The sequence below is a fragment of the Labrys neptuniae genome (assembly GCF_040797145.1).
In the GTDB taxonomy this organism is placed as follows: Bacteria; Pseudomonadota; Alphaproteobacteria; order Rhizobiales; family Labraceae; genus Labrys; species Labrys neptuniae.
Genome location: NZ_JBFNQD010000010.1, coordinates 56,060 through 112,782, shown reverse-complemented (window position 1 = coordinate 112,782; position 56,723 = coordinate 56,060). Strand labels below are relative to the sequence as shown.

At 64.0% G+C, this 56,723-nt stretch carries 53 protein-coding genes and 1 tRNA gene (1 of these 54 cut by a window edge); 28 read left to right on the top strand and 26 right to left on the bottom strand.

All coding sequences use genetic code 11. The features are described from left to right. The 3 genes from ABXS05_RS24585 to carA all read right to left on the bottom strand — a co-directional run. Positions 1-855, bottom strand: partial view of a LysR substrate-binding domain-containing protein gene (locus ABXS05_RS24585; RefSeq protein WP_367625699.1) — the 5' portion only. It extends 15 nt beyond the left edge of the window; only the first 855 of its 870 coding nucleotides appear in the window; the start codon lies at positions 853-855; its stop codon lies off the left edge, out of view. A gap of 419 nt (positions 856-1,274) precedes the next feature. Then, positions 1,275-2,339: an extensin family protein gene (locus tag ABXS05_RS24580; RefSeq protein ID WP_367625698.1), complete on the bottom strand. Its 1,065-nt coding sequence runs from the start codon at positions 2,337-2,339 to the stop codon at positions 1,275-1,277. A 20-nt stretch (positions 2,340-2,359) separates the two neighbouring features. Next, the gene (gene carA, locus ABXS05_RS24575) at positions 2,360-3,559 is read right to left on the bottom strand and encodes a glutamine-hydrolyzing carbamoyl-phosphate synthase small subunit (protein ID WP_311934377.1); all 1,200 of its coding nucleotides are present in this window, start codon (positions 3,557-3,559) and stop codon (positions 2,360-2,362) included. Positions 3,560-3,804: 245 nt separating this feature from the next. On the opposite strand from carA, the gene ABXS05_RS24570 reads away from it, so the two are divergent. Continuing rightward, positions 3,805-4,266, top strand: a complete 462-nt coding sequence (locus ABXS05_RS24570; RefSeq protein ID WP_311934376.1) for a GatB/YqeY domain-containing protein — start codon at positions 3,805-3,807, stop codon at positions 4,264-4,266. A 75-nt stretch (positions 4,267-4,341) separates the two neighbouring features. After that, complete coding sequence (locus ABXS05_RS24565) at positions 4,342-5,481, top strand: alpha/beta hydrolase (protein WP_367625697.1); 1,140 nt, start codon at positions 4,342-4,344, stop codon at positions 5,479-5,481. 3 nt (positions 5,482-5,484) lie between these two features. Here the strand turns inward: ABXS05_RS24565 and ABXS05_RS24560 are convergent, their stop codons facing one another. Then, entirely contained in the window at positions 5,485-6,411 is a 927-nt protein-coding gene (locus ABXS05_RS24560) for an NAD-dependent epimerase/dehydratase family protein (RefSeq protein WP_311934372.1), read from the bottom strand. 56 nt (positions 6,412-6,467) lie between these two features. On the opposite strand from ABXS05_RS24560, the gene ABXS05_RS24555 reads away from it, so the two are divergent. The 5 genes from ABXS05_RS24555 to rpoD all read left to right on the top strand — a co-directional run bounded on the left by ABXS05_RS24555 (position 6,468) and on the right by rpoD (position 14,774). Next, entirely contained in the window at positions 6,468-7,406 is a 939-nt protein-coding gene (locus ABXS05_RS24555) for a LysR family transcriptional regulator (protein ID WP_367625696.1), read from the top strand. A gap of 502 nt (positions 7,407-7,908) precedes the next feature. Beyond that, positions 7,909-9,228 carry a porin gene (locus ABXS05_RS24550; protein WP_311934368.1) on the top strand — a complete coding sequence of 440 codons (1,320 nt, stop codon included), beginning with the start codon at positions 7,909-7,911 and terminating at the stop codon, positions 9,226-9,228. 316 nt (positions 9,229-9,544) lie between these two features. Then, on the top strand, positions 9,545-10,147 hold the full coding sequence (locus tag ABXS05_RS24545) for a hypothetical protein (RefSeq protein WP_367625695.1): 603 nt from the start codon (positions 9,545-9,547) through the stop codon (positions 10,145-10,147). Between the two features lie 200 nt (positions 10,148-10,347). Further along, positions 10,348-12,255 carry a DNA primase gene (gene dnaG, locus ABXS05_RS24540; RefSeq protein ID WP_367625694.1) on the top strand — a complete coding sequence of 636 codons (1,908 nt, stop codon included), beginning with the start codon at positions 10,348-10,350 and terminating at the stop codon, positions 12,253-12,255. 515 nt (positions 12,256-12,770) lie between these two features. Continuing rightward, positions 12,771-14,774 (top strand): RNA polymerase sigma factor RpoD, encoded by a 2,004-nt coding sequence (rpoD, locus tag ABXS05_RS24535; RefSeq protein WP_367625693.1) that lies wholly within the window; start codon positions 12,771-12,773, stop codon positions 14,772-14,774. 164 nt (positions 14,775-14,938) lie between these two features. Here rpoD and ABXS05_RS24530 read toward each other — a convergent pair whose 3' ends face one another. From ABXS05_RS24530 to ABXS05_RS24520, 3 genes are all read right to left on the bottom strand, one after another. After that, entirely contained in the window at positions 14,939-18,112 is a 3,174-nt protein-coding gene (locus ABXS05_RS24530) for an efflux RND transporter permease subunit (RefSeq protein WP_367625692.1), read from the bottom strand. A gap of 10 nt (positions 18,113-18,122) precedes the next feature. After that, positions 18,123-19,274: an efflux RND transporter periplasmic adaptor subunit gene (locus tag ABXS05_RS24525; protein WP_311933056.1), complete on the bottom strand. Its 1,152-nt coding sequence runs from the start codon at positions 19,272-19,274 to the stop codon at positions 18,123-18,125. 363 nt (positions 19,275-19,637) lie between these two features. Next, entirely contained in the window at positions 19,638-19,880 is a 243-nt protein-coding gene (locus ABXS05_RS24520; RefSeq protein WP_311933057.1) for a hypothetical protein, read from the bottom strand. 51 nt (positions 19,881-19,931) lie between these two features. Between ABXS05_RS24520 and ABXS05_RS24515 the strand changes: the two genes are divergently transcribed. From ABXS05_RS24515 to ABXS05_RS24500, 4 genes are all read left to right on the top strand, one after another. Next, positions 19,932-20,375, top strand: coding sequence for an HlyU family transcriptional regulator (locus tag ABXS05_RS24515; RefSeq protein WP_311933059.1), 444 nt, complete (start codon positions 19,932-19,934; stop codon positions 20,373-20,375). A gap of 85 nt (positions 20,376-20,460) precedes the next feature. After that, a tRNA-Arg gene (locus ABXS05_RS24510) sits at positions 20,461-20,537 on the top strand. Positions 20,538-20,707: 170 nt separating this feature from the next. After that, the gene (locus ABXS05_RS24505; RefSeq protein WP_367625691.1) at positions 20,708-22,330 is read left to right on the top strand and encodes an ABC-F family ATP-binding cassette domain-containing protein; all 1,623 of its coding nucleotides are present in this window, start codon (positions 20,708-20,710) and stop codon (positions 22,328-22,330) included. 122 nt (positions 22,331-22,452) lie between these two features. Further along, complete coding sequence (locus ABXS05_RS24500) at positions 22,453-23,211, top strand: YbaY family lipoprotein (protein WP_367625690.1); 759 nt, start codon at positions 22,453-22,455, stop codon at positions 23,209-23,211. Between the two features lie 12 nt (positions 23,212-23,223). Here the strand turns inward: ABXS05_RS24500 and ABXS05_RS24495 are convergent, their stop codons facing one another. Next, on the bottom strand, positions 23,224-24,114 hold the full coding sequence (locus ABXS05_RS24495; RefSeq protein ID WP_246683724.1) for a LysR family transcriptional regulator: 891 nt from the start codon (positions 24,112-24,114) through the stop codon (positions 23,224-23,226). Positions 24,115-24,224: 110 nt separating this feature from the next. Between ABXS05_RS24495 and ABXS05_RS24490 the strand changes: the two genes are divergently transcribed. From ABXS05_RS24490 to ABXS05_RS24475, 4 genes are all read left to right on the top strand, one after another. Beyond that, on the top strand, positions 24,225-24,899 hold the full coding sequence (locus ABXS05_RS24490; protein WP_367625689.1) for a cysteine hydrolase family protein: 675 nt from the start codon (positions 24,225-24,227) through the stop codon (positions 24,897-24,899). Next, a complete protein-coding gene (locus tag ABXS05_RS24485) occupies positions 24,899-25,231 on the top strand; it encodes a GYD domain-containing protein (protein WP_311933066.1) in 333 nt (110 codons plus the stop codon). The genes ABXS05_RS24490 and ABXS05_RS24485 overlap by 1 nt, the downstream gene beginning before the upstream one ends. A 112-nt stretch (positions 25,232-25,343) precedes the next feature. After that, the gene (locus tag ABXS05_RS24480) at positions 25,344-26,153 is read left to right on the top strand and encodes a transporter substrate-binding domain-containing protein (RefSeq protein ID WP_311933067.1); all 810 of its coding nucleotides are present in this window, start codon (positions 25,344-25,346) and stop codon (positions 26,151-26,153) included. 20 nt (positions 26,154-26,173) lie between these two features. Then, positions 26,174-26,845 (top strand): amino acid ABC transporter permease, encoded by a 672-nt coding sequence (locus ABXS05_RS24475; RefSeq protein ID WP_367625688.1) that lies wholly within the window; start codon positions 26,174-26,176, stop codon positions 26,843-26,845. Positions 26,846-26,849: 4 nt separating this feature from the next. Here ABXS05_RS24475 and ABXS05_RS24470 read toward each other — a convergent pair whose 3' ends face one another. Continuing rightward, positions 26,850-27,317, bottom strand: coding sequence for a GNAT family N-acetyltransferase (locus tag ABXS05_RS24470; protein WP_367625687.1), 468 nt, complete (start codon positions 27,315-27,317; stop codon positions 26,850-26,852). Between the two features lie 200 nt (positions 27,318-27,517). On the opposite strand from ABXS05_RS24470, the gene ABXS05_RS24465 reads away from it, so the two are divergent. Next, positions 27,518-27,934, top strand: a complete 417-nt coding sequence (locus tag ABXS05_RS24465) for a VOC family protein (protein ID WP_367625686.1) — start codon at positions 27,518-27,520, stop codon at positions 27,932-27,934. A 6-nt stretch (positions 27,935-27,940) separates the two neighbouring features. Here ABXS05_RS24465 and soxR read toward each other — a convergent pair whose 3' ends face one another. Beyond that, positions 27,941-28,384, bottom strand: coding sequence for a redox-sensitive transcriptional activator SoxR (gene soxR, locus ABXS05_RS24460; protein ID WP_367625685.1), 444 nt, complete (start codon positions 28,382-28,384; stop codon positions 27,941-27,943). Between the two features lie 122 nt (positions 28,385-28,506). Here soxR and ABXS05_RS24455 point away from each other — a divergent pair, with 122 nt between their 5' ends. The 8 genes from ABXS05_RS24455 to ABXS05_RS24420 all read left to right on the top strand — a co-directional run bounded on the left by ABXS05_RS24455 (position 28,507) and on the right by ABXS05_RS24420 (position 34,842). Next, a complete protein-coding gene (locus ABXS05_RS24455) occupies positions 28,507-29,940 on the top strand; it encodes an MFS transporter (RefSeq protein ID WP_367625684.1) in 1,434 nt (477 codons plus the stop codon). Between the two features lie 130 nt (positions 29,941-30,070). Beyond that, positions 30,071-30,478: a hypothetical protein gene (locus ABXS05_RS24450; RefSeq protein WP_149254613.1), complete on the top strand. Its 408-nt coding sequence runs from the start codon at positions 30,071-30,073 to the stop codon at positions 30,476-30,478. Positions 30,479-30,651: 173 nt separating this feature from the next. Further along, the gene (locus tag ABXS05_RS24445) at positions 30,652-30,870 is read left to right on the top strand and encodes a hypothetical protein (protein ID WP_367625683.1); all 219 of its coding nucleotides are present in this window, start codon (positions 30,652-30,654) and stop codon (positions 30,868-30,870) included. Between the two features lie 47 nt (positions 30,871-30,917). After that, positions 30,918-32,324, top strand: coding sequence for a TolC family protein (locus tag ABXS05_RS24440; RefSeq protein WP_367625682.1), 1,407 nt, complete (start codon positions 30,918-30,920; stop codon positions 32,322-32,324). A gap of 17 nt (positions 32,325-32,341) precedes the next feature. Continuing rightward, entirely contained in the window at positions 32,342-33,730 is a 1,389-nt protein-coding gene (locus ABXS05_RS24435) for a multicopper oxidase family protein (protein WP_367625681.1), read from the top strand. 21 nt (positions 33,731-33,751) lie between these two features. Further along, the gene (locus ABXS05_RS24430; protein WP_367625680.1) at positions 33,752-34,234 is read left to right on the top strand and encodes a cupredoxin domain-containing protein; all 483 of its coding nucleotides are present in this window, start codon (positions 33,752-33,754) and stop codon (positions 34,232-34,234) included. Further along, the gene (locus tag ABXS05_RS24425; RefSeq protein ID WP_367625679.1) at positions 34,234-34,518 is read left to right on the top strand and encodes a copper-binding protein; all 285 of its coding nucleotides are present in this window, start codon (positions 34,234-34,236) and stop codon (positions 34,516-34,518) included. Before ABXS05_RS24430 ends, ABXS05_RS24425 begins: the two co-directional genes overlap by 1 nt. 63 nt (positions 34,519-34,581) lie before the next feature. Beyond that, positions 34,582-34,842 (top strand): hypothetical protein, encoded by a 261-nt coding sequence (locus ABXS05_RS24420; RefSeq protein ID WP_367625678.1) that lies wholly within the window; start codon positions 34,582-34,584, stop codon positions 34,840-34,842. A 16-nt stretch (positions 34,843-34,858) separates the two neighbouring features. Here the strand turns inward: ABXS05_RS24420 and ABXS05_RS24415 are convergent, their stop codons facing one another. From ABXS05_RS24415 to ABXS05_RS24395, 5 genes are all read right to left on the bottom strand, one after another. Further along, positions 34,859-35,896 (bottom strand): NAD(P)-dependent alcohol dehydrogenase, encoded by a 1,038-nt coding sequence (locus tag ABXS05_RS24415; protein WP_367625677.1) that lies wholly within the window; start codon positions 35,894-35,896, stop codon positions 34,859-34,861. Between the two features lie 171 nt (positions 35,897-36,067). Continuing rightward, the gene (locus ABXS05_RS24410) at positions 36,068-37,597 is read right to left on the bottom strand and encodes a sugar ABC transporter ATP-binding protein (RefSeq protein WP_367625676.1); all 1,530 of its coding nucleotides are present in this window, start codon (positions 37,595-37,597) and stop codon (positions 36,068-36,070) included. A 2-nt stretch (positions 37,598-37,599) separates the two neighbouring features. Continuing rightward, positions 37,600-38,559 carry an ABC transporter permease gene (locus ABXS05_RS24405; protein ID WP_367625675.1) on the bottom strand — a complete coding sequence of 320 codons (960 nt, stop codon included), beginning with the start codon at positions 38,557-38,559 and terminating at the stop codon, positions 37,600-37,602. Further along, on the bottom strand, positions 38,559-39,593 hold the full coding sequence (locus ABXS05_RS24400) for an ABC transporter permease (RefSeq protein ID WP_367625674.1): 1,035 nt from the start codon (positions 39,591-39,593) through the stop codon (positions 38,559-38,561). Before ABXS05_RS24400 ends, ABXS05_RS24405 begins: the two co-directional genes overlap by 1 nt. A 336-nt stretch (positions 39,594-39,929) precedes the next feature. Continuing rightward, complete coding sequence (locus ABXS05_RS24395) at positions 39,930-40,955, bottom strand: sugar ABC transporter substrate-binding protein (protein WP_311933092.1); 1,026 nt, start codon at positions 40,953-40,955, stop codon at positions 39,930-39,932. Between the two features lie 211 nt (positions 40,956-41,166). On the opposite strand from ABXS05_RS24395, the gene ABXS05_RS24390 reads away from it, so the two are divergent. Genes ABXS05_RS24390 through ABXS05_RS24380 form a run of 3 tightly spaced genes read left to right on the top strand, consistent with a single transcriptional unit; the run spans position 41,167 to position 44,373 of the window. Further along, positions 41,167-41,892, top strand: a complete 726-nt coding sequence (locus ABXS05_RS24390; protein ID WP_311933093.1) for a GntR family transcriptional regulator — start codon at positions 41,167-41,169, stop codon at positions 41,890-41,892. Positions 41,893-41,896: 4 nt separating this feature from the next. After that, complete coding sequence (locus ABXS05_RS24385) at positions 41,897-43,366, top strand: mannitol dehydrogenase family protein (protein ID WP_367625673.1); 1,470 nt, start codon at positions 41,897-41,899, stop codon at positions 43,364-43,366. Next, positions 43,363-44,373 carry a zinc-binding alcohol dehydrogenase family protein gene (locus ABXS05_RS24380; protein ID WP_367625672.1) on the top strand — a complete coding sequence of 337 codons (1,011 nt, stop codon included), beginning with the start codon at positions 43,363-43,365 and terminating at the stop codon, positions 44,371-44,373. Before ABXS05_RS24385 ends, ABXS05_RS24380 begins: the two co-directional genes overlap by 4 nt. Positions 44,374-44,585: 212 nt before the next feature. Here ABXS05_RS24380 and ABXS05_RS24375 read toward each other — a convergent pair whose 3' ends face one another. From ABXS05_RS24375 to ABXS05_RS24325, 11 genes are all read right to left on the bottom strand, one after another. Beyond that, on the bottom strand, positions 44,586-45,953 hold the full coding sequence (locus tag ABXS05_RS24375; RefSeq protein ID WP_367625671.1) for an FAD/NAD(P)-binding protein: 1,368 nt from the start codon (positions 45,951-45,953) through the stop codon (positions 44,586-44,588). A gap of 108 nt (positions 45,954-46,061) precedes the next feature. Then, positions 46,062-46,511, bottom strand: a complete 450-nt coding sequence (locus tag ABXS05_RS24370) for an RrF2 family transcriptional regulator (protein ID WP_105865248.1) — start codon at positions 46,509-46,511, stop codon at positions 46,062-46,064. A 70-nt stretch (positions 46,512-46,581) separates the two neighbouring features. After that, positions 46,582-47,967 (bottom strand): LLM class flavin-dependent oxidoreductase, encoded by a 1,386-nt coding sequence (locus tag ABXS05_RS24365; protein ID WP_367625670.1) that lies wholly within the window; start codon positions 47,965-47,967, stop codon positions 46,582-46,584. A 166-nt stretch (positions 47,968-48,133) separates the two neighbouring features. After that, a complete protein-coding gene (gene ssuD, locus ABXS05_RS24360) occupies positions 48,134-49,327 on the bottom strand; it encodes an FMNH2-dependent alkanesulfonate monooxygenase (RefSeq protein WP_367625669.1) in 1,194 nt (397 codons plus the stop codon). A gap of 149 nt (positions 49,328-49,476) precedes the next feature. Beyond that, positions 49,477-50,736, bottom strand: a complete 1,260-nt coding sequence (locus tag ABXS05_RS24355; protein ID WP_311933104.1) for an SfnB family sulfur acquisition oxidoreductase — start codon at positions 50,734-50,736, stop codon at positions 49,477-49,479. A gap of 101 nt (positions 50,737-50,837) precedes the next feature. Then, positions 50,838-52,076: an SfnB family sulfur acquisition oxidoreductase gene (locus ABXS05_RS24350; RefSeq protein ID WP_367625668.1), complete on the bottom strand. Its 1,239-nt coding sequence runs from the start codon at positions 52,074-52,076 to the stop codon at positions 50,838-50,840. Positions 52,077-52,097: 21 nt separating this feature from the next. Next, positions 52,098-52,607, bottom strand: a complete 510-nt coding sequence (locus tag ABXS05_RS24345; protein ID WP_311933106.1) for a flavin reductase family protein — start codon at positions 52,605-52,607, stop codon at positions 52,098-52,100. Positions 52,608-53,023: 416 nt separating this feature from the next. Next, the gene (locus ABXS05_RS24340) at positions 53,024-53,836 is read right to left on the bottom strand and encodes a MetQ/NlpA family ABC transporter substrate-binding protein (protein WP_367625667.1); all 813 of its coding nucleotides are present in this window, start codon (positions 53,834-53,836) and stop codon (positions 53,024-53,026) included. Positions 53,837-53,983: 147 nt separating this feature from the next. Beyond that, positions 53,984-54,649, bottom strand: coding sequence for a methionine ABC transporter permease (locus tag ABXS05_RS24335; RefSeq protein WP_367625666.1), 666 nt, complete (start codon positions 54,647-54,649; stop codon positions 53,984-53,986). Beyond that, positions 54,639-55,742 carry a methionine ABC transporter ATP-binding protein gene (locus ABXS05_RS24330; protein WP_376717608.1) on the bottom strand — a complete coding sequence of 368 codons (1,104 nt, stop codon included), beginning with the start codon at positions 55,740-55,742 and terminating at the stop codon, positions 54,639-54,641. Before ABXS05_RS24330 ends, ABXS05_RS24335 begins: the two co-directional genes overlap by 11 nt. Further along, a complete protein-coding gene (locus tag ABXS05_RS24325) occupies positions 55,739-55,966 on the bottom strand; it encodes a hypothetical protein (RefSeq protein ID WP_068287353.1) in 228 nt (75 codons plus the stop codon). Before ABXS05_RS24325 ends, ABXS05_RS24330 begins: the two co-directional genes overlap by 4 nt. Here ABXS05_RS24325 and ABXS05_RS24320 point away from each other — a divergent pair. After that, the gene (locus ABXS05_RS24320; RefSeq protein WP_311933110.1) at positions 55,965-56,090 is read left to right on the top strand and encodes a hypothetical protein; all 126 of its coding nucleotides are present in this window, start codon (positions 55,965-55,967) and stop codon (positions 56,088-56,090) included. The two genes, ABXS05_RS24325 and ABXS05_RS24320, sit on opposite strands and share 2 nt — an antisense overlap. Positions 56,091-56,723: the final 633 nt, after the last annotated feature.

Sequence of the window (56,723 nt, the reverse complement as noted above, 5' to 3'; positions counted from 1 at the left end):
CAGCACGAAGCGCCGGAAGGCCGCCACTTTGGCCAACGCCAGGGCGCCCGGCGGATAGGCAAGATAGTAGCCATACCCCAATGTGACCTGCCGATCGAACAGCGCTACCAGGCGTCCCTGGCGGATCAGGCCTTCGACCACGCTGCCGACGACGAGGCCCACCCCCTGCCCTGCGAGCGCCAGTTCGATCAGCACGTTCTCGTCGTCGAAGGTCGGTCCGGACTGCGCCAAAGCCGGATCGAGATGCGCAACAGCCAGCCATTCCCGCCAATCGCTGCGGTCCTGGTCATGCAGCAATCGCGCCCGGGCAAGGTCCGCCGGCTCGACGAGACGCAAGCGCTCGACATAATCCGGCGCAGCCACCGGTAGCGTGACGGAGGGACCGATCAAGTCCGCCGTCAGGCCAGGCCATTTGCCGAGGCCGCCCCGGATGGCAAGGTCGATCCCCTCGGCCACGATATCCAGCGGCGTCTCGGTATGACGCACCGACACCTCGATGTCCGGGTGAAGCTCGGCAAAACGCGGCAGGCGCGGTGCCAGCCAGCGGGCGCCGAAGGAGGGTGTGGTGGTGATCGAGAGCAGGCTCTGCGCGCGCCTGATGCCGGCAACCGCCCGCTCGAGTTCACCGAAGGCCGCGACGGCGGCCGGCAGCAATTGCTGTCCGGCGGCGGTGAGTTGCAGACTGCGGGTGGTGCGCTGGAACAGCTTCGCGCCGAGTTGGTCTTCCAGCACCCGGATCTGATGAGACACGGCGGCCTGGGTGACGTTAAGCGTCTGAGCGGCGCGCGTGAAGCTGAGCGCCCTGCCCGCCACGGCAAACACACGCAGCGCCGGAAGGGAGGGCAGCGTCTCCATGCATTTCACTCACAAGTAAAACTCATGAGTGAGGCACTATATTCAAGCCGAACTCGTTTGTCGAATGCCAGAATTTTCCGGACAATAAGCGCTATTCCACCGGATTCTCACAACCGGCGAGGAGGCGTTCATCATGATTGATTCTTATCTGACTGCAGGCCTGACCAGGGGCCTTAGCCTTGCTCTGTCGCCACAAACAGCGCTGCATGGTGAGGGCCGGCCGGCCCCTCGAGAAGCAAGCGAGCCGCCCAGGCCAACGAAAGCCCCGCTCATGGCGCGCCTCGCCAGGTTCATGACCTTGGCCCGCGCCGAACCGCTGCCGTCATGCCCGGACACCGCGAAAGCCGGCAGCCTTCACGGCTGAAGGCCGGCCGTCGATAATGGCCGGCCGGGAGCATCGAGGAGAAAAGAAGAGGGTCTTACCGGCAGCTCTTCCAGCGGCCGAGATCCATGTGGAAATGGTCCTCATGGTAGCCATCCGAGCCGGGGCCTAGCACGACCTGGAACACGCCGCAGGTCACGCCATGCACCTGCTTCAGGAAGGCGGCCTTGGCGCCCCCGCCCTTGAAGTCATGGCGGACGGTGATCTCCTTGCCGCTGGCCGTGATATAGCCGGAAATGTCGATGGCATTGCCCTTGGCGTGCTCGGACAGCTTGGCGCCGCGAATATTGTTCATGCCACGGCAGACATAGGAGGCGGCAACCTTGATGGCGACGACGTTCTCGCCGAGATATTGCTTGGCGGCAGCCTGCATGCCGGCCTCCCAGCGCACCAGCCCGTTGACCATGGCGTAGTCGACGGTCGCGGCCGGCACCAGCGTGGTGCGGCTGCTCGGCCCCAGCGCCATCAGGCGATAGGGCTGTGCGACGCTGCAGGCCCCCTTGACGATTGCCGCTTCCGGTACGGCGCGCGCCAGATTGTTGATGGCGATGCCCGCCCCCGGCATGCCGCCAAGCATGGCGACCTTGGTCTCCGGCGGCGGCGCATTGACGCCGGGATTGGTGGTCATGCGGTCATCGATGCCGCCGGGCCGGCGCACGGGCAGCGGCACGAAGGCATGCGACAAGGTTCCCGGCGGCAAGGCCGCGTCGGGCTTGGCGTTCGGCGTGGCATCGGCCTGGGTCGACGCTCCATCGGGCTCCGGCCCCGCCATGTCGATATCGGTATCCGGACGCTCCGGCGGCAAGGGCGTGTCGGCGGCATAGGCCGACACCACGGGAGAGTCATTCGGGCGCGGACGCTCCGGCGGAGTGGGCACGCCGCCATGCACGATCAGGTCCGGCAGACCTTCCAGCCCGGTCGAAGCCCGGATAGCCCGCATCTGGCTGGGCTTGGGCTTGAGGGGCGGCAACGGCTTGGCGTTCGCCGCGGCGATGCTCTTCTGAAAGTAGTCCGGCAGAGGAACCAGAGCCCCGTCTGCCGATTGCGCCGACGCAGTGGCGCAAGAAACCACCAGGAAGAGACAGGCGACGCTTGCTCGCATGCACACTGCTCCGATTGCGATCAGGCGTTGTGTTGCGCAACTGCGGCAACACCATGGCGAGACGCCATGTTTTCGACAAACCGCTTAAAGAGGTAGTGGCTATCCTGTGGACCAGGTGACGCCTCGGGATGGTGCTGCACCGAGAACACCGGCTTGCCTGTGACGGCGATGCCGCAATTGGAACCGTCGAACAGCGAGGCATGGGTTTCGATCACGCCGGCCGGCAGGCTGTCGCGATCCAGCGCAAAGCCGTGGTTCATCGAGACGATCTCGACCTTGCCGGTGGTGAAATCCTTGACCGGGTGGTTGGCCCCGTGATGACCCTGCTTCATCTTGGCCGTGCGGGCACCGAGCGCGAGGCCGAGCATTTGGTGGCCGAGGCAGATGCCGAAGATCGGAATGTCCTTTTCGAGCAGCGTCTTGATCGCCGGCACGGCATATTCGCCGGTGGCGGCCGGATCGCCCGGGCCGTTGGAGAGAAAAATGCCATCCGGCTGCAGAGCGATGATCTCCTCGGCCGGGGTGGTGGCCGGAACCACGGTGACGGCGCAGCCAGCCGCTGCCAGCAGGCGCAGGATGTTGCGCTTCACGCCATAATCGATGGCGACGACTTTGTATTGCGGAGCGTCCTGCTTGCCGAAGCCCTGCGACCATTCCCAGGTGGTCTGGTCCCAGTCGAAACGCTGGGCCGTGGTCACCGGCGGCACCAGGTCGAGACCGTCCATCGAGGGCAGGCCGGCGGCCTCGCGCTTCAGGGCTTCGACGTCGAAATTACCGTCGGGATCGAAGGCAAGTACGGCATTGGGCATGCCGCCCTCGCGGATACGGGCCGTCAGCGCCCTGGTATCGATGCCGGCAATGCCGGCGATGTTGCGGGCCTTGAGCCAGGCATCGAGATGGCGACTGGCGCGGTAATTGGCAGGCTCGGTGATCGGCGCATGCAGCACCACGCCCCTCACCCCGGAGGAAGAGGCCATGTTGACCGTCTCGATGTCCTCGTCATTGACGCCGACATTGCCGATATGGGGGAAGGTGAAGGTGATGATCTGCCCGGCATAAGACGGGTCGGTGAGGATTTCCTCATAGCCAGTCATCGCGGTGTTGAAGCACAATTCACCCGCCGCCTTCGTCACGGCGCCGAGCCCGGTGCCCTCGATCACGGTGCCGTCTGCGAGGACCAGGAGCGCGGTTGCCTTGGGTTCCGCCCAGCCATTTTCCATCTGTCTAGTCCTTGCGCTCGCTTGTGTGACGGTCATTTTCATCTTAAGTGCCGGATGAATGGCGGCGGCATACTCGGCTCCGCCCGGCAGTCGCGGCGGAAAGTAGGGGGCGGACGGCTTGCCGTCAACCCTTGGACACACTCGAAATCATCAGCATTTTCAATGATTTGAGGTGATACCACCAAATATTTCGCTGCCACGTGCCGCTCGGTGAACAATTTTGATTCCAAGAAAGGTAGGGCATCATGTCTCTGCGTGACGATTTCACCACCGCCGTCAAGGACGCCATGAAGAGCGGCGACAAGGCTCGCCTGTCGGTCGTGCGTATGATCCAGGCCGGGCTGAAGGATCGTGACATCGCCGCTCGTGGCGGCGAGCATGACGGCAAGATCCCGGAAGCCGAGATCCTGTCGATGCTGCAGAAGATGATCAAGCAGGCCCACGAAACGCTGGAGACCGCTGTAAAGGCCGGCCGCGACGAAATGGCGGCAGCCAGCAAGGCCGAGATCGAGACGCTCTCCTCCTTCCTGCCCAAGCAGATGGACGTGGCCGAGACCAAGGCCGCCATCGCCGCCGTCGTGGGCGAAATCGGCGCTGCCGGCGTCAAGGACATGGGCAAGGTCATGGCCGTGCTGAAGGAGCGCTTCGCCGGCCAGATGGATTTCGGCAAGACCAGCCCGCTGGTCAAGGAAGCGCTCGGCGGTTAAGGACGTCGAAACTCTGGACTTTTCCGAGACCGATGCGCCCGCTAGATTGCCGGCCGCTGCAACGATGAGGCCGGCATGGCGCCTTCACCACGCTTCCTGGTTCGGTTTTCGGTGACCCTGCTTGCCCTGGCCGGCTTGGCGTCCTGCGCCGACCGGCCCGGTGCGTTGATGCTGCATCCGGTCTCGGCATCGGCCGGTGTCGGCACGCCGGTCAACATCCTGGTCGCCACCACCCGCCAGCGCTCCGAGACCGACAAGCGCGACTTCACCGCCAAGCGCAATTTCGGGCTGAGCTATGAGGCCTACACGATCTCGGTGCCACCCAACCATGCCGTCGGCAATATCGAATGGCCGAAGAAACCTCCCGGCAATCCGGCCGTCAACTTCGTGGTGACCAACTCGGCTCCCCTCGACCAGGCTCGCTTCGATGCAGCGGTGGTGAAGGACACCAAGGGCACCGGCGAAGTCATCGTCTTCGTGCACGGCTATAACACCAACTACCAGGAAGCCGTCTATCGGGTTGCCCAACTCGAGAAGGACAGCGGCTTCCCCGGTGCCGTGGTCGCCTTCGCCTGGCCCTCGCTCGGGACCTTGACCGGCTATGTCGCCGATCGCGAGAGCACCACCTATTCGCGCGATTATCTGGAGAGCACCCTGAACGGCCTCGCCCGCACGCCAGGGGTGCGGCGTATCCACATCATCGCACATTCGATGGGCAACTGGCTGGCCGTGGAAACCCTCCGCCAAGCCAGGATCCGCGGCAACTCGGCCTTCCTGCCCAAGCTCGGCGAAGTCTTCCTGATGTCGCCGGATATCGACATCGACGTCTTCCGCACCCAGCTCGACACCATCGGCAAGCTGAATCAACCCATCACCGTCGCGATTTCGCGCGATGACCGGGCCCTCGGCTTTTCGCAGCGGCTGGCGGGCGACGTACCGCGCGTCGGCAATGTCCTGATCGACAACAAGAAGGCCCAGGAGGCCATTGCCCATTACGGCCTGCGGGTCATCGACATGTCGGACGCCAAGAGCCTGGATTCGATGAATCACAGCAAGTTCGTCGGGCTGCTGCCTTCCCTGAATCAGATGGCCAAGAATGATGCGGCGGCTGCGCGCGGCAATCCGATCTCCCGAACCGGGCTGTTCGTCGTCAACACGGCCGGCACCCTGCTCCAAACCCCCTTGCGTCTGGGCGAAGCCATCGTCGGGCAGTGAGATTCAAGATTTTCGGAAGCTGGCGGCGGTGGCCGAGATGCCCTGTTCGAGCGGCATCGGCCGGAAGCCGAAATAGCGCTCGAAACTGCTGCCATCGACCAGGAACGGACGGTCGTGCTGATAGGACGTCTCGGTCCACTCCCCGAGAAAGGGCACGAACCGGCCCATCACTTTCTGCAGCCAGCCCGGAAGCGCTTGCAAGCGCGGCTTCACGCCGAGCGCGGCGGCGGCCATGCCGATCACCGCGCGCGGGGTGCGCGCCGGAGCGCAGGGCATGATCCAGGCCCGGCCATAGGCGTCATCCGCCGCATCGGCGAGCAGGATCGCCGCCGTAGCGACATCCGGCGCATAGGCGAAGGCGTGCGGCTCGTCTGCGGCGATGCCCAGCTGTGCGGCGCGGCCGGCGGCCAGACGACCGATGGCCTCCTGGCCGAGTACCGACAACACCACACCGGGACCGTAGAAATCGGTCACCCGCAAGGCCGCGGTCTTCACCGCGCTCATTGCCTGCCACTGTCGTGTAATGGCGGCGCGCACCCTGCCCTTGCGGCCCGGGGCATCGAGGGGGGTGTTCTCGTGGAGCGGCCCGCGCTGGGGACCGTGCATATAGAGGTCGTCGACAAAGACCAGACGCGCGCCGTTCGCCTCGCAGGCTGCCAGCATATTGGTCATCAGCCGGGGCCAGTCCCTCTCCCAGATGGCCGCGTCATAGGCGAGGCCGATCGTGCAGATCAGCACATCGTGCCCCTGCAGCGCGGCAGTCAGGCTGGCTCGGTCGAGAGCATCGCAGGCTCGAAACCGCGCGCCGGACGGCAGGTTGGCGGGCTTGCGTCGCTGGGCGACGAGCGCCTCGCGACCCGCATCCGACAGCTGGCGTGCAACGGCACGGCCGATGGGCCCGTAGCCCAGGATCATGATCTTGGCAGGCATGGTGCGTTCTCCTTGATGAGGAGACGCTAGCAACGGCTATATCATAATTCCAATGCATGCTTTATATCCAATATATGCGTGACGTGCATTTGAAGGCGATCGATCTCAACCTGCTGACAGCCCTCGGCGCCCTGCTCTCCCAGCACAGCGTCAGCCGCGCGGCGCGCGAGATCGGGCTCAGCCAGCCGGCGATGAGCCGGGCGCTCGATCGCCTGCGCCATTTGTTCGGCGACGAACTGATGCTACGCTCGGGCGCGGGCATGGTACTGACGGCACGTGCCGAAGCCTTGGCGCCGCAAGTGCAGGAACTCCTGGCCGATATCCGCGCCCTCGTCACCGAACCGCTTTTCGACCCTTCCACCGAGCGCCGCACGCTTCGGATCGCGGCGGTCGATTCGCTGACAACCCTGCTCTTTCCCGGCGTGATGGCGCGGTTGCTCCGAGAAGCCCCCTATATCGACCTGCGGGCCGTGCCGATCGGCACGGATATCGCCCATCGCCTGCAAAGCGGTGACATCGACATGACCTTCGCCCTGGCCAATTACCCGCTCGCGGCCGGGACCCACAGCGAGATGCTGATGGACGATCGCCTCGCGCTGATCATGCGACGCGATCATCCAGCCGCGCGGAACGGGCCGCCCAGCCTAGCCGCCTATGCCGCCCTCACCCATGTCACCGTCTCTGTCTTCGGCGACGGCAGCACCGAGGCGGATGCGGCGTTGGCCGCGGCGGGCCTGGAACGGCGCATCGGTCTGACCACGCCGCATTTCACCTCGGCCCTGCTGGCCGTTGCCCGCACCGACATGGTGACCGTGCTTTCCCGCGCCTTCGCCCGGCAATTCGCGGAAGCCTTCGGTCTCGTTCTGCTCGAGCCCCCGCTCGAGCCAGCCGATCTGAAGGTCACCATGGTCTGGCACGCATCCCGCAAGCACGATCGCCTGCTCGCCTGGCTGCGGGGAATATTCAAAGAGGTTGCCGCCGACATGGCGGCATAAACCTTGCTGAAGGCTCCGGCTTCCAACCAGGGGCTGCGAAATACAACCCATGGACGTTTTTCAGCATCATGGCGTAACGGATGCGTGCACGCCGAGAACGCATCCTGTCTAGAAGAGGGCCGACCCGATCCAGACCTGGCGAGAACGGCTCTCCAAGCCTCTGACTTTTTCTTGATTACCTAGAATTATTTTGAATTCTATAAATAAATTTTATGAATATACACAGATATTACAAATATTTATTTCAAAGAATAAGTATTTCATAAAATTGTCATAAAACTATATGTGGCTTTTTAGAGACACTTCCTAGTTATAAATACGTCACACCAATCAAAAGTTGTATTTTCAATTGTGAATCTTTTGAAGATTCCGCAAAGACGCCTCGGTTCCCGTTCGGCGGGTGCCTGGCCGTCGTCTCGCCTTTCGAGCGAATTGACCGGGCCCCGACGCCGGAACGAGCCAGCCCGATGCACTCAATCCAATTTGCTCAGTGAGCCTTCAGATGACGATGAAATCTCTCCTCCTCGGCGCCGCGGCCAGCCTTGCCGCCCTTGCCACCGCCCAGGCCGCCGACCTCCCCATGACCAAGGGGGAAGCCGTCGAATATGTGAAGGTCTGCTCCGCCTTCGGCCCCGGCTTCTTCTACATCCCCGGCAGCGACACCTGCCTCAAGATCGGCGGCGAGATTCGCGCCGACTATCGCTTCTACAATCAGAGCGGTGATAGCCGGACGGCCGAGAACGGCTACAAGCAGACTCGCAACAACCACACCAGCGCCTTCAATACCGAGGCTCGTATCTCCTTCGACGCTCGCACTCAGACCGAATATGGCCTGCTGCGCTCCTTCTTCCAGCTCCGCGCGAACAGCCGCCCGATCCCGAGCAATTGGAACGTCAACAGCGACACCTCCGGCAACACCTTCTCGATCAAATACGCCTATCTGCAGTTCGGTGGTTTGACGGCTGGTTACGCGCATTCTTACTTCGGCTTCTACGACTTCGAATATGGCAACACCTTGTGGGGTCCCTATTACGCCCAGTCGAATATCGTAAATCTTCTGGCCTATACCGCCGACTTCGGCGGTGGTTTCTCGGCGACGCTCTCGATCGAAGATGGTCGCGACCATCGTCAGAACGCATTCCGCAGCACCATGCAAGGCGGGCAGCAAGTGCCCGACGTCGTCGGCCAGGTCCGTTTCAAGCAGGACTGGGGTTCGATTGCCGTCCAGGCTGCCGCTCATCAATATCGTTCGGCGACGGCCGTCGATTCCAACGGCGTGCCTGTCCCCCCGACGAATGCCAACTATATCCCGCGCGAAAACAATTGGGGCTATGCGGTCGGCGCCAGCTTGCTGCTTAACATCCCTGCCCTCGACAAAGGCCATCTGGTGATCGAAGGCCAGTATGCCGACGGTGCTCTCGACTATCTCGGCATTTCCTCGACCAAGACCAAGGGTCAGGACTATTTCATCAATTCGAATGGCAGCTTCGATGGCGGCAAAGGTTGGTCGGTGACCGCCGAACTCGGCGGCAACTTCACACCACAATGGGGGTTCAACCTGGTCGGTGGTTATATCGACACCACCTATGACAAGTTCAGCGCTCTCGGCGGCGACCTCGGCGTGAAGGAATATTCGCTGACGGGTAATCTCACCTACACCATCGTCAAGGGCCTGACGATCACGGGTGAGGTCACATACACTCACCAGGACATCGACAATACGGTGTGGACGACGGGAACCGCCCCCAACACCGTTTCGCGAGTGGCCGACGCCAAGTCCAATTTCTGGACCGGCGGCGTGCGCATCAAGCGCACCTTCTGATCCAGCCTGTCGCGTTCAACTGTTGCAAGAAGGGCCCGGCGCGAGCCGGGCCCTTTCGCTTTGCTGGCTCCGGACAGCGGCCGCTACACCAGGACATCGTCCTACTTGCGGATACCCCAAGGGACTGCTTCAGTGCTGCAATTGTAAATTCCTTGGCCGAATTCGATCTCAACGTCAGCTCAAGAGAGTCAACTTGATGTCCGAAACCTCCTCTGAGACGTCGAACTCCAAAACCGCGATAGACCTGGCCTGCAGTAGCGTTCGTCTCCGCGGCAAGCTGACCGGCCATAACGAAACCTGGTCTGATCTCAAGATCATGACCTTGGCGAAAGAACAGAAGATGCGCCCCGGAGGCCGGGCGCAGCAATATCTCGACCATTACCTGCAAGGCTCGGGAACGCCTATGCCGTTTTCAGTGCGGACTTTGCTGAATGAAGATCCGGGCGTGCGCGGCTGCATCTTTCGCGAAGTCAATGCCGGCATTATGACCGCCGAGGTCCGGAAGCAAGGCAGCGTGGGCCTGACGGGTTCCGTTGCCGTCAAGCAGTTCTATTTCCAGAACATCGACTGGCAATACGCCACCGGTGCCCTCAACGTTCAGTGGCAATGTATGGGCGAGGAAGTCCGCAACGGAACCCGTGTCCTGCTCGTCGACGTCTGGTGCCAAAACCTCTATCGCTGGCATCCCGGCGCCGGGCGCGCCACCGACTGCGTGCATCGAGCCGCCGTCAATCTGCAGGCGCCTCAGCCCGAAACGCGCCTGGTGCTGCAGCCGGTCCACGTTCCCGGCGCACCCTCCTATGCCCAGAGCTGGTTCAGGACGGAGACGACCAACTACCAGAAGGCCAAGGACTTCCTGATGGTGGCGCCACGCGAACGCATCCTCGTGCCCAGGACATCCGGAAAGGCGATGAGCTGAGCGACGGTGCTGGAAATGGCTGCTTTTGTGTTCGGGGTGGGCTTCGCTCAGATCGGCACACGCAGCGAGCAACTTTCGGTCCTCCCTTCCGGCTCGGCGCAAGGGCGTGGCCTGAGGACAATGGGGAAAGATTCGACTCACGCCTTCCGTGCTAGATTAGGGGTCTTGCGTCGGTCGCCAACGTCCTCACATAAGAACCCATGAAATACCCGCCTTCCCTGCTCGATGAGATCCGTGCCCGGCTGCCCGTGTCGGAGGTGGTCGGCAGGCGCGTCAAGCTCAAGAAGCAGGGCCGGGAATGGCGCGGCCTTTCGCCCTTCAACGCCGAGAAGACGCCGTCCTTCTATGTCAACGACCAGAAGGGCTTCTATCACTGCTTCTCCTCGGGCAAGCATGGCGACATTTTCCGCTTCCTGAGCGAGGTCGAGGGCATTTCCTTCCCCGAAGCGGTGGAGCGTTGCGCCAACGATGCGGGCGTCACCCTGCCCAAGATGACGGTGGAGGATGTCCGCCGCGAGGAGCAGCGCGCCTCGCTGCATGAGGTGATGGAGCTTGCCGCCACCTTCTTCCAGTCCCGCCTGCAGGCGCGGGAAGGCGCCGCTGCCCGTGGCTATCTCGCCGATCGCGGCCTGACGCCGGCGATCCAGGCCGAATTCGGGATCGGTTACTCGCCGAACGAGAAATTCGCCCTGCGCGATCATCTCGCCGGCAAGGGTGTCGACCGCGATGCCATGATCGAAGCGGGCCTGCTCATCCATGGCGAGGACATCCAGGTCCCCTATGATCGCTTCCGCGACCGCATCATGTTCCCCATCCATGACGTGCGCGGCAAGGTGATCGCCTTCGGCGGCCGCGCCATGGACAAGGAGGCATCCGCCAAATATCTCAACTCGCCCGAGACATCGCTCTTCCATAAGGGCGCCTGCCTCTACAACCATCACCGTGCCCGCAAGGCCGCCCATGAGAAGGGCGGCGTCATCGCGGTCGAAGGTTATGTCGACGTCATCATGATGAGCGTGGCGGGCTTCGGGCATACGGTCGCCCCGCTCGGCACGGCCCTCACCGAAGACCAGCTCAACCTGCTCTGGCGCATGAGCGAGGAACCGGTGCTGTGCTTCGATGGCGACAAGGCCGGCCGGCGCGCCGCCTACCGCGCCGTCGACGTGGCGCTGCCGCAGATCGGACCGGGCAAGACCTTGAAATTCGCGCTGCTGCCGGGCGGGCAGGATCCGGACGAACTGGTACGCAGTTCGGGTGCCACGGCCGTTTCGGAAGTCCTGCAAGGTGCCCTTCCCCTGTCCGACATTCTCTGGGAACGGGAAACACAGAGTGGTGACTTTTCGACGCCGGAGCGGCGGGCCGCACTCGAACGCAAGCTGATGGATGCGTTGGCGCCGATCCGCGACGAAACGGTGCGCAGGCATTATCGCGCGGACATGGACAACCGCCTGCGCAGCTTCTTTGCCCCGGCCCGGGCCGCCCAATCCGGTTTTGCAGGCGGCCCGCAACGGGCGTGGCGCCAGGGCGGCGGCCGGCGCGAAACATCGCAGGCCACGCATCTGGTGACACCCGCGGTGAGGGAAAGTGCACGCATGCGGGGTGGGCATGGCAGCATTCCCGCGCGCGAGGCCCTCATCCTGGCCGTCGTGGTCGCTCATCCCTATTTGCTCGACGACCATTGCGAATTGCTGGCAGGGCTCGAATTCGAGAATGTCGAGGCGAGCCGCCTGCGCCAGGCTTTGGTCGACTGCGTGGCGCACGGCCTGCGCGAATCAGTTGCGCTCGAAGCAGAGCTGGTGCTGCAGGGATTCGAACGTTTGCTTGCCCATATCGCCGCTTTGAGCGGTCCAACCCACTTTTGGGTGCGACGGGACGCCGCGTTTCCCGACGTTCGGGACGGATTCGTGCATGCAGTGGCCTTGCATCATAAGAATCGTACGCTACATAAGGAACTCAGGCTCGCCCAGGCGGCCATGGATCAGGACTTCACCGAAGAGAATTGGGCTCGGCTCACCGACATCAAGGCACAGATCGCCGCGATGGAAGGAACCGAGGCAACGATCGAGGGGTTTGGAGCTTCGTCCGGGCGGACTTCGCGAGCCGTGTAGGAGCTGTCAGGGTTAACGGCGGATTAGCCATTACCCCGGTAGTGATAGCGCCAGTTCCTGGAACTGGATTTCGATTCTGGCAGTTGCTGCAAGGCGTTGCATGGGCGAATCGAAGGTCTTTCCCAGGGCGCTGGAGCAAGGCGGCGACAAGTCGGGTGGCTCCGGGTACCGGATGCTGCCCTTTTTGGTGTTGGCGAACGGTCCGGGTAGGCGGGAACTTCCCGCGAAGTGCAGGGTTTTGGGCCAGGGTTCCCACCCGATACCAAGATCGGGTGCCAAGGCCTTGAAGTTGTTCGGAATTGCTCGGACGCGCCGGCAGGCGAATCTGAGAATTTCCATATCGGGTTTGGCACAGGGTGCGCGGATGCGCCAGTGCTTGCGGACCAAAATCTGTGGTCCCGGAGAATTGGCAATCGCCGGGCTCGGACCGGCAGGGACGTATTGCAGGATTTCAGAGCTCTACCCGGCGGGGCGAGCTGCGAAATCCTGCTTTGAGCGAGTGAGGGAAAGCAACGATGGCGAAAAAGGAAGCTGACAAGGAAGAAACGCCGGACACCGAAGCGCCGAGCCAGGACAGCCCCTTGCTCGACCTGTCGGATGCCGCGGTTCGCGCCTTGATCAAGCGCGCCAAGAAGCGTGGCTATGTCACGCATGAAGAGATCAACAACGTCCTGCCTTCCGATCAGGTCGACGGTGACCAGATCGAGGACGTGCTCGCCATGTTCTCCGAAATGGGGATCAATGTCGTCGAGAACGAAGAGAACGAGGAGTCCGAGGAGGCTGCTCAGGGCGAGGAGGAGGAAGCCGAGGGCGGCGACCTCGTCGAGGCCACCACCTCTTCACGAGCGATCGCTTCCACCACCACGGCCAAGGAGCCGACCGACCGCACCGACGATCCCGTGCGCATGTATCTGCGCGAGATGGGAACGGTGGAGCTCTTGTCCCGCGAAGGCGAAATCGCCATCGCCAAGCGCATCGAGGCCGGCCGCGAGGCGATGATCGCGGGGCTTTGCGAAAGCCCCCTCACCTTCCAGGCCATCATCATCTGGCGCGACGAGCTCAATGACGGCAAGATTCTCTTGCGCGACATCATCGACCTCGAAGCGACCTATGCCGGCCCCGACGGCAAGAACCCGCCGGCAGTGGCGGGTGAAGGCGAGGCCGAGGCCGGCGAGACCGAGCAGCAGCAGATGGACGACGACGCCTTGCCGCCGATGGACGGTGACATGGACGAAGACGACATGGAGAACAACGTGTCGCTCTCGGCCATGGAAGCCGAGCTCAAGCCCAAGGTGCTCGAGACCTTCGATCGCATCGCCGACGACTACAAGAAGCTGCGTCGCCTGCAGGACGTGAATGTCGAGAGCCGGTTGCAGAACCGCTCGCTCTCGCCGTCGCAGGACCGCAAATACAAGAAGCTGAAGGAAGAGATCGTCGTCAACGTCAAGAGCCTCTCGCTGAACCAGGCGCGTATCGATGCCCTGGTCGAGCAGCTCTACGACATCAACAAGCGCCTGATCAGCTATGAAGGCCGCCTGATGCGCCTGGCCGAGAGCTATCGCGTCGACCGGACGGACTTCCTGAAGACCTATCAGGGCTCGGAGCTCGATCCCAAGTGGATCCTGCGCGTTTCCAAGCTCGGCTCCAAGGGCTGGAAGGAGTTCGTGGCCCACGAGCTCGAGACCATCAAGACGATGCGCGAGGACATCCACAACCTCGCCACCGAGACCGGGCTCGAGATCACCGAGTTCCGCAAGATCGTGCATATGGTGCAGAAGGGCGAGCGCGAAGCCCGCCAGGCGAAGAAGGAAATGGTGGAGGCCAATCTGCGCCTCGTCATCTCCATCGCCAAGAAATACACCAATCGCGGCCTGCAGTTCCTCGACCTGATCCAGGAAGGCAATATCGGCCTGATGAAGGCGGTCGACAAATTCGAGTATCGCCGCGGCTACAAGTTCTCGACCTACGCCACCTGGTGGATCCGGCAGGCGATCACCCGCTCGATCGCCGACCAGGCCCGCACCATCCGCATCCCCGTGCACATGATCGAGACGATCAACAAGATCGTGCGCACGTCGAGGCAGATGCTGCACGAGATCGGCCGCGAGCCGACCCCGGAGGAACTGGCCGAGAAGCTCGCCATGCCGCTCGAAAAGGTGCGCAAGGTGCTCAAGATCGCCAAGGAGCCGATCTCCCTGGAAACCCCGATCGGCGACGAGGAGGATTCGCATCTCGGCGACTTCATCGAGGACAAGAACGCCATCCTGCCGATCGACGCGGCCATCCAGTCCAATTTGCGCGAGACCACCACGCGCGTGCTGGCTTCGCTGACCGCCCGTGAGGAGCGCGTGCTGCGCATGCGCTTCGGCATCGGCATGAACACCGACCACACGCTGGAGGAAGTCGGCCAGCAATTCTCGGTGACGCGCGAACGTATCCGCCAGATCGAGGCCAAGGCCCTGCGCAAGCTCAAGCATCCGAGCCGCTCGCGCAAGCTGAGGAGCTTCCTCGACAACTGATTCCTCGGAGCGCGGACTTCTCAGCGACATGCAAGCATGTCGCGATATCCGCTCTTGGAAGCAGAGAGCACAACAAGAAAGGGCGCGAACCTCACCGGTCGCGCCCTTTTTTCGTAGGATGTTGCTTCCAAGAGCGGACTGGAAGTCCGCGCTCCGAAGAGGCGCTACTCCGCAGCCGGTGCAACCTCCGCCGGCTTAACCTCCTTCTTCTTCCTGCCGGGCGCGATCAGGCGCATGGTGACGTAGAACACCGGCGTCAGGAACAGGCCGAAGAAGGTGACGCCCAGCATGCCGAAGAACACGGCGGTGCCGAGAGCCTGGCGCATTTCGGCGCCGGGGCCGGTGGCGATCAGCAGCGGCACCACGCCCAGGATGAAGGCGAAGGCCGTCATCAGGATCGGGCGCAGGCGCAGGCGGCAGGCCTCCACCACCGCTTCGATCGGGCTCTTGCCATCCCGCGCCTCGGCCTCGCGCGCGAACTCCACGATCAGGATGGCGTTCTTGGCGGCCAGGCCCACCAGCACGATCAGGCCGATCTGGGTGAGGATGTTGTTGTCCATGCCCCGCGCCATCACGCCGAGCAGCGCCGAGAGCACGGCCATCGGCACGATCAGGATGATGGCGAGCGGCAGCGACCAGCTTTCATACTGGGCGGCCAGCACCAGGAAGACGAACAGCACCGACAGGGCGAAGATGAAGATCGCGGTATCGCCGGTCGCCCGCTCCTGGAAGGCCAGGTCCGTCCATTGGAAGCTGGTACCCTGCGGCAAGGTTGCCTTGGCCAGGGCCTCCATCTCGTCCAGGGCCTGGGCCGTGGAGACGCCCGGGCCGGCATTGCCCTGTAGTGGCACGGACGGGTACATGTTGTAGCGCTGGATCAACTGCGGGCCGGAGACCTCCTTCACCTCCACCAGCGTGCCGAGCGGCACCAGGGCCCCCGACGCCGAGCGTACGCGCAGGCCCCCGATCTGTTCGGGATCGTTGCGGAAGCGCTGGTCGGCCTGCGCCTGCACCTGGTAGACGCGCCCGAACGCATTGAAGTCATTGACATAGGCCGTGCCGAGATTCTGCTGCAGCGTGTCGAAGATGTTGGTGATCGGCACGTTCAGGATCTCGGCCTTCTGCCGGTCGATATTGAGGAAGAGCTGCGGCGAGTTGGCCGAGAAGGTGGTGAACACGCCCGACAGCTTCGGATTCTGGCGCGCCTTGCCCATCATCTCATAGGTCGAAGCAAGGATGCGCTGGATGTCCGAGCCCAACCGCTCCTGCACCTGCAGCTTGAAGCCGCCAGCATTGCCGATACCACGCACCGGGGGCGGCGGGATGGCGATGATGAAGGCCTCCTCGATCACCTGCATGCGGCCGAACAGGTCCTTGATGATCTTGTCGGCCGTCAGCCCTTCCTTGAGACGCTCTTCGAAAGGCTTGAACGGCACGAAGATCGCAGCCGAATTGGTGGCATTGGTGAAGGTCGCGCCAGAGAAGCCGGCAAAGGCGACGGCATCCTGCGCACCGGGCGTTGCCCGCGCGATTTCCGAGACCCGCCGGGTGACGGCATCGGTGCGCGAAAGCGCGGCACCGTCCGGCAGCTGCACCACCACGATGGCATAGCCCTGGTCGAGCGTCGGGATGAAGCCTTGCGGCACCTTCTGCACCGCCCAGACCGTACCGGCCAGCAGCCCCGCATAGATCGGCCACATAACGAGCTTGCGCCTGACGACCCGATTGACGCTGGAGGCATAGCCATTGGACAGGCCGTCGAAGCCGCGGTTGAAGCCACCGGCCAAGCTCTTGCCGAGCCTCGTCAGGGGATTGCGCGGCGGCTCATGGCTGTGCGGCTTGAGCAGGATCGCGGCAAGCGCCGGCGACAGTGTGAGCGAGACAAAGGCGGAAAGGAAAGTCGAGACCGCGATCGTCAGCGCGAACTGCCGATAGAACTGGCCCGATATCCCAGGAATGAAGGCGGTGGGAATGAAGACCGCGCCCAGCACCAGGGCGATGGCGATCACCGCCGTGCCGACCTCGTCCATGGTTTCATGCGCCGCATCGCGCGGCGACATGCCCAGGCTGATGTTGCGCTCGACATTCTCCACCACCACGATGGCGTCGTCGACCACGATACCGATCGCCAGCACCATGCCGAACAGGGTCAGCGTATTGAGCGAAAAGCCGAAGATGGCCATGATCGCACAGGTGCCGATCAGCGAGATCGGAATGGCGATCACCGGGATGAGCGCCGTGCGCCAGCTCTGCAGGAAGATGATGATCACCACCACCACCAGCACCACGGCCTCGCCGAGGGTGTGGTAGACGGCATTGACCGATTCCGCGATGAACTGGGTGGGATTGTAGACGATCGAATAGGCGATGCCGGGCGGGAACGACTGCTTGAGCTCCTCCATCTTCTTGATGATTTCGTCGGCGGCCTGCAGCGCATTGGTGTTCGGGCGCTGGAAGATCGCCAACGCTACCGCCGGCTTGCCATTGAGATAGGAATTGGTGACGTAATCCTGGGCGCCGAGTTCGACGCGCGCCACGTCCTGGACCCGGACGAGTTGTCCGTCCGGGGTCGAGCGCACGATCACGCGCCGGAACTGGGCGACGTCCTGGAAGCGCCCCTGCGTGTTGATGGTAACCTGGAAGGCCCCGCCCGAACTGGTCGGCTCCTGGCCGATGGCGCCGCTGGAAACCTGGACGTTCTGGGCCTGGATCGCCTTGACCACGTCGGACGAGGTCAGGCCATAGCTGGCCAGCTTGTCCGGATCGAGCCAGACGCGCAGGCTGTACTGGCGCTCGCCGAAGATGGTGAGATCGCCGACGCCATCGAGACGCAGGAGGTCGTCGCGTACATTGTTGCGGGCGTAGTTGGAGACGTAGAGCTGATCATAGCGATCATCCGGCGAGAACATGTGGATGACCATCATCAGGTCGGGCGAGGACTTCAGCGTGGTGACGCCGAGGCGCCTGACATCGTCGGGCAAACGGGGCGTCGCGATGGCCACCCGGTTCTGCACCAGCACCTGCGCGGTATCGAGATCCGTACCGAGCTTGAAGGTGATGGTCAGCGACATCGAGCCATCGTTGGAGGCATAGGAGGACATGTAGAGCATGTTCTCCACGCCGTTGATCTGCTGCTCCAAAGGCGTCGCCACCGTGGCAGCAACGGTCTGGGCATTGGCGCCGGGATAGCTGGCGCGCACCACGATGGTGGGTGGTGCGATCTCGGGATATTGCGCAACCGGCAGGCCGAGAAAGGCGATGGCGCCGACAAGGGTGATCACGACCGCCAAAACCGAAGCAAAGATCGGCCGGTCGACGAAGAAATGGGCAAACCGCATGACCGCTCTCTCAGTTGGCGGCTGCGACGGCGGTCGCCGGCAAGGTCGTCAGCTTGGGATCGACCTTGATACCCGGTCTCACCCGCATCAGCCCATTGACGACGATGGTCTCGTCACCCTTCAGCCCTTCGCGGATCACGCGGTAGCCGTCCACGCGCGAGCCGACACGCACCGGCTTCAGCGCAATCGTGTTGTCGGGACCGACGACATAGACGACACGCCGATCCTGGTCGGAACCGAGCGCGTCCTCGGGCACCAGCACGCCCTTGTATTTGTCGGAACCGAGAATGCGGATGCGGCCGAACAGGCCGGGCACCAAGGCTAGGTCCTTGTTCTCGAACACGGCGCGGGCCCGCATGGTGCCGCTGGCGGCGTCCAGGCGGTTGTCAGTGAAGTCCATATGGCCCTTGTGGATGGGCTCGCGCTCGTTGGAGGTGGCGACCAGGACCTCGTTGAGATTGCCGTCGCTGGAGACGCGCAACGACCCGGTCGAGAGCTTCTGGTAGGCGAGATAGGAGCGCTCGTCGACGTCGAAATAGAAATTGATCGGATCCATCGACACCACATTGGTGAGAACGGTCTCGTTTGCGTTGACGAGATTGCCGAGCGAGACCAGCCGGCGAGACATGCGGCCACCGATCGGTGCCTTGATCTCGGTGAATTGCAGGTCGAGCTTGGCGCGGTTCAAGGTTGCCTGCGCCCGGTTGAGGTCGGCCTTGGCCGTCGCAAGGGTCTGGGTACGCTCGTCGTAGATCTGGCCGGTGATGTTGCCGGACTTACGCAGATTCTCGGCCCGGCTGACGTCGCCCGCGGCGAAATCCACCCGCGCCTTGGCTGCCTCGACGCCAGCCTGCGCCTCCTCGAGGGCTGCCTGATAGGGGCGCTGGTCGATGGTGAAGAGCGGATCTCCCGCCTTGACGATGGCACCGTCGATGAAATGGATCTTGTCGACATAGCCCGAGACCCGAGCCCGGACGTCCACGCGGTCTACCGCTTCGAAGCGGCCGATGAAATCGTCATATTCGACGACGTCCTTCACCACCGGCTTGGCGACGGAAACCGGGGGTGGCGGTGCATTCTGGGCGATCGCCGCCGTCGAGAGTCCCAAGGCCAGCAGGGTGCCGATGAGGGCATCGCGGCCATGCAAACTATCTAGTATCATCTTACCTTCACGCATCGCTGCCCCTTTATGGACCCTGGTGAAAAATCAATAAGTTAGCGAAAATCGGCACCAGGCATACCGACGCGCCCGTCTGCCGGGTCCGTCGACAATCCCGATGCCGGCTCCCTTGTCCGGCAAAACTGAAAATGAAATCCCCGCGGCTCCCCGCCGTCTTGTGGGGTTCCTAGATTTTGGTCTTCCCGCGGCAATTTCAAGGCCACTGGATGAAAAGCGATGCGGAAAAAAATGCGCCCCCGCGCTCCGAAGAGGCGCCCCCGGGCTTGGCATCGAGGCCAGCTTCGAGGATTCCCACCGGCGGGCCGTCCTCGCTGAGAACCGGAATCCTGTTTACGGCGTAAGGCTTTAGCGACGCCAGCCGCGATGTCGGTGGCTGCGATACTCCCAGGCATGCCCGTTCTTGCCATCGGGCGGATCCTGGATTGCTTCGTCGCAGGCACCAAAGAAGCGGTACCAGGGCAGGATGCATTCGAGCCTGGCATTGTCGGCGTAGCGCTCGCCTTGAGGGCGGGAGGCCGCCTGTCCCGTACCTGTCCCAGCATAGAACCCACCCATCACGATCATGCTGGCGAGAATGAGCTTGTTCATGTCTGTGTCCCAGGAATCGCTGCCGCATCTCGTAGCGGCCGGCAAATTCTAGTGAAGCACGCCGGCTGGAGCAAATCCCCGCAGCCCCTGCGCGAAAGCTCGTCCTCCCACAACCGGGCGGAACATGCGCCCATTGGCGACAGGCGTCAATGCGGCTATCGTGCGGGCCTTGATCAATCAGACTGGGACTTTGCCGTGGCCTCCTTCCTTAAATCCCTCTCCTCTCTGTTCGGAGGCAAACGCGAATCGGATGGTGAGCCCGCCCCCAAGGGCGACGGCGAGGAATACAACGGATTCACCGTGCGTCCGGCCCCCTACAAGGAGGGAGGCCAGTACCAGACCTGCGGCTATGTGGAAAAAGAGATCGGTGGCGAACTCAAGAGCCACAAGTTCATTCGGGCCGATCGTTTCGCCAGTTTGGACGATGCCGTGCAGTTTTCCCTGACCAAGGGCAAGCAGCTGATCGACGAGCAGGGCGAGGGTTTATTTCGATAATGTGAAAAAAAGCGCGAGGGGGGCTTGCATCCCCCGCTTCGCTTGGTTATCAGACCGCCCATGGAAGCGCCGGTCGCTTCCCAGCGCGCCCGTAGCTCAGCTGGATAGAGCATCAGACTACGAATCTGAGGGTCAGAGGTTCGAATCCTTTCGGGCGCGCCATTCTCTCCTTTCCTTCACATTGTCAGTTATTTGTGGGCATGAGCTTAAGTGCCGTCCCATGCCTGCGAGGAATGACTGATCTGTCCTTCCTTCTCCGGACATTGGAGGCTTCCTCAAAATCCCGGCATCGCGTAAGAGCGCGGTTCCCTATTCATTGACCGCACCGCATCATGATCCGCCTCGAAAACATCTCCAAGCAGAACGGCAACCAGATTCTCTTCATCGAGGCTTCGGCCACCCTGCAGAAGGGCGAGAAGGTCGGGCTCGTCGGCCCCAACGGCGCCGGCAAGTCCACGTTGTTTCGCATGATCACCGGGGAGGAGGAGACCGATGAAGGCCGCGTCTCGGTCGATCGCGGCGTGACCATCGGCTATTTCGACCAGGATGTCGGTGAGATGGCAGGCCACAGCGCGGTCGCCGAGGTGATGAACGGCGCAGGGCCGGTCAGCGAAGTCGCGGCCGAGTTGAAGGAACTCGAAGCCGCGATGGCCGATCCGGACCAGGCCGACAACATGGACGCGATCATCGAGCGCTATGGCGAGGTGCAAGGGCGCTTCGAGGAACTGGGCGGCTATGCGCTCGAAGGGCGTGCCCGCGAGGTGCTGGCCGGTCTCAGCTTCAGCGAAAGCATGATGGACGGCGATGTCGGGGCTCTCTCCGGCGGCTGGAAGATGCGTGTGGCGCTGGCCCGCATCCTGTTGATGCGCCCCGACGCGATGCTGCTCGACGAGCCGAGCAACCATCTCGACATCGAGAGCCTGATCTGGCTGGAAGAGTTCCTCAAGGGTTATGAAGGCGCCCTCCTGATGACCTCGCATGATCGCGAGTTCATGAACCGCATCGTCTCCAAGGTGGTGGAAATCGACGGCGGCACGCTGACCAGCTATTCGGGCGACTACGAATTCTACGAGCAGCAGCGCGCCCTCAACGAAAAGCAGCAGCAGGCCCAGTTCGAACGCCAGCAGGCCATGCTGGCCAAGGAAATCAAGTTCATCGAGCGCTTCAAGGCCCGCGCCTCCCATGCAGCGCAGGTGCAGAGCCGGGTGAAGAAGCTGGAGAAGATCGACAAGATCGAGCCGCCGCGTCGCCGCCAGAGCATCGCCTTCGAGTTCCAGCCCGCGCCCCGCTCGGGCGACGACGTGGTCAGCCTGAAGGAAGTCCACAAGGCTTATGGCGATCGCAGCATCTATGAGGGCCTCACCTTCCAGGTCCGCCGCAAGGAGCGCTGGTGCGTGATGGGCATCAACGGCGCCGGCAAGTCGACCCTGCTCAAGCTCGTCGCCGGCACTGCCGACCCCGACAAGGGCACGGTCGTCCAGGGCGGCAGCGTCAAGATGGGCTATTTCGCCCAGCATGCCATGGACCTGCTCGACGGCGATCGCAGCATCTACGAGACACTGGAGGATGCTTTTCCCCAGGCGGGCCAGGGCTCGCTGCGGACTCTCGCCGGCTGCTTCGGCTTTTCGGGCGATGACATCGAGAAGAAATGCCGCTTCCTGTCAGGTGGTGAAAAGGCCCGGCTGGTGATGGCCAAGATGCTCTATGATCCGCCGAACTTCCTGGTGCTGGACGAGCCCACCAACCATCTCGATCTGGCCACCAAGGAGATGCTCATCGCGGCCCTGTCGCAATATGAGGGCTCGATGCTGTTCGTCTCGCATGACAGGCGCTTCCTCGCAGCGCTCTCCAACCGCGTGCTGGAACTGACGCCAGAGGGCATCCATCAATATGGCGGCGGCTACACCGAATATGTCGCCCGCACCGGGCATGAGGCACCGGGGCTTCATAGCTAAGCCGGGTCTTCCCATTCCCGCCAAGGGTGTGAACGGCGCGTCAAGCTGGTAGGCTGGCCAGAGAAATCCGTGGTCTGGTCTGGCCTGTGCTGTGCCCCTCGCCTTTGAAGGAGTGATACCCGATGATCAATCGCTGGCGACCTCTCGCTGTAGCCTGCGCCCTGGTCGGCCTGATGCTTCCCGCAAGCGAGGCGTTCGCAAGGCAGCGCACCCTCGCCGGTACGGTCAGCTATCGCGAGCGCATCGCCTTGCCTCCTACGACTGTGGTCGAAGTCAAGCTCGTCGACGTCTCCCTGGCAGATGCCCCGGCCCGAACGCTGGCGCGGACATCGTTTCGATCCGGCAGGCAGGTGCCCATTCCCTATCGCCTGCGCTATGACGACAGGGTGCTCAAACCGTCGGGCCGCTATGCCCTGGAGGCGCGCATCAGCGTCAATGGGCGCCTGTGGTTCCTCAACACCACACACCACGCCGTCGCCGCGGGCGAACCCATCAATGGCGACATTCGGGTCGATCGTGTCGGCCAAGCGGCTGAAGCGGGTCCTGCAGGTCCCGGCGGACGCTGGCTGGCCGAGGACATCAATGGCCGCGGCGTGGTCGACAACGCCCAAAGCGTGCTCGAAATCGCCGCCGACGGCAAAGTCTCCGGCCGCGGCGGCTGCAACGGCATGGGCGGTAGTGCCGTGATCAAGGGCTCGCGCATCCGCTTCGGGCAGATCGTCAGCACCCAGATGGCCTGCCCTCCCGCCATCATGGACCAGGAAGGCAAGTTTCTCAAAGCCCTGCAGGCCGCCCGCAGCTGGCGCATCGATGCCGCCCGCAACAAGCTGCTGCTCCTCGATGCCAGGGGACGCCGGATCCTCCTGCTCGCCCGCATGTAGCCGCCCCGGCTCTTACGACCCGACGCGCTCGACAAGCCGCTCCATCAGCGCCTGCAGGAGCGGCTCCTCCGCCCGGTCGACGGGGCAGAGGATATAGTAGGCCGCCGCGGCGTTGATCGAGGTGGCGAAGGGCTGGATCAACCGGCCCTCGCGCAGCAAATTGCGCGTGAGCACGTCCGAGACCAGCGCCAGCCCCTGCCCCTGCACGGCGGAGGCAACCGCCTGCGCCACCGAAGCCACGCGCACGCTGGCGCTGCCTTGCAGATTGACCCGCGCCGCCACGCCCCAACGCGCCCATTCCTCGCCGCGATCCTCGTGCAGCAGCGTGATACCGTTGAGCTTGCGCTCGCGGTGCTGCAGGTCAAGCCTCGGAAACAGGGTCGGGGCGCATACTGTCCGCAGCCGCACCTCGCTGAGCAGGCGCCAATACCGTCCTGGAAAAGGTGGATTATCATAAACGATGGCGACATCGCTGGCCTGCCAATCCACCTCGGCGGCGGTTATCGCCTCGTTGATGGCCAGGTTGGCGATGTTGCGGTTTTCCGCAAACTCCACCGCCACCGCACTCAGCCAGGCGACCCCGAGCGCAGTCGGCAGGGACAGTGCCAGGCTCTGCTGTGGGGTTGCTGCGCCCCGGCTGCGGCAGTCGCGCGCCGCCGCATCGAGCTGGCCAAGGCTGACGGCGACTGCCTGGGCAAAATCGCGGCCAGCCGGCGTCAGCGCAATGTTGCGCCCTGCCCTTTCGAACAGGACGATCCCCGTCGCTTCGCCGAGCTTCTTGAGTTGCAGCGAGACCGCGCTCGGGCTGAGATTGAGCTCCTCCGCCGCCCGGCGAAGGCTGGCCAGCCGGGCCGTCGCCTCGAAGGCCGGAAGATATTGCAGATAGACCAGGGGCCGGGCCACGGTGCCTCGCAGGATAATTGATGAATTTAATAGAACAATTTTGGTTAAAACAAATCGTTTTTTGAGAACGATTTCGGGTGCTATCCAGGAAGGCGAAAGGGAGCACCCCGATGATCAAGGCAACACCATTCGATTATCCCTATGATGGCCGGCTCGATCCGCGCAGCACGGCGCTTGTTGTCATCGACCTGCAGGAGGACTTCCTTTCGCCGACCGGCTATTTCGCCAGGCAGGGCTATGATCCCAGCCCGCTTCGGGCCATCCTGCCGACGGTCAACCAGCTGATTGACGCCGCCCGCGCCGTCGGCATCCGCATCATCCACACCCGCCAGGGCTATCGCGGTGACATGGCGGACATGACCCCTTACGAAAAATGGCGTCGCAGCCGCGCCGGCCTCGACGGCACGCAGGTTCTGCTGCGCTCGGGCCCGGGCTTCGAGATCGTCTCCGACATCGAGGTGCGCCCCGAGGACATCATCGTCGACAAGACTTGCAACGGCGCCTTCACCTATACTGATTTCGAGCACGTGCTGCGGGCCCAGGGCATCACCCATCTGCTCTTTTCGGGCTGCACCACCGATGTGTGCGTCCACACCACCTTGCGCGAGGCCTGCGACCGCAACTTCCAGTGCCTGACCATCTCCGATGCCTGCGCCAGCGGCGACCAGCGCGCCCATGAGGCGGCGCTGCACATGGTGACGGTGGAGAACGGCATCTTCGGCGCCCTGACGAATTCGGCCGCGGTGCTGGCCGGCCTCGCCAAGCTGCCGAGGGCCGGCGCGTGATGCCGGATCGCGGCGCACCCCAGCGCTACATTTCCCTGATGCGCCTGACAGCCAAGGGGCTGGCCGAGCTTGCCGACAGCGCCGGGCGGCGGCAGCTCAGCGAGGAGCGTGTCGCCGCGCTCGGCGGCCGTTCCATCGCCTTCTACGCCGTGCTCGGCGCCTACGACTTCGTCCAGGTCTTCGAGATGCCGAGCGTTGAGGCGATGATGCAATATGTGCTCACCGCGCGTCGCGACGGGCATGTCGATCCGCTCATTCTCCCGGCCTTCGACACACAAGCCTATGGCGGGATCATCGGACGCATCCAGGCAACGGACACCCTGGGAACCTGAAGCGCTTTGCGGCGTGACGGAGCCGCCAAGAATCACAAAGACACGTCGAAACATGAGTCGGAGCGTGCCGGCGTTCAGCCATGAACACGCCTTTGCTCCAAGGGAACCAGTCATGACAGCAAAATTCGTGACCATGGTCGCGCTGGCGACGCTCGCCAGTACTGCGGCACTCGCAGAGCAGCCGAGCTTCGTCTCGGACGGATCGCTCAATATTTGCACTACCGCAGCGTTTCCACCCTTGACCTACAAGCGCTCGCCCGGTGACCTGACGCCTGTCGGCATCGACGTCGAGATCGCCGAGGCATTGGCCAAGGCCTGGGGTGCCAGCACGACCTACACCGTCACCGACTTTTCGGGCCTCCTGCCGACGCTCGGCTCGGGACGCTGCGGCCTGATCATCAGCGGCATCTATGTCAATGACGAGCGCCGCAAGACCTATGACGGCGTGCGTTACATGAAATCGGCCACCGTGCTGGTGACCAAGGCCGGAAACGGCGCCATCGGCAAGCCGGACGATCTCAGCGGCCTCAATGTCGCGCTGGAGGCTGGCACCTATTACAAGGAAGAGCGCCTGGATCCCCTCAACAAGACGCTCGAAGCCGCCGGCAAGGCCCCAGTCACTATCCACAATTACCCGACCCAGCAGGCCGCCTACCAGCAGGTGATAGTGGGTCGGGTCGATGCGACGCTGACCGAGGAGGCCGAGGGCGCGTTCCGGGTCGCCGACGCCAGGGACACGCTCCAGATCGCCTATACATGGCAGTCCGACTTCACCTACGGCATCTATATGCGTCGCAAGGACGGCGACCAGGCAGTGGTGCGCGACGCCCTGAGGAAGCTGCGCGATGACGGCTTCTTCACCGCTCTCGCCCAGAAATACGGCCTCAAGTCTGCTGCCTTCGACGTCGACTACGACAAGTAGCCGGCAGCGGCAGCGTCGACATGTCCTTCGATCCGGCCCTCCTCCTGACGGCACTGACCAACCCGGCCATGCTGCAGGGCGCGGCCATCGCGCTGGTCCTGTCCGTCATCGTCTTCACCGTCTCGTTCTTCGTCTGTCTGCCGCTGGCACTGTGCCTGAATTCACGCAAGGCGATACGCAATGGCTCGGCGCAGTTCTATGTCTGGGTGTTCCGCGCCGCCCCGCTCATCCTGGTGCTGCTCTTGGTGTGGAACGGCTCGCCGCAGTTGATGCCCTTTCTGCTCAAGGCCGGCTGGTTCACGCCCTTCGTGGCGGCCGCAATCTCCTTCACTCTGGTCACTGCCGCCTATATGGCGGAGATCATGAAGGGAGCTCTGCGCTCGATCGGTGCGGGACAGGGCGAAGCGGCGACGGCTCTCGGCCTCACGCGACTGCAAGCCTTCCGCTTGGTGATCCTGCCGCAAGCCCTGCGTGTCTCGCTGCCCGCTTTGGTCAACGAGTTCATCAACCTCCTGAAGGTGACCTCGCTCGCCTATGTCATTTCGCTGCGCGAGATCATGGCGGTGGTGAACGATGCTATCGCCGCCTCCTTCCGCTTTGTCGAATGGTATTGCGCCGCCTTGGTCTATTATCTCGCCATCGTCTCGCTGTTCATGCTGGCGCAATCGATCATCGCGCGCCGCCTGCAGTGAAGCCTCAAGGCTTGACGAAGAGAATGGTGGTCAGCCCGCTCTGCCATTCCTCGTCAGGATAGCGTCCGGCCTCGCGATAGCCGCGCGAGTGGTAGAAGGCCTGGCTTGCCTGGTTGAAGGTATCGGTTTCGAGGCGCACCTGTGCAAAGCCGGCCGCCGCGATCACCGCCTCCGCTCCATCCATCAGCCGCTGTCCGAGTCCCTTACGGGCGTGACGGGAATGGACATGCAGCGCATCGATGAAATCACCTTCCCAGCGAATGAAGCCCGCCACCTCGCCATCGATCTCGGCAACCAGGCATTCCAGCCCGTGCTCGTCGATGAAGCGGTCGGCAACGCCCGAAGTCAGATAGCGCTCGACGGCAGCCGGCGTGATGTTGGGCCGCCAGGTGCTGTCGAACGTATCCCGGAGGATTGCCTTCAACGCCGGCTTGTCCGCCTCGCCGCCCTGCCTGATCACAACGACACCCATTGCCATCCGTCCCGATTGCGCGCCTGCCCGATGCGGGCTCTTGCGCTTCACGCTGCCTTACCCCGATTCTCTGCGGCTCCCACGCCGGAAGCGCGGAGAGGTAACCGGCCCACATTCTCGCCACGTCATCGTGGAAGGAAGTGCCGACTGACGCCGAACAGGCGCTGGGATGACGACCGCCCTTTCTGGAGGAAATGCCGATGAAACTGACGGTCCAGCCTTTCCTGATGTTCCAGGGACAAGGCCAGGCGGATGCCGCCATGAACCTCTATGTTTCCCTGTTTCCCGACGGCGAGATCCTCGACGTCGAGCGTTACGGCGCCGGTGAGATGGGGTTGCCGGGCTCCATCAAGAAGGCACGCTTCAGCATCGCCGGCCAGAGCGTAATGTGCATCGACAGCCCCGTGCAGCACAATTTCACCTTCACGCCGTCCTTTTCGTTCTTCATCGACTGCGAAACGAATGAGGACCTCGATCGCCTCTTCGCGGCCCTGTCCCAGGACGGCACCGTCTTCATGGCTCTCGACGACTATGGATTCAGCCGCCGGTTCGGCTGGGTCGCCGACCGTTTCGGCGTCTCCTGGCAGATCAACCTGCCGTTCGAGGCTCCCGCCTGAGCCGCATCATTCTCCAGCCTCCTGCATCAGCAGGATCGGCCCGCTGCCCGCATCGGCGAGCCGATCGTCGGTGTTGAGCAGGGTGCAGCGCTCCATCGACAGGCAGCCGCAGCCGATGCAGCCGGTCAGCTCGTTGCGCAGGTTCTGCATCAGGGCGATGCGGTGGTCGAGCTCGTCGGCCCAGTGCGTGGCGAGCGTTTCCCAATCGCCGCGGGAGGGCGGACGATCGTCCGGAAGCTCGGCGAGGCGCGCCCCGATCTCCGCCAGCGAGAAGCCGAGCTCTTGCGCCACCTTGATCAGGGCGACGCGACGCAGCACAGCCCGGTCGTAACGCCGTTGATTGCCCTGGCTGCGCCGGCTGCGGATCAGCCCCTTGCGCTCGTAGAAATGCAGCGCCGTCACCGACACGCCGCTGCGATGAGCAAGGTCGCCGACGCTCAGTTCAGCCATGGATCGTCTCCCAAAAAACCGCTTGACCTTAACTTAAGTAGAGGTTGTAGGCCAGACGAAGTCGCGATGCCAAAGTGACATCGGACCTTGTTCGAGATGGATGTTGCGAGTTGGAGCCGAGGATGGACACGCAGGTCGGGACGGGAACCCAAGCCCATTGGCGCGAGATCGCGGTCGGCCGTTATGCCGGCGCGACAGCCACGCTCTGCCTTGGCGTTGCCCTGTTCGCCTTCAACAGCTTCCTGGTCTCGACCGCCCTACCCTCGGCGATCGACGAGCTTGGCGGTGCCTCGCTGATCGCCTGGTCTGTCAGCCTCTATCTGATCTTTGCCATTCTCGGCGGCTCGATTGCGGCGCTGGCCAAGGGTCGCCATGGCGCACGGGCGGCACTGATCGGGGCAGCTCTGCTGTTCACGGCCGGCACCCTGCTTGCGGGCTTTGCTCCCGCCATGGCCGTGCTGCTGGTGGGACGCGCCCTGCAGGGCTTCGGCGAAGGCCTGATCGCCGCGGTCTGCTATGCCCTGATCCCGGAAATCTTTCCCTCGCGCCTGGTACCCAGAGTGTTCGGCGCCGAGGCGATGGTCTGGGCAGCGGCGGCCTTCGGCGGCCCGGCCATCGCCGGCATCATCAGCGAGACCGTGTCCTGGCGGGCCGCCTTCCTGGTCAATGTACCGCTGTCGCTGATCTTCATCGTCCTGGTCCTCAAAGTAGTGCCGCATGGAGCCCGACAGGAGGCGGCAGCGCTTCCCCTCGTCCAGCTCGGTGCGATCGGGGCTGGCATGGCCGCGGTGATGATCGCGGACGTGGCCGGCGGCACCGGCGCCGCCATGCTGCTGCTGGTGCTGGCCGCACTTTTCTATGTCGGTGCCGTCTACAGCGACCGGCGTTCGCCGGCGCGGCTCTTCCCCAAGGACGCCTTTCGGCTCGACAAGCCCATCGGCCTCGGCCTGTGGATCGTCTTCCTGATGCCGATGGCCCATTCGGCGGCCTCGGTCTATCTCGTCTACCTGATCCAGCATCTCTGGGGCTACGGCGCCACGCTGGCGGGCGCGCTCAACGCGGTAATGGCCGTGTTCTGGAGCCTGGTCGCCATCGCGGTGGCGAGCGTGGGCTCGCAGCAGATCCGCCGCCGGCTGATCTGTCTGGGCCCGCTGTTCCTGGTGCTGGGCCTCATCGCCATCATTGTCGGGCTCTGGCGCACCGACATCGTACTGCTCGTCGGCGGCCAGGTCCTGATCGGGGCGGGTTTCGGCGCGAGCTGGGGCTATCTCAGCCAGGGGCTGATGGAGGCCTCGCCGGCGGAGGAGCGCAACCGCACCTCGGCCCTGCTGCCCACCCTGCAATCGGCCGCCTATGCCATCGGGGCCGCGGTGCTCGGCTTCGTGGCCAACGCCAACGGCGCAGGTTCCGCCACCACGGGTCCGCAATTGCAAGAGGCTATGCTGGCCGTGTTCGTGCTCGCCATTCTGATCGCCCTGCCGGGTGTCTTCGCGGCACTGAAACTGGCGCCGCATTTGTTCAGGGAAGCGGAAAAGGTGCAAGAATGCCCTGCGTAAGATCATCTATGCTACGGCAACCGACTACTTGCGGCTCCGCAGCGCCAATCCGCGCGAACAAACAGATCCGCATCATTCGCCCAAATGGTAACTTGTCCTTCCCACATGGGAACCTTCATACAAAGGTCCCATGATTCGCCCGCTTCGCCCGTTCCTGTGCCTAGTGCTCGCATTGCTTTTCGCAGTGACGACCGTGGGCTGGGCGATGGCGAGCACGCGCATGGCCGGCGACCAGGCCATGAGCCACCATGCCGCCGGCAAGGAGGCCGAGACGCCGCATCATGGCGATGAAGCCGCCATGGAAGGAATGTCCTGTCATCCGCCGGCGCCATGCGGCAATGAAAATAGCGCCGGAGAAGCCGCCTCTACCTGCTGCGCCTTCGCCTGCCACGTTGCGGTGGAGACCGATGCTCCCCTCCTGAATGCGCGCACCTTTACCATCGCCATCAAGCGCTCCATCAGGGAACAGGACTCGCCGATGTCGATGCTGTCGCTGCTCGACAGACCGCCGAGACAAGCCGAAGCGTCCGTCGGCTGATTCCGCCCGTTCCATCCTCCGGTCGATGCCCCTGCATTGCCGGAACCTGCGCGGGTTCGGCCGACCGGTCGCGATGCACGGCGCCTGACGCCCTGCATTCCGCCTTGTCCCCAGAACCGGCGTGCCGGCCGCTGCCTTGACGGCAGCCCGGACGCCGCTGTCCGAGAAATTCCATGAAAATCGCCGTCCCGACGGTTCTCGCCGTCGTCCTGTCTGCTTGTGCGCCGCCGCCCAGGCTCGCCGTCGGCCCTGATCCCGCCAATCCCGCCTCACCGGTCCCGCGCCTGCGATACACGCCCGTCACCGCGGGGACCGTGGATTTCCGCCCAGTCGATCCCAAACCCTGGGTGGAGCGGAACGACAGCGTCGCTCCCCGACGGAAGGAGCCATGATGTCCCGGTTTCCATCCCACTCCATCGCGCGGCCGAAGAGGCTGGCGATGCTGACTTCTCTCGCCTTCACTCTGGCAGGCTGCGCCAGCTTCACGCCCGACGGCGGCATGGCACCCGTCAAGGGGAGAGTCGCTGCGGAACTCGGCAAGGACACGGTCAAGATCACCTCGCCGGCCGAGGCAGCCCAGGCCAAGGCCCGTGTCGCCGTCCTGCTCGCCAAGCCGCTGAGCGCCGACAGCGCAGTGCAGATCGCCCTTCTCAACAATCGTGGTCTGCAGGCCGAGTACAACACGCTCGGAATCTCCGAGGCCGCCTATGTCGCGGCAAGCCTGCCGCCGAGCCCGACCTTCCAGCTCGAACGCGTGGTAGCCGGCGGCGAACTCGACATCGAACGCCGCCTGGTGGCAAACCTTCTGGCCTTGCTCACCCTGCCCGCTCGCCGCGACATCGCCAGGACCCAGTTCGAGGCGGCGCGCTACCGGGCCATCGAGGCGACCTTCCGCCTCGCCGCCGATACGCGGCGGACCTACTACCGCGCGGTCGCGGCCCGACAGACCGTCGGCCTCTTGCAGAAGGCGCGGCTCTCGGCCGAAGCCGCCGGTGATCTCTCGCGCAAGCTCGGCGAGACCGGCGCCGCCACCAAGCTCGACCAGGCGCGCTCGGCCTCCTTCTATGCCGAAGTCGCCAACCGCCTCGCCGAGGCAAGGCTCCAGGCCGGCACCGAGCGCGAAGCCCTGATTCGCCAGCTCGGCCTGTGGGGCAACGAGACCGACACCAAACTGCCCAGCACCCTGCCGAATACACCTGGGAAGCTGCCGCCTTCGACAGAGATCGAGGCGCAGGCCATCCGCAAGCGTGTCGACCTGATCGCCGCCCGGCTCGACCTCGACGCCATGGCCGCCGAGCTCGGCCTGACGCAAGCGAGCCGCTATGTCTCCCTCCTCGACCTCACGGGCCTGGCCAATTACACCCGCGCCAGCGAGGACGGCGTGAAGAAGCGCGACTATCCCCGCGGCTTCGAGCTCGAAGTGCAGATCCCGCTGTTCGATCTCGGTGAGACCGGCGTGAGGCGGGCTCGCGAGACCTACATGCAGGCGGTCAACCGCCTGGTGGAGAAGGCCGTCACCGTGCGCTCGGAAGCGCGCGCCGCTTTTCTCACCTATCGCGGCCGGCACGACATCTGGCGCCAGTACCGCGCCCGCATCCTGCCGCTGCGCAAGACAATCAATGAGCAGGCCGTGCTCGAATATAGCGGCATGCTGATCGACGTCTTCGACCTGCTCACCACCACACGGGAAAGCCTCGACGTCAGCGTCGCCGCCATCGGCGCCCAGCGTGACTACCTCATCGCCGGCGTGGACTTCCAGGCTGCCCTCATCGGCGGCGGCTCGGCCTCATCGTCGGGCGGGGAAACCGCCATGGCCGCCGCACCTGCCGCCGGCGCAGCGCATTGATCACGGGAGATGACATCATGACAGTATCCCGCCGTTCCCTCCTCGGCGCCGCAGCCTTGATCAGCGCTGGCGCCATCTCCGGCCGTGCTCAGGCGGCCGCCATCCCCGAAGCGCCCAGCATGAAGGAGGCCGGCATGCAGCCCCCGCTCGTGCCGACCAGCGGTGTCGACTACAACCCGGTCGTCACCCTCAATGGCTGGACGCTGCCTTGGCGCATGAATGGCGACTGGAAGGAATTCCATCTCGTCGCCGAGCCGGTGGTGCGCGAGATCGCCCCCGGCATGGTCGCCCATCTGTGGGGCTATAACGGCCAATCCCCCGGCCCGACCATCGAGGCGGTCGAGGGCGACAAGGTGCGCATCTTCGTCACCAACAAGCTGCCCGAGCACACCACCATCCATTGGCACGGCCAGTTGCTGCCCAATGGCATGGATGGCGTCGGCGGCCTGACCCAGCCGCACATCAAGCCCGGCAAGACCTTCGTCTACGAGTTCCAGCTGCGCAAGAGCGGCACCTTCATGTACCACCCGCATGCCGACGAGATGGTGCAGATGGCGATGGGCATGATGGGCTTCTTCGTCGTGCACCCGCGCGACCCGGCCTTCCGCCGCGTCGACCGCGACTTCGTCTTCCTCATCAACGCCTACGACATCGAGCCGGGGTCCTATGTGCCCAAGGTGGCGGAGATGACGGACTTCAATCTGTGGACCTGGAACAGCCGGGCCTTTCCGGGCATCGACCCGCTGGTCTGCGGCAAGGGCGACAAGGTCAGGGTGCGCTTCGGCAACCTCACCATGACCAACCACCCCATCCACATGCATGGCTATGACTTCAAGGTCTCCTGCACGGATGGCGGCTGGGTGCCGGAAGCGGCGGCCTGGCCGGAGGTGACCATCGACTGCGCCGTCGGGCAGATGCGCGCCTTCGACTTCACCGCCGATGCCGAGGGCGACTGGGCCATCCATTGCCACAAGTCGCACCACACCATGAATGCCATGGGCCACGACGTCCGCAACTATATCGGCGTCGACAAGAAGGGCGTCGCGGCCAAGATCCGCAAGCTCGTGCCCGACTACATGCCGATGGGATCCGCCGGCATGGCCGACATGGGCGAGATGGAAATGCCGTTGCCCGACAACACCCTGCCGATGATGACGGGCTTCGCCCAGTTCGGCGCGGTGGAGATGGGCGGCATGTTCTCGGTGGTCAAGGTCCGCCAGGGCCTGGCCTCCGGAGACTACAAGGATCCGGGCTGGTTCAAGCATCCGGAGGGCACGGTCTCCTATGAATGGACCGGCGCGTCGAAGAACGCCTTCCACGCCCCCTCCATTCCCGCGAGCCGCAGCAGCACGGCCGACGTCCGGGTGGTCAAGCCCGGCCGGCGTTCGACCCACGATCAGCACTGACCCTCAATGAAAGGAGCATGGATGTTTTCGAAAATCCTGTTTGCGACCGTTGCCCTGGCCCTGGTGTCCGGCCCGGCTTTGGCCGATGCCGGCCATGGCGGCACGCGCGCCTATGGCGAGCCCGGCGATGCCAGGAAGCCGGCCCGCACCATCGCCGTCACCATGCGTGAGAGCGACGGCAAGATGATGTTCATCCCCAGCAAGATCGAAGTGCGCCAGGGCGAGCAGATCAAATTCGTCCTGCGCAACAATGGCGAGATCGACCATGAGATCGTGCTGGCCACCCTGGCCGAAAACCTCAAGCACGGCGCGGAAATGCAGAAGAATCCGGACATGGAGCATGACGATCCCAATGCCCGGCGCCTCAGCCCCAAGAAAACCGGCGAAATGGTCTGGAAGTTCACCAAGGTCGGCGAGTTCGACTTTTCCTGCCTGATCCCAGGCCACCGCGAAGCCGGCATGACCGGCACCATCGTCGTCACCACCAAGACAGGAGCTCTCTAATGCGCAAACTCTTTTTCGCCCTCGCCCTTTCGACCTTTGCCACCGCCGCTCTGGCGCAAACCGCCCCGGTCAGCGGCGAAGTCACCAAGATCAACGAGGCCCAGGGCAAGATCACCCTCAAACATGGCCCGATCAAGAATCTCGACATGGACGGCATGACCATGGTCTTCGCCGTGACCGATCCGGCCATGCTCAAGACGGTCAAGGCTGGCGACAAGGTCTCCTTCGAGGCCGACCGCGTCAACGGGCGCCTGACGGTGACCAAGATCGAGAAGGCGAAATAGCGCTGGATACGACCGGCCCCCTTCCCCGGAAGGGGGCCATCGAAACCACGACAGGTTTCCGGAATGCGCAGAGTTCTCTTGATAGCCGGAATTCTGGCTGGCCTCGTTTCGACAGAGGCTGATGCCGGCGATGGCGCGCTTGCAGGCATATTGGCGCGCAATGACTGCCTCGGAGCGAAGATCACCTCGATCTATCGCTCAGACTCCACATCGGTATTCCAGGCCAATTGCGGCGGCACCTCCCACCGCATCCTCGCCGTGGAATGCGGCACTGCGAGGTGCCGCCTTCTGCATCGCGGCGACGAATATGGCGAGGCCGAATAGCCCCGCCCTTCGCCCGTCAGCCTTCCATCAGGATCTGCAGCTTCACGTCCGTGGGCAGGGCCTTGGCGGCCCGCTCGAAGGCCGCGATGGATTCCTCGAAGGCATAGGTGCCGGTGATCAGCGGCTTGAGATCGACCTTGCCCGAGCCGATCAGCGCCAGAGCGCGGTCATAGATGTTGGCATAGCGGAACACCGTCTCGATGCGCACTTCCTTGGCGATGGCGCCGGGGACGTCGAAATTGACCGGCTCCACCGGCAGGCCGACAAGCACAAGCGCGCCGCCGGGCCGCACCAAGTCGAAGATGCCATTATAGGCCTTGGCGCTGCCGCTCGCCTCGAACACCACGTCGGCGCCCCAGCTGTCGGTCTCCCGCGCGATGGCGGCCGCGAAGGTCTCCTTGGTGAGGTCGACGGGGATGATGCCGTCATAGCGGCCGGCAATCTCGAGCTTTTCCTTGCTGAAATCGGAGATCAGCACCTTGGAGCAGCCGCCGGCCAGGGCGGCCAGGGCAACCATGATGCCGATCGGGCCGGCGCCGATCACCGCCCCGACGTCGCCGGGCGCGATGCGGGCGCGGGCCGCCGCCTGCATGCCGACGGCGAAGGGCTCGACCATCGCACCCTCGGCGAAGGAGACATTGTCGGGCAGCTTGTAGGTGAAGGCGGCCGGATGCACGGTGAAGGGCGTGAGCACGCCATGCACCGGCGGCGTCGCCCAGAACACCACGGACGGATCGACATTGTAGATGCCGAGCTTGGAAGCCCGCGAGCTCAGGTCGGGAATGCCCGGCTCCATGCAGACGCGGTCGCCGGCCTTGAGCGTCGTCACCTTCGCGCCGACCTCCACCACGGTGCCGGCCGCTTCATGGCCCAGCACCATCGGTGCGTTGACGATGAAATTGCCGATACGGCCATGGGTGTAATAGTGCACGTCGCTACCGCAGACGCCGACGGTATGCAGCGCGATCTTCACGTCGGTCGGGCCGACCTCGAGCGGGAGATCGATCTCGCGCAGCGACAATTCGTGCTGGCGTTCGAGGACAAGGGCGCGCATGGGTTTCCTCCGGTTCCTGGCTGACGTCGCCGAAGAGCCGGCGCGTATTCATCCGACATTATCGCCAGTTTGTTGCGGCAATCAACCAAGTCCGACGAGTGGCGACGGCGAGCCGGCGGACATATTACCAGCTATCGGCGCCAACCGGTGGCATCGATGGCAAACCAGCCTTCACGCCGCATCGATCTTATGGATCAGGTTCATGATGCCTTCGCTCATGGCGCCGTAGTCGCGGCTGTTGTGCAGGTCTCCCGCCACCCGGTAACCGTTCATCACCACGATCCGATCGGCCAAGGCGATCATCTCCGGCATATCGGAGGTGATCAGCAGGATCGAGGTGCCGGCATCCGACAGTTCGCGAATCAATTCATGCAGATAGGCCTTGGTCTTGATGTCGATTCCAACCGAGGGTTCGTCGATGATCAGGAGCCGCACCCCCGCGGCCAGCCACTTGGCCACGCTGATCTTCTGCTGGTTGCCGCCGGAAAGATTGCCGACGGTCTGCCCCAGCGAAGGCGTGCGCACCTCCAGCTTGCGGATATAGGGCTCGATAGCCTTGCGCACGGTGCGATCGGTGAGCAGGCCGCCGAAACCGGCGAGCTTGCGCCAGATCGCGATGCCGGCATTGTCCAGTACCGAATGCAGCAGGATGAGCCCCTCCTGCTTGCGATCCTCGCTGACATAGCCGAGCCGGTGGGTGTGGATCGCCTCGCCGACACTGGTGATGGTCACCTGCTTGCCGTCGAGCCGGATGGTACCCGCTGTCGCCGGCTGCAGCCCCATGATCGACTTGGCGAGCTCGGTGCGCCCTGCCCCGACCAGGCCATAGAGCCCGACGATCTCGCCGCGACGCACGGTGAGATCGATGTCGCGATGGCCGAAGGGTGTCGCCACCTTGTCGAGCTGCAGCACCGCCGCCGCCCTGGCATGGTCGCGCGGTTTCCAGTCCGGGATCTGCTCGCTGCGCCCGATCATCAGGCGCACCAGGTCCTGGCGGCCGAGCCCTTCCATCGAGCGGCTGTCGCAGGCATTGCGCCCGTCGCGGAGCACGGTGACCTGATCGCAGATCTCCTGCACCTCCTCCAGCTTGTGGCTGACGAAGAGCATGCTGACGCCCTCGTCCCTGAGCTTCTTGAGGAGAGCGAACAGGGCGACGGTCTCGTGCGGCGTCAGGGAGGCGGTCGGCTCGTCGAGCAGCAACACACGCGAACGCAGTGACAGCGCCTTGGCGATCTCGACGAGCTGCATCTTGGCCACGCTGAGCTGCGAGACCGGCGTTGCCGGGTCGAGGTCGAGCCCGAGCACGTCGAGCCAGCGCCGCGCCTCGGCATTCACTGCGGCATAGTCGATCGGCTTGAACAGGCTGACGCTCAGGCGCTCCAGCATGATGTTCTCGCCCACCGAAAAGCGCGGGATGAGGTTGCGTTCCTGATGCACGACGCCGATGCCCCTGGCGATGGCGTCGCGGGTCGAGGCGAAATGCGCGGGCTGCCCATCGACCATCAGCTCGCCCTCGTCGGGCCTGAGCACCCCGGTGATCAGTTTGATCAGCGTGGATTTGCCAGCACCGTTCTCGCCCAGCAAGGCATGGATCGAGCCGGGGCGCAGCGAGATCGAGACGCCTTCCAGCGCCTTGACGCCCGGGAAGAACTTGCTGACGCCGCGCGCCTGGAAAACCGGTGCCGAAGTCTCTGTCGCCATGTTCAGATCCTCTTCAGGCCGCGGCTGACGCGAATCTCGCGCCAGCGGTTCATGCCGACAGCCCACAGGATCAGCGCGCCGAGAACGACCTGCACCAGGAAGGGGTCGATATGGAAGAGCACGAGCGCCTGGGTGATGATGGCGACGATGATCACGCCGAGCAGCGTGGCAAAGCTGGAGACGTGACCGCCGGCGAGCACGGCACCACCGATCACCGGTGCGGCGAAGGAGAGGATCAGCCAGTCGTCACCGATGGTCGGCTGGCCGATCTCCAGCCGCGCCACCAGCGCGATACCGGCCAGGGCTGCCAGCAGGCCCGAAATGGCATGGGCCGATATCACCGTCCGCGACACCGAAATGCCCGACAGTTCGGCCGAATGGGCATTGCCGCCCACGGCCAGGATGAAGCGCCCGAGCGGCAGGCGGTTGAGCAGGTACCACATCGCTGCGAACACGATGGCTGCGGGGATCACCAGCCAGGGCAGAGGTCCCAGGACGGTGGTGTTGCCGAAATCCTTGACGCTCTGCGGCACGCCATAGAAGGGCTGCGCCTTGGTGATGGCGAGGTTGATGCCCTTGAACACCGACAGGGTGGCCAGGGTGATCACGAAGGCCGAGATGCCGGTGCCGGCGATGAAGGCCCCGTTGACGATGCCGGCCAGCAGGCCGATTCCCGCCGCCAGCAGGGCGGTCAGCGGCGCAGGCAAACCCCAGACCTGCATCATGCCGGCAAAGGAGATCGCGGCGAGTCCCCCGATAGCCCCGACCGCTAGGTTCATCTGCCCGATAGCGATGATGATCATCTGCGAAAAGGCGATCAGCATGTTCACGGTGATGGCGAGCAGCAGCACCTGGATGTTGAGTGGCGACAGGAAGGACGGATTGAAGCTGCCAATGAGGGCGATGGCCACCACTGCGATGGCCAGGGGGCCGAACCAGTCTGTCTGCATGAAACGGGGCATCACACCATCCTCCGATGGGCGAGATAGGAACGGCGCGCCTTGTCGATCAGCACGGCGGTGAGCAACAGGCAGCCGAGGCACGCCTGCACCCAGAACTCACCGATCTGTAAGAGCAGCAGGCCGTTGGTGAGCATCGTCACCAGGATGGCACCGAGCACCGTGCCGCTGACCGAGACCCGCCCGCCGCTGAGCAGCGTGCCGCCGAGCACCGGGCCGAGAAAGGCGGGCAGCAGCCAGTCCTGCCCCAACTGTCCAGCCATCGAGGGAATGGCGGCCCCGGTACGCGCCACAACGAGCATGGCCGTGATGGCGGCGAGCGCGCCCGACAGCATGTGGCAGAGGATGAAGATGCGTCCGACTCGCACGCCTGAAAGTTCGGCAGCCTCGGGCCGGGCGCCGGCCGCCAGCATCTCGCGGCCGAGAACGGTGAAGCGGTAGAGCACGCCGAGCGCCACGGCCACGACAAGGGCGACGACGAGAAGCGGCGAGACCAGGCCGAACAAACGCAGCCGCCCGAAATTGGAGAAGTCCGCCGGTATGCCGCGGAAGGATTGCGCCTTGGTCAGATAGATCATCATTCCGAAGAAGATGCTCATGCTGGCCAGGGTGATGATGAAGCTGTGCAGGCCGGAACGCACCACCACGAAACCGTTGATCCAGCCGAGCGCCGCCGCCAGGGCGATGGCGCCGAGGGCGGCAACCGGCCAGGGCAAGCCCACCAATTCCACCAGGGCCCCGAAGGCCATGGCCGCGCAGACGCCGATGGCACCGACAGCCAGATTCAGGCCGCCGGTGACGATCACCACCATCATGGACAGGCCGACCATGATGTTGACGGCGGCGACGCGCCCCAGCGTGAACTGGTTGAAGGGGGAGAAGAAGCCCTTGGTGGCGAGGCCGAACAGGCAGGCGAAGACCACGATCAGGACCAGCAGGCCGAACTCGTTGGTCAGGTAGAAGCGCACCGTGCCGCTTTGCATCGGCTTGCCGGTCGCCGGGGCGAGCGTTGCGGTTGGGGATTCGTCACCGGCCATCGGCGGTCTCGAGCTCCGTCGGAAGAGAGTTGTAGTCGGGTGCCCGATCTCGTTGCGATCGAGATCGGCACGGCTCGCGGGATCGATCGCGAATAGAAGCTTCTTTTGTCTCGTCGCGCTGCCCCTCACCCTTCCCCTCTCCCGCAAGAGCGGGGCGAGGGAGGCGCAAGCGTCGCGATTTATCCTCAAAGCTCTCATCTGGCTTGGCGGTTGGGCCAGGTGATTGCGTTTCGGCACAAACAGGCCGTCGAAGTCCCCCTCGCCCCGCTTTTGCGGGGAGAGGGTAAGGGTGAGGGGCTGCACACCCGTCAAACAATGCGGCAGTCCTCCGCCCGCTTACTTGCAGGTCAGATAGGTCTTCTCGAAGCTCGCCAGCAGCGTCTTGGTGATGCCCTGCATGGCCGAGATGTAATTGTCGACGCCTGAGGCATCGACGAAGACCGTGCCCGAATCGATGAAGTGGCTGGTCAGCGCATTGGACTTCCAGGGCGCATCGGCCTTCACGGTGCAGCCATTGCGCAGCTTGTCGGCCGCGAAGGAACCGATATAGCCCTGGCCATAGGGGTTCTGCAGCATGGTGCCGCTGACGAAACCGTCCTTGATCGCCTTGAGCACCACCTCGTCATGGTCGATGCCGACCATCTTGATGCGCTTGTCACCGATCTTGCGCAAGGCGTTGGAGGCGACCACCGCCGGCACCCAGGCCGTGGTGACGATGCCGTCGATCTCGCCGGCATGGGCGGCGAGATAGGCATTGATCTTCTCTTCCGCCGGCTCGGGCGCGTCGATGTCGGCGATGACCTGCACCACCTGCCCGCCTTCTTCCTCGGCGGCCTTCTTCACCGCGTCGATGCGAAGCTGGGTGTTCGGGTCGACCAGGAAGCCGGTGAAATGAGCGATACGCTTCTTGCCGCCCATCGCCTTGAACAATTCCTTGGTGCCGAGATAGGCCGAATTGCCGGTATCGGTGCCGAGGCAGAAGGCCGCCTTGGAGGGATCCTTCAGACAGCCGGCCAGCGCCATCACCGGCGCGCCGGTATCGGCCAGTTCATTGGCGGTGGCCACCGAGCCGACCGGATCGCCCGGGAAGATCAGGAAGGCATTGTAGCCCTGCGTGACCAGGCTCTCGAGCAGTTCGTTCTGCTGGCTGAGCTCCCATTTCTGCGGAACCTTGTAGTCGGCTGCACCAAGGCCGAAATCCTTGGCCGCATCCTTGCCAGCCTGGTCCCAGGCGGCGAAATAGGGATGCGGGCCGCCGGGCACCAGCGCCACCTTGGTATCGTCGGCTGCCAGGGCCGGCAGGGTACTGGCAAACAGGGCAGCCACAGCCGCGCAAGCAAAGAGCTGACGTCGAACGAACATGAAATTCCCTCCCTCTGGGCATGACGTGCCGCGGGCGCTCCTCACATCGTTCGGCCCCGCTTGACAGAGATGGATACTAGGATCCAAGCTCGACATATGCAACAGTGTTTGCGAGATGATGGTCGCGAACGTCACCTTTCCTGCATGCCATTCCGATTCAGGATGAAGCGCCATATCATTGCGATCATTACGGTTTTAAAGGAGCCGGCCGATGTCTGCCTTGCCCAACAAACAGCCCGGGCCGGACGATGACGGGCTGGGCTTTGCCGTCGACATCAATCGCAAGCACCCGGTGGGCGATCAGATCTACGAGGCCCTGAAGCAGGCCATCATCACGGTGAGGCTGATGCCCGGCACCTCGATCAGTGAGAATCGCATCTGCCGCCATTTCGGCGTCTCGCGCACGCCAGTGCGTTCGGCGGTGGTACGGTTGAGCGAGGACGGCCTGATCGACGTCTATCCCCAGCAGGGCAGCTTCGTCTCTCCCATTCGCCTGGCCGAAGTGCGCGACAGCCATTTCATCCGCAAGCATCTGGAGCTGGCCCTGCTGCGCGAGGCGGCGGCCCGCTGGACATCGGCCAAGAGCGCCGAGGCCCGCGCCATCGTGGAAACGCAGCGCCAGGCCATGCTCGCCGATGACAAGGATCGCTTCTTCGAGCAGGACGAGCGCTTCCACTATGCCTTTGCCGGTTTTGCCGAGCGCGAAGGCGTCTGGCCGACCATCCTGCAGGTCCGTGCCCGCCTCGCCCGCTTCGTGCGGCTGTTCGGCACGCCATCCCGTCTGCCCCTGGTGCTGGAGGAGCACCTGGCCGTCCTCGATGCCCTCGACGATGGCAGGACGAACGAGGCCGCCGACCGGCTGGAACGGCATCTCGACATGATCTTCACCATGCTTGCCCAGTTGCCGGACGAGTACGGACCCTATGTTACGGAGTAGCCCGATGCGTCTCAACGCCACGACCCTCGCCCGCCTCAAACCCGGCATCGCCACGCCGCGCTACGATCGGGCCGCCATCCGGCCCGGCATCGTGCATCTGGGCACCGGCGCCTTCCATCGGGCGCATCAGGCCGTCGCCATCGATGATTGCCTGGCACGCGGCGAGACGGATTGGGCCATTCTCGGGAGTTCGCTGCGCGGCACGCAAACGCGGGACGCCCTTGCTCCCCAGGACGGGTTGTACACTCTCGCCATACGCGACAGCGGCCGCGAAGAGTTGCGTGTGATCGGTTCCGTGCTCGGCGTTACCGTTGCGCCGGAAAATCCAACCGTCCTCCTCGACCAGCTTACAGACCCGGCCATCCGGATCGTCACGCTGACCATCACCGAAAAAGGCTATGCCGTCGATCTCGGCAGCGGCGGCCTGAGGCAGGACCACCCCGACATCGTGCATGATCTTGCCAATCCGCAGGCGCCCCGCTCGGCCCTCGGCTTTCTGGTGGAAGCGATCGCACGCCGCCGCCGCAACGGCAGCCCTCCCTTCACCGTCCTGTCCTGCGACAATCTTCCGCAAAACGGACGGACGCTGAAACGCGTGCTCGGCGAGTTCGCAACGTTGCGGGACAAGGATCTGGCGGCCTATATCGCCGACGAGATCCCCTGCCCCTCCTCCATGGTCGACCGCATCGTGCCGGCGACGACAGATGCCGATCGCGCGGCCATTTCCGCTTCGCTCGGTCTCGAGGACGCTTGGCCGGTGCTGGGCGAGCCGTTCAGCCAATGGGTGATCGAGGATCGCTTTGCGACCGGCAGGCCGCGGCTGGAAGAAAGCGGCGTCGAGTTCACCGACGATGTCGAGCCCTTCGAGCATATGAAGCTGCGCCTGCTCAACGGCACGCATTCCACCATCGCCGCGGTAGGGCGGCTGGCCGGCCACGACTTCGTGGCGCAGGCGATCGCCGATCCGACCATCCGCGACCTGATCGAACGCTATTGGCAATGTGCGATCCCGACGCTCGCCATCCCGGCCGACCGGGCCTTTGCCTATACGAGGCAGCTCCTTGCCCGCTACGAGAACACCTCGCTGCATCACCGCACCGCGCAGATCGCCTCCGACGCGTCGCAGAAATTGCCGCAGCGTATTCTGTCGCCCCTGCGCGACTGCCTGGCCAAGGGCCTGCCCTGCGGCCCGCTCGTCTTCGCCGTCGCCGCCTGGATCCGTTCCTGCGGCGGCAGCGACGACAAGGGCTGTCCTCTCCCCCTCAACGATCCGACCTTCGAAGCCTGGACCGGCCAGCCCGACCAGCGCAGCACCGCGCCGCAGGCCGTGGTCGAGGCTTTTCTCGGCCTTTCTGCTGTTTTCGGCGAAGACCTGCCGCGCAATGCGGCCTTTGTCGACGATCTGCAGGCGGCCTATCGGGCGATCGCCGCCCAGGGCGTCCTCGGCGCCGCCCAATCCTGGAGGCAGAAATGAGAGCCCTGAGCTGCGACGAACCCGGCAAGCTGAGCATCATCCGGCGCGACGAGCCGCGCCCTGCCGGGAACGAGGTGCTGGTGCGCATTCGCCATGTCGGCGTCTGCGGCACCGACTATCACATCTTCCACGGCAACCAGCCCTATCTGAGCTATCCACGTGTCATCGGACATGAGCTCGGAGCCGAGGTCGTCAGCGCGCCGCCGGGATCGGCCCTGCGCACCGGCCAGATCGTCTCGATCATGCCGACGATCTATTGCGGCCACTGCCGCGCCTGCCGGATGGGCAAGACCAATTGCTGCCAGCACCTGGAAGTCCTCGGCGTGCATCGTGACGGCGGGGCCTGCGACTTCATCGCCGTGCCGGAAGCCAACGTCATTCCAGCCGATGGCCTTACGGCGAGGCAGGCGGCCATGGTGGAATTCCTGGCCATCGGCGCCCACGGCGTGGCACGCGGCGGCATCGGGCCGGGGCAGCGCGTGGCCATCGTCGGCGCAGGCCCCATCGGCATCGCCGCCGCCGTCTTCTCCAAGGTGGCCGGCGCCCATGTCAGCGTGGTCGACATGAATCCGCGCCGCCTCGCTTTCTGCGCGGACGAATTGGGGGCGGATGCCGTCTTCGAAGCTTCGGCCGATGTCCGCGACCGCCTCGGCCAGGCGACGGGCGGCGATTTCTTCGATTGCGTCATCGACGCCACCGGCAGCCCCGGCGCCATGCAGAAAGGGTTCGATCTCGTCGGCCATGGTGGTGCCTATGTGCTGCTGTCGCTGGTGCGCGCGGACATCGCCTTCAGCGACCCGGAATTCCACAAGCGAGAAACCACGCTCTATGCCAGCCGCAATGCCGTCCGGCAGGATTTCGAAACCGTGCTGCAGGCCATGCGGAACGGCAAGGTGCCCCTGCAGGCGCTTGCCAGCCACGAGGGCAGCCTGGACGACGCGCCGGGCCTGATACCGGAATGGTCCAGGCCAGAGACCGGCGTGATCAAGGCGATTCTGAGCGTTTAGGACTTGAGAAAATCGTGTATCGGCTGGTTGTCATCCCCGGCGAGGCCGAAGGCCGAGGGAAGGGGATCCAGGGCTCATTAGGCGCAGTTCCTGGTCCCTGGATCCCCTTCCCTTCGCCCTCTACTCGCTTTGCTCGCGAGCGGCTCAGCCGGGGATGACGGAGCACTTGTTTCTGGACGCCTCCTCAGGGCGTATGGGCGGGCGACAGCCTTTCAGGGTGCCACCGTCAGCAGATTGCCCGCCAGCTTGGCGACCTGCTGGCGGATATCCGGCACGGCGACGATCTCCCAGAACGTGCCTGAGGTGATCGGCCCCACGGCGAAGAGCCGATTCGAGGGCACGCCATCGGCCCCCAGCACACCGCAGTCGAGGCCGACATCCAGCCCGAGACCGAGCCTGTCGGGCCGTACCAAGCCCTCGGCGAGCAACTGGCGCAGAATCGGATTCTCGGTGGCGGTGACGTCGGCCGCACGCCCGCGGCATTCGAAGACGGCATCGGCATCGATCCGCCTTTCGGACGCGCCGGTACGGGCAGTATAGCGCACCACGACGCGACCGCCCTGTGGATCGAAGCCGGTAACGCGCCCCGCCACGATGGCGAGTTGTCCGGTCTGGCGCGCGGCCTCGATCCGCGCCGCGGCATCCGGCGCCATGCGATGGCGATGGATGTCCCACCAGGCCCGGGCATGGCGCAGAAAACGCCGGCGGGCCTCCTGCGACAGGCTGCGCCACAGAGGTTGGGTATAGGGACGCAGCCCATCGACGATGGCGCGCCAGTCGCCCCCCGCCTTCTGGTGTTCGGCTACGAGCCGGCGCAGCCAGCGCGTCAGGTAGACGATGCCCGTGCCATAGGGGATGTCGGCGGCGTCGAGGCGCAGCGGCTGCACCGGCCTGTGTGCATGCGGGCTGAGGCCGCGCCTGGAAATCGCGGTGATCCGGCCGCGATGCCCAGCATGCAGCAATGACAGGACCCGGTCGGCCATGGTGAGGCCGGTCCCGACGATGACGACATCGGCATCGGGGGAAAAGGCCGCCGGACCTGCGTCGAACCAGCCGTCGAAACGCCACGGAGCCGGCGGCAGCTTGGGGCCCTCATTGCCGGTGGCGAGAATGGCGATGTCGGCGTGTAGCCGCTCGCCTCCGCCCAGTTGCACAACGACGCCCTGCCCCGTGTCGGCAAAACCCACCGCCTCGTCCTGCACGATGGCGAGGCGTCGGCTGCCGGGCCGCTGCACGAGATGCGGCGAGAGCAGATCGGCGAGATAGTCGCGATAGAGACGCCGCGGCGCGAAGGACTGCGCGTCCGGACAATGGCTGCTGCTGTGCTCGCCGACCCAGCGCCAGAAATGGTCGGGATCGTCAGGATAGGCGCCCATATTGGCAGCGCGCACATTCAGGAGATGATCGGGATGGCTGGTGCCGTAGGCGATACCGGCGCCAAGCTCCCGGCTCTTCTCCACCAGCGTCACACGCAGTTCGGGATGGTGATGACGCAGGAGATGGGCCGTCATCAGCACCCCGCTCGCTCCGCCTCCGATGACCACGATATGCCTGGAGGAGACGGAAGGGCTGGTCGACATGCTGCACGCTTCAATTAATCTACCATTTTGATAGATCAAACACGTGCGTCCGACAAGCTGTCCCGGTCAGCGAATTGCAGGCAAACGCCCCTGTTGCCGGCCAATCGGTCAGATGTGGTACATCAGGGTCAGGTCGTCGAGATCCGCCAGCGCCCGCATTTCGGCAAGGGTGCGGTTGTCGAGCACGGTGGAAATGGCCTGACGCACTTCGAGCATCATCAGGCGCACGGCGCACTGGCTCTCGTCGGAACAGTCGTCACAACGCTGATAGGCCGTTCGGCTGGCGCAGGGAATGGGTGCGAGCGGGCCGTCCAACACACGCACGATATGGCCGACGCGGATCTCGCTTGCCGGCCGGCCCAGGACATAGCCGCCACCCTTGCCCTTCTTCGAATGCAGGAAGCCCGCGTTCTTCAATTCACCCAGAATCGTATCGAGGAACTTCTTGGGAATGCCGTTCTGTTCGGCGATATCGGAGACAAGACAAGGCTTGCCCGGCTCAGCGCCGGCCAGATGCACCATTGCCTTGAGGCCATATTTGCCCTTTTTCGTCAGCATGCGGCCCCCGGACTGCGATTCGGAATTCCCCTTCCGCCCTCTGGTAATCGTAAAAGGGCTGATTTGCTACTCATGCCGTCTCTAAAGCCTGCCAAAGCTGGCGATAATCTGCTGCCGTATGACTTTCTGACAGGCGCGCAGAGCCGCCGAAGAGCTTCTGGCGTAGGGCGCCTTCGGCATAGGCCGTCTTGTAACGTCCCCGCCGCTGCAGTTCCGGCACCAGCAGATCGGCGACATCGCGGAAGGTCTCCGGGCGCACCGCAAAGGCGAGGTTGAAGCCGTCGATCCCCGTTTCATCGACCCAGGCTTCCAGTTCGTCGGCAACTCTGGCGGGCGAGCCGACAACGAGCGGGCCGATGCCGCCGATCGCCACATGCTCGGCGACTTCGCGTACCGTCCAGCGGCGATCGGGATCGGCGCGGGTGATATTCTCGAGCGCCGAACGGCCGGCCTCGTTCTCGACATGCTCGACGATCGCATCGGGATCAAGCTGCGAGAAATCGACACCGGTCCAGCCCGACATCAGGGTCAGAGCCCCCTCGTGATCGGCATAACGGCGATAATCGGCGAGCTTCGCCCTCGCCTCTTCATCCGAGGGCGCCACGATCACGGTCAGCAGCGTAAAGATCAGAATGCTGGCGGGATCGCGGCCAATCCGCGCGGCCGCCTGCCGGATGGCAGCCACCCGGCTGGCGATCACCTTGCGGCTCGGCCCGGAAATGAAGACGCATTCGGCATGCCTCGCCGCAAAGCCCAGCCCCGCCGGCGAGGTCCCGGCCTGGTAGAGCACGGGCGTGCGTTGCGGCGAAGGTTCGCTCAGATGCAGGGCGTCGATGCGGAAATGCGGTCCGTCATGCTGCACCTTGCGTACCCGCTCGGGTACGGTGAAGACGCCGGCTTCAGCGTCCGCGACCACGGCGTCGTCGGCCCAGCTTCCCTCCCAGAGCTTGTAGACCGCGGCCATATAGTCCTCGGCGATGGCGTAGCGATCGTCATGCGCCGTCTGCCTGTCCTTGCCGGCACCACGAGCCGCGCTGTCGAGATAGCCGGTGACGATGTTCCAGCCGATACGCCCTTCCGTCAGATGGTCGAGCGTCGACATGCGGCGCGCGAAACCATAGGGCGGCTCATAGCTCAGATTGACGGTGACGCCGAAACCCAGATGCCGCGTCACTGCCGCCATGGCCGGCACGAGCAGCAGGGGGTCGTTCACCGGGATCTGCGTGGCATGCTGCAGGGCCGCCGCGCCATTGCCGCCATAGACATCGTAGACCCCCAGCACGTCAGCCAGGAACAGCCCGTCGAACAGGCCCCGCTCCAGAATGCGGGCGAGGTCGAGCCAATAATCGAGCCGGTTATAGGCGCGCGAACGATCCCTTGGATGGCGCCACAGCCCGGGGGACTGGTGCGCCACGCAATTCATCTCGAAGGCATTGAAACGGATGGGTTTGGACATCACTTGGCTTCTTTACCCTCCCCTGGAGGGGGAGGGTCGGCCTGAAAGGCCGGGGTGGGGTGAAGAGGCACTGGTCGCGATGATGATGGAAACAGCTCTATCCTGCAAAGAAATCACCCCGCCCCGGACTTCGTCCGACCTTCCTCCTCCAGGGGAGGTTAAGAACCTATCCCGCTGCTGTCTTGCGATGAGAAGGCGCCACGACATTGGCGATGACCTCGCCGAAGGGGCCGGCATTGCGCGCGGGCCCGAGATCATTGCCGGTGGTCTTCTTCAAGGGAAGCTTGGGGAAGACCAGCTCGGCGAAGCGATAGCACTCCTCCAGATGCGGATAACCGGAGAGGATGAAGCGGTCGATGCCGAGCGCCATATATTCCTTCATGCGCTCGGCGACCTCGTCGGGATTGCCGACCAGAGCCGTGCCCGCCCCGCCGCGCACCAGGCCGACGCCGGCCCATAGATTGGGGCTGATCTCCAGCTTGTCGCGCGAACCGCCATGCAAAGCCCGCATGCGGCTCTGCCCCACCGAATCCATGCGCGAGAACACCTTCTGGGCCGTGGCGATGGTCTCGTCGTCGAGCTTGGAGATCAACGCGTCCGCAGCACGCCAGGCTTCCGCCGAGGTCTCGCGCACGATCACATGCAGGCGGATGCCGAAAGAGAGCGTGCGGCCGTATTTGGCGGCAACCGCCTTGGCATTGGCGATCTTCTCGGCCACCTGCTGGGGCGGCTCGCCCCAAGTCAGGTAGACGTCGACATGCTTGCCGGCGACCTCGTTGCCGGCCTCCGACGAGCCACCGAAATAAAGTGGCGGATAGGGCTGATTCACGGGAGGATAGAGCAGCACGCCATCCTCGATGCGCAGGTGCTTGCCCTCGCGAGTGACCTTGCCGCCCTGCAGCAGCTCGCGCCAGATGTCGAGGAATTCGTCGGTAACCTCGTAGCGTTCCTTGTGGTCGAGGAAGACGCCGTCCCCCTTCAATTCCACGGGATCGCCGCCGGTGACGACATTGATGAGCAGGCGACCATCCGAGAGCCGGTCGAGCGTCGCCGCCGAGCGGGCTGCGAAGGCCGGCGTGGTCAGGCCGGGACGGATCGCCACCAGGAAACGCAGGCGCTTGGTCAGCGGCACCATGGCCGAGGCGATGACCCAGCTGTCTTCGCAGGATCGCCCGGTGGGCAGCAGCACCCCGAAATAGCCGAGGTCGTCGGCGGCCTTGGCAATCTGCGAGAGGTAGCCGAGCGAGACATGCCGGGCCCCCTGCTCGCTGCCGAGATAGCGCCCGTCGCCATGGGTCGGCAGGAACCAGAGCACGTCGGTTTCCTGGGCAGGCGGGGGCAGGTCGAGATCATAGGGCATGGTAAAGTCTCTGGTCGTATACTTGGACATTGCCGGGAAGCGACGAAAGCGCCGACTTTGTCAGGAAAGGAGCTGGATTGCCGGGTCAGGCCCGGCAATGACAAAGGTCGAGCGAGTTGAATTTCCTGTGTTCATGGACGATCCCTCGTTCAGATGGCGCCGTGGCGTGGCGGGTTGATGCCATTGAGCCAGTAGTCGCCGATGGCGCGATATTTCCAACGCACGGGATCGTGCACGGTGTGGGTGCGGGCGTTGCGCCAGAAGCGGTCGAAACCGAACTGAGTCTGAGTGGCGCGCGAGCCGGCGAATTCGATCAGCTTGCTGCCGGCCAGCAACGACGCCTCGGTGGAGGCAACCTTGGCCTCGGCAACGGCCACCGAAGCAGCCGCGACCGTTTCCACCGTCGGATCGGCCACGGCAATGTCCGAAAAGCGCCCTGCCCGCTCCAGCAAGGCATCGGAGGCGGCCACGCGGATCTTCACCTCGCCAATGCCGGCGATGGTGTAGGGATCCTCGTAGCCGTGATCGAGGCCGCTGTCCTTCCAGGGTCGAGCATGCTTCTTCACGAAGCTCAAGGTCTCGGCGAGGGCAGCCCGTGCGATGCCGGCTTCGACGGCGGCGTGCATGATCTGCGCCACCGGCCCCATCGATGTGGGCCGATCGAAGACGGCCTTCAGCGAGATCACCGAAAAGGGATGCACCTCGACATTGTCGAGCGTGGTGGTGCCCGAGCCGGTGACCCTTTGGCCGAAGCCGGCCCAATCGTCGATGACCTCGAGACCCGGGGTCTGGCGCGGCACGAAGGAGATGGTGGAACGACCCTCGTCGTCATTGGCGACCACGGCCACCCAATGGGCGAACAAGGCACCGGTGCAATAGAATTTGCGCCCGTTGAGCCGCAGCACCGGCCCGTCCTTGCTGAGGCGGGTGTTGTGGTCCTGCGCCGTCTTGGTGCCGATCTCGGACAGGGCATTGCCGATGCGCTCGCCGGCCAGGATGCGACCGTAGAAGAAGCGTTTCTGCTCTTCGCTGCCTTCCAGGCGCAAGGCGTGCAGGATGAAGAAGTGGTTCTGCGGAATCTGGCCGATCGAGCCATCCGCCGCGGAGAGAAGAGCGATCACCTCGGCCAGCGTACCGGACGATACTTCGGCACCGCCATAGGCCTTTGGCACGGTGATGGCGAGGAGGCCGGCATCGGACAGCCAGTCGAGTTCCTCATAAGGCAAGCGCCGCTCGCGGTCGCGCTCGATCGCGGTTTCGGCAATCCTGGCCGCGACCTCACGCGCGGCAGCGAGCGCCTCGGCATCGTCCTTGATGATATGGGCCTTGCCGGCCCGCAGGGGTGGTGCCCGGAACGCGACGAGGCGCTCGGGCGGGGTATCGGCGGTCAGGGCGGCGGCGGTGGGCATGATTGAGTCCTATTCCGGGTGCGCGGGCGTCTCGCCCGCTCTTTCTTCCGGTTGGTTCGATGTTTCCAAAAGCGGGCGGGACGCCCGCGCACCCGGAGAAATCAACTCCAGGGATGGCGCGGCGGGCTCACGCCATTCAGGGCGTGGTTGCCGACATGATAGAATTTCCAGCGCACCGGATCGTGCAGCGTATGGGTGCGCGCGTTGCGCCAATGCCGGTCCAGATTGTACTGGCCCAGGGTCGAGCGCGTACCGCCCAGTTCGTGCAGCTTGTTGGTGGCGAGGATGGCGATCTCAGTGGTCAGCACCTTGGCCTCGGCAACCGCGACGGCAGCCGTCGTCACGCCCTCCTCGGTCGGCTGCTCCACGATGGCGTCAACAGCCCGTCCCGCCTTCTCCAGCAGGGCCTCGGCGGCATGAAGCTTGATCTTGAGGTCACCGATCTGGGCGATGGTGAAGACATCCTCATAGCCATGCTCCTGACCACTATCGATCCAGGGACGGACATTGTTGCGCACGAACTTGATGGTGTCCTCGATGGTGCCGCGCGCGATGCCGGCATCGACGGCCGCCTGGATGATCTGGGAGACCGCTCCGTTGGTCGAGGGATTCTCGCCGCCGAGATAGGCCGGTATCACCCCCTCGGCCCCCACCCGCACATTGTCGATATGGACATTGCCGCTCGCGGTGGTGCGCTGACCGAAGCTCGACCAATTGTCGATGATGGTAAGCCCCTCGGCGTCACGCGGCACGATGGCCAGATTCACCTTGCCGGCCGGATCGACGGCGCCGATATGGATGTAATGCGCGAACAGCGCCCCGGTGGCATAGAATTTCTCGCCCTTGACCCGATAGCCGTCGCCATCCGGGGTCAGCGTGGTCTCGAAGGCGCCGACATGCTTGGACTTGGCCTCGGAGAAGGCGTTGCCGAGCCGATAGCCCGCGAGCACGCGGCCGAACCACAATTTCTTCTGCTCTTCCGAAGCGGTGGACCTGATGACGTCAACCGCAGCAAGGTGGTTCTGCGGGATCTGGCCGATGGAAGGATCGGCGGCCGAGATCAGTTTGATCACCTCCGTCAGCGTCACCCAGGAGACGCCGGCGCCGCCATAGGCCTTGGGAATGGTGATGCCCCAAAGGCCGCTCTTGGAGAAACGGTCGAGCTCGGCTGCCGGCAGGATACGGTCGCGGTCGCGCAACGCCGCCCCGGCTGCGAATTCAGCCGCCAGGGTCGTGGCTGTTTCGATCGCCTCGGCATCGGAGGCGATGACATGGGCCTGGGGCTCGAGGTCGAATTGGGGCGGCGCAGAGGTGAGCGGCGGCGCAACGGAAATGGTCATGGTGATCCCGGTCTTGTTCAATCAGGCAGGATGGAAGCCGCCATAGCCACCCTGGGCATAGACGAGCGGCCTGCCATCGGCAGTGCGGATGCCGCGCACGGCGCCGATGATGATGGAGTGGCTGTGACGGTCGATGAATTCCTCGACCTCGCAATCGACGGAGGCGAGCGCTCCTTCGAGCGCCAGGGCGCCGGTGAACAGGCGGTTCCAGCCGGCGTTCTCATAGCGGGCGGCACCCTTGATACCGCCCCGCCCCGCAAAGCGGTCGGCGATGTGGCGCTGATGGTCTGCCAGGATGTTCACGCAATAATGGCCGTAGCGGCGGATGACCGGCCAGGCCGATGCATCGCGATTGACGCAGATGATCATGGTCGGCGGCTCGACCGACAGCGACACGGCCGAGGTCGCCGTGAGACCGGTACGCTCGTCCCCTTCACCCGCGGTGATCACGCTGACGCCGCCGGCAACCAACCGCATGGCGTCGCGCAGATTCGGCCCCGTAACCGGCGGCAGCTTCACGGCGATATTCATGTTCGTATCCGTCATCTGAAAGAAGCAGCGGAGGCCTCGCCTCCCCTTTCTTGGTGCACCCAGCGGCGCGTCGTGGGCGGATCGTGCAACAGCAACAATCTTATGTCTATAGATTTTATAGAATTTATGGCCAAAAAATTACGAAGGATCTCCCTTCGCAACGATCAATATAAGGCTGTGACAGCCGACACGGCCAGCAGGAGCCGCCCATCGTCCCGGCTGATTATAACGGCAGCGACTCGACCTTTGTCATTGCCGGGCTTGACCCGGCAATCCAGGCTGTAGCGCAGTCCTTCTACCGCCGGCCTTATGGATGCCCGGGCCAAGCCCGGGCATGACAAAGGTCAGCGCCTTTATGGTTCTGGCTCAGACACGCCGCTGCACGAGACAGCAACGTGCATTCGACCAATGCCACCCTACCAGGCCGGCTGGATCGCGCCCTTGAAGTTGGCGTTGATGAAATCGGCCACTTCCTGATTCTGATAGGAGGCCACCAGCTTCTTGAAGATCGGCTTGTCCTTGTCGGCCTCGCGCACGGCGATGAAGTTGCCATAGGGATTGTTGGTGCGGCTTTCCTGGATCAGCGCATCCTTGGCTGGCGTCAGGCCGGCGCCGAGGGCGTAGTTGGTGTTGATCACTGCGCCGTCGAGGTCGGGCAGCAGATTAGCAAGCTGCGAGGCCTCGATCTCCTTGAACTCGACCTTCTTGGGATTGTCGCTAACGTCGAGCACGCTCGGCACCTGGCCTTCGGCGGTCTTCAGCTTGATCAGGCCGTTGGCTTCCAGGAGCTTGAGGGCCCGGCCGCCATTGGACGGATCGTTGGGAATGCCGATGACGGCGCCTTCCTTCAGATCGGCAAAAGCCTTCAGCTTCTTCGAATAGAGGGCGATCGGCTGCACCAGCGTATAGCCGATCGGCACGATCTTGTAGCCGCGGGCCGCGATCTGGCTGTCGAGATAGGGCTTGTGCTGGAAGGCATTGGCATCGAGGTCGCCCTTCTCGAGTGCCTCGTTGGGAATGGCGTAGTCGGAGAAGGAGACCAGTTCGATGTCGAGGCCATCCTTGGCGGCGACCTTCTTGGCCACCTCCCAGATGCGCTCCTCGTCGCCACCCATGACGCCGAGCTTGAGCTTCTCGGCGGCAAAGGCCGCGCCGGCCGGAGCCAGAGCAAAGACCAGGGCCAGGGCAGCGCCGGCGAGGCGGCGGCGTGTCAATGTATAGGCGGACATGGAAGTCTTTCCTGTTTTAGATAGACGTTGAATCATGCCGAGAGACCGTGGAAACGACCCTCGATTCCCTCCCGCAAATCACGGCTTTCATCCAATGATCCGCGGGGTGTTCCGGTCCCGGATGCTACGGCATCGTCGGGACTGACATCAGTCCTGTCGCACGCGCTTGTTGAGCTTGCGGGCAGCCCGGTCGCCCGCCGACTGCACGCCCTGCACGAGCAGGATGAGAATGACGACCACGGCGCCCATCACTTCGGGCATGAAGCGCTGATAGCCATAGCGGATGGCGACGTCGCCCAACCCGCCACCGCCGACCACGCCGGCCATGGCCGAATAGCCGATCAGGCTGACCGTGGTGAGGGTGAGACCGAGCACGAGCCCCGGCAGCGCCTCGGGAAACAGCACCTTGCGGATGATCTGGAACGGTGTGGCGCCGAAGGAACGCGCCGCCTCGATCAGCCCGGCGTCGACCTCGCGAATGGCGCTCTCGACGATGCGTGCGATGAAGGGCGCCACCGCGATGGTCAGGGGCACGATCACGCCTTTCAGGCCGATCGAACTGCCGACCAGCAGCCTTGTGAACGGAATGATCGCGACGATGAGGATGATGAAAGGCACCGAGCGCACCGCGTTGACGACCGCGCCAAGCACCGCATTCACCTTGGGAGAAGCCAGCAATTCGCCGCGCCGGCTGGTGGCGAGGAAGATGCCGAGGGGCAGGCCCAGGATCGTCCCGAACAGGATGGACACGCCGACCATGATCAGGGAATCGCCGGTGGCGGCCCAAATGACCTTGAGGATCTCAGGCGACATAACCGATCACCTCCCCTTGCAGATTGAGCCGTTCCACCGCCGAGACCACGGCAAGCCGGGTCGCCTCGTCGCCGGGCACCGAAACCAGAAGCGCCCCGAAGGGTTCGCCGCCGATCGTGTCGATGCGGCCGGCCAGGATGTTGATGTCGATGCCGAGAATGGTGGTCAAACGGCTGACCACCGGCGCTGTGGCGTGCGAGCCGGTGAAGGTGATGCGCAACACCGCCTGGCTGCCCGGGCTCGGCTGGTCCGAGAGCCGGCGGGCGAGATCGGCCGGCAGTTCGACACCGGTGACCCCGCGCACGAAACTGGCCGTGGTGGCGTGGCGCGGCTGGGTCAGCACCTCGAAGGCCCGCCCCGTCTCGATCAGCTTGCCGGCTTCCAGCACGGCAACCCGATGGCAGATCTCCTTGATCACCGACATTTCGTGGGTGATCAGTACGATGGTGACGCCGAGGCGCTGGTTGATATCGGCCAGCAGGGCCAGAATGGAGGCCGTCGTCTCCGGGTCGAGCGCCGAGGTCACCTCGTCGCCGAGCAGGATCTTGGGCCGGGTCGCCAAGGCGCGGGCGATGCCGACGCGCTGCTTCTGGCCGCCCGACAGCTCCGCCGGATAGCGGTTGCGTTTGTCTGAGAGCCCGACAAGGTCGAGCAACGGCTCGACGCGGTCCCGGATTTCGGCGACGCCGATACCGGCCACTTCCAGGGGAAGCGCCACATTCTCGAAGACCGTGCGCGAGGACAAAAGATTGAAATGCTGGAACACCATGCCGATGGACCGGCGGACCGGGCGCAACTGGCTTTCGCTCAGGGCATCGACCTCGATGCCGTCGACGACGACACGGCCATTTGTCGGCCGCTCCAGCCCATTGATCAGCCGCAGCAGCGTCGATTTGCCGGCACCGCTGCGCCCGATCACGCCGAAGATCTCGCCGCGCGGGATTTCCAGGCTGAGATCGTCGAGCGCGAACACGGCCGCACTGCCCTTGCGCGCAGCAAAGGAACGCGACACGCGCTCGAAGCGCACGATCGGCCCGCCTGCCTCCGCCTCACCAGGCAAGGTCAGGTTTTCCACTCTCACAGGTGCGTTCACGCGACCAGTTCCTCCAGCAGGGAGTGCAGGCGCCTGGCGACCTGGCCTGAAAGATAACGTTCGGCATCACGCGGACCCACGAAGGTCATGCCGTCGAACCGGCTGAAGCGCCGGCTGGCGGCATGAAACGCAAAGCGGCGCGCCTGGGGTTCGCGCACCACGATGCCGACTGCGGCACCGGAGATCTCAATAACATAGGATTCGGAATTGGAGGGATGGGACATGGATAAAGCCGCCACCTGGTGGCGCTCCGAAAAAACAGGGAATGCATGTGATTATACGGGCTTCAGCAACAACAGCAGCCGCAACACATCTTTCCGTCTGGCTTTCCGATATCCGTTCCGCTGACAACGATCATGGGACACTTCCTGTCTGGAGCCCACGACATCAGCCGTGGCGCTTTAGCGTTTGATGACGCGGCGCAAGCTGCTCGCTCAAATCCCCGCGACCGACTCCCTGGGAAGCCGATGACACAAAAATAAATAGTCCACAAAATTAGTCAACTGTTGTTCGGCGATTTTTTCGATGTCCACAACCGGGCATCCCGAACAGCGTTGCGCCTTTACATAAACCGCTGTCGGGCGGAACTCAACCTGCCGTAATGATCAGACAATAAGCGCAAAGCAGGCCGACAACGCGTCGAGTCACTAGTCGAAACCGCACGCTCGCCATATACAGGGCATAATTGCGTGTTTTTCGTCGACGAGACACGGCGAAAGACCCCATATCGGCCTGTCTCCGCCCTTCACCGGCAGGTAGATGACGGTATTTGTGCCGGAATTTCTGTCCGGCACGGCCAGCATTCCGCCCTCCGGCGGCTTCTTCCTCTTACAGATATTTGCGAAAGACCTTCCAGCCCAGCCTGCCGTCGGGCCCCTTGTGCCACGAGCCAAAGCAGCAGAGATTGGAACGGTTTGAGGCTGGCACCCTGCCGCGTCAGATGATCGGCGGCAGCCATTCCTCCCGGGATGACAAAATACG

Coding starts and splice junctions, on each gene's coding strand:
- ABXS05_RS24340 (WP_367625667.1), bottom strand. CDS start 53,836: ATGTCCGCCTATACATTGACACGCCGCCGCCTCGCCGGCGCTGCCCTG.
- ABXS05_RS24525 (WP_311933056.1), bottom strand. CDS start 19,274: ATGATACTAGATAGTTTGCATGGCCGCGATGCCCTCATCGGCACCCTG.
- ABXS05_RS24485 (WP_311933066.1), top strand. CDS start 24,899: ATGCCGGATCGCGGCGCACCCCAGCGCTACATTTCCCTGATGCGCCTG.
- ABXS05_RS24350 (WP_367625668.1), bottom strand. CDS start 52,076: ATGACCATTTCCGTTGCGCCGCCGCTCACCTCTGCGCCGCCCCAATTC.
- ABXS05_RS24425 (WP_367625679.1), top strand. CDS start 34,234: ATGCGCAAACTCTTTTTCGCCCTCGCCCTTTCGACCTTTGCCACCGCC.
- ABXS05_RS24580 (WP_367625698.1), bottom strand. CDS start 2,339: ATGCGAGCAAGCGTCGCCTGTCTCTTCCTGGTGGTTTCTTGCGCCACT.
- ABXS05_RS24490 (WP_367625689.1), top strand. CDS start 24,225: ATGATCAAGGCAACACCATTCGATTATCCCTATGATGGCCGGCTCGAT.
- ABXS05_RS24325 (WP_068287353.1), bottom strand. CDS start 55,966: ATGTCCCATCCCTCCAATTCCGAATCCTATGTTATTGAGATCTCCGGT.
- ABXS05_RS24355 (WP_311933104.1), bottom strand. CDS start 50,736: ATGCCCACCGCCGCCGCCCTGACCGCCGATACCCCGCCCGAGCGCCTC.
- ABXS05_RS24365 (WP_367625670.1), bottom strand. CDS start 47,967: ATGTCCAAACCCATCCGTTTCAATGCCTTCGAGATGAATTGCGTGGCG.
- ABXS05_RS24455 (WP_367625684.1), top strand. CDS start 28,507: ATGGACACGCAGGTCGGGACGGGAACCCAAGCCCATTGGCGCGAGATC.
- ABXS05_RS24505 (WP_367625691.1), top strand. CDS start 20,708: ATGATCCGCCTCGAAAACATCTCCAAGCAGAACGGCAACCAGATTCTC.
- ABXS05_RS24530 (WP_367625692.1), bottom strand. CDS start 18,112: ATGCGGTTTGCCCATTTCTTCGTCGACCGGCCGATCTTTGCTTCGGTT.
- ABXS05_RS24395 (WP_311933092.1), bottom strand. CDS start 40,955: ATGTTCGTTCGACGTCAGCTCTTTGCTTGCGCGGCTGTGGCTGCCCTG.
- ABXS05_RS24500 (WP_367625690.1), top strand. CDS start 22,453: ATGATCAATCGCTGGCGACCTCTCGCTGTAGCCTGCGCCCTGGTCGGC.
- ABXS05_RS24465 (WP_367625686.1), top strand. CDS start 27,518: ATGAAACTGACGGTCCAGCCTTTCCTGATGTTCCAGGGACAAGGCCAG.
- ABXS05_RS24545 (WP_367625695.1), top strand. CDS start 9,545: ATGACCTTGGCGAAAGAACAGAAGATGCGCCCCGGAGGCCGGGCGCAG.
- ABXS05_RS24550 (WP_311934368.1), top strand. CDS start 7,909: ATGACGATGAAATCTCTCCTCCTCGGCGCCGCGGCCAGCCTTGCCGCC.
- ABXS05_RS24415 (WP_367625677.1), bottom strand. CDS start 35,896: ATGCGCGCCCTTGTCCTCGAACGCCAGCACGAATTGTCGCTGCGCGAG.
- ABXS05_RS24320 (WP_311933110.1), top strand. CDS start 55,965: ATGGATAAAGCCGCCACCTGGTGGCGCTCCGAAAAAACAGGGAATGCA.
- ABXS05_RS24335 (WP_367625666.1), bottom strand. CDS start 54,649: ATGTCGCCTGAGATCCTCAAGGTCATTTGGGCCGCCACCGGCGATTCC.
- rpoD (WP_367625693.1), top strand. CDS start 12,771: ATGGCGAAAAAGGAAGCTGACAAGGAAGAAACGCCGGACACCGAAGCG.
- ABXS05_RS24565 (WP_367625697.1), top strand. CDS start 4,342: ATGGCGCCTTCACCACGCTTCCTGGTTCGGTTTTCGGTGACCCTGCTT.
- ABXS05_RS24400 (WP_367625674.1), bottom strand. CDS start 39,593: ATGGCCGGTGACGAATCCCCAACCGCAACGCTCGCCCCGGCGACCGGC.
- ABXS05_RS24445 (WP_367625683.1), top strand. CDS start 30,652: ATGAAAATCGCCGTCCCGACGGTTCTCGCCGTCGTCCTGTCTGCTTGT.
- carA (WP_311934377.1), bottom strand. CDS start 3,559: ATGGAAAATGGCTGGGCGGAACCCAAGGCAACCGCGCTCCTGGTCCTC.
- ABXS05_RS24375 (WP_367625671.1), bottom strand. CDS start 45,953: ATGTCGACCAGCCCTTCCGTCTCCTCCAGGCATATCGTGGTCATCGGA.
- ABXS05_RS24390 (WP_311933093.1), top strand. CDS start 41,167: ATGTCTGCCTTGCCCAACAAACAGCCCGGGCCGGACGATGACGGGCTG.
- ABXS05_RS24440 (WP_367625682.1), top strand. CDS start 30,918: ATGCTGACTTCTCTCGCCTTCACTCTGGCAGGCTGCGCCAGCTTCACG.
- ABXS05_RS24410 (WP_367625676.1), bottom strand. CDS start 37,597: ATGGCGACAGAGACTTCGGCACCGGTTTTCCAGGCGCGCGGCGTCAGC.
- ABXS05_RS24470 (WP_367625687.1), bottom strand. CDS start 27,317: ATGGGTGTCGTTGTGATCAGGCAGGGCGGCGAGGCGGACAAGCCGGCG.
- dnaG (WP_367625694.1), top strand. CDS start 10,348: ATGAAATACCCGCCTTCCCTGCTCGATGAGATCCGTGCCCGGCTGCCC.
- ABXS05_RS24520 (WP_311933057.1), bottom strand. CDS start 19,880: ATGAACAAGCTCATTCTCGCCAGCATGATCGTGATGGGTGGGTTCTAT.
- ABXS05_RS24450 (WP_149254613.1), top strand. CDS start 30,071: ATGATTCGCCCGCTTCGCCCGTTCCTGTGCCTAGTGCTCGCATTGCTT.
- ABXS05_RS24570 (WP_311934376.1), top strand. CDS start 3,805: ATGTCTCTGCGTGACGATTTCACCACCGCCGTCAAGGACGCCATGAAG.
- ABXS05_RS24380 (WP_367625672.1), top strand. CDS start 43,363: ATGAGAGCCCTGAGCTGCGACGAACCCGGCAAGCTGAGCATCATCCGG.
- ABXS05_RS24555 (WP_367625696.1), top strand. CDS start 6,468: ATGCTTTATATCCAATATATGCGTGACGTGCATTTGAAGGCGATCGAT.
- ABXS05_RS24345 (WP_311933106.1), bottom strand. CDS start 52,607: ATGAATATCGCCGTGAAGCTGCCGCCGGTTACGGGGCCGAATCTGCGC.
- ABXS05_RS24480 (WP_311933067.1), top strand. CDS start 25,344: ATGACAGCAAAATTCGTGACCATGGTCGCGCTGGCGACGCTCGCCAGT.
- ABXS05_RS24560 (WP_311934372.1), bottom strand. CDS start 6,411: ATGCCTGCCAAGATCATGATCCTGGGCTACGGGCCCATCGGCCGTGCC.
- ABXS05_RS24385 (WP_367625673.1), top strand. CDS start 41,897: ATGCGTCTCAACGCCACGACCCTCGCCCGCCTCAAACCCGGCATCGCC.
- ABXS05_RS24420 (WP_367625678.1), top strand. CDS start 34,582: ATGCGCAGAGTTCTCTTGATAGCCGGAATTCTGGCTGGCCTCGTTTCG.
- ABXS05_RS24370 (WP_105865248.1), bottom strand. CDS start 46,511: ATGCTGACGAAAAAGGGCAAATATGGCCTCAAGGCAATGGTGCATCTG.
- ABXS05_RS24435 (WP_367625681.1), top strand. CDS start 32,342: ATGACAGTATCCCGCCGTTCCCTCCTCGGCGCCGCAGCCTTGATCAGC.
- ABXS05_RS24475 (WP_367625688.1), top strand. CDS start 26,174: ATGTCCTTCGATCCGGCCCTCCTCCTGACGGCACTGACCAACCCGGCC.
- ssuD (WP_367625669.1), bottom strand. CDS start 49,327: ATGCCCTATGATCTCGACCTGCCCCCGCCTGCCCAGGAAACCGACGTG.
- soxR (WP_367625685.1), bottom strand. CDS start 28,384: ATGGCTGAACTGAGCGTCGGCGACCTTGCTCATCGCAGCGGCGTGTCG.
- ABXS05_RS24430 (WP_367625680.1), top strand. CDS start 33,752: ATGTTTTCGAAAATCCTGTTTGCGACCGTTGCCCTGGCCCTGGTGTCC.
- ABXS05_RS24405 (WP_367625675.1), bottom strand. CDS start 38,559: ATGCCCCGTTTCATGCAGACAGACTGGTTCGGCCCCCTGGCCATCGCA.